This window comes from Prosthecobacter sp. (genome assembly GCF_014879935.1).
GTDB lineage: Bacteria > Verrucomicrobiota > Verrucomicrobiia > Verrucomicrobiales > Verrucomicrobiaceae > Prosthecobacter.
On sequence record NZ_JACSRD010000067.1, the window covers coordinates 1 to 44,337 of the forward strand.

The window sequence follows — 44,337 nt, forward strand, 5'->3', positions numbered from 1 at the left end:
CTTTACATCGGCTCACAATCTACCTTCTTGAAAGCGTTGCCCGGGGATTTGAGGTTTCCAGAGGTGCCCGTAAGATTGATCGACAAGGCCAGTCTCGCTCCAAAATCACGATTCGCAGATCTTGCCGGCGAGGTTGTCCAGGGTGCGTTTGAAGTCGGTGGAGCCGTTGACGAGGTTGGTGATGACTTTGCAGGCGTGGATGACAGTGCCGTGGTCACGGCCGCCGAATTCGTCGCCAATCTGCACGAGCGGCAGCTTGGTGAGCGTGCGGGTGAGGAACATGGCCACCTGGCGGGCTTCGGCGATGTTTTTTGGGCGGCGCGGGCCGGTGAGATCGCTGACGCGGAGGTCGTAATGGGTTGCGACGATGCGTTGCACACGATCCACGGTGACGGTCTTGGACACGTCCTCGTCGATCACGTCATGCAGCAGGGTGGCGAGGGCGGATTCGGTGGTGACGGCGCCTTCGAGCGAGACGTGGGCGGCGACACGCATGAGCGCGCCTTCGAGCTTGCGCACGTTCGCACGGATGCGCTGGGCCATGAAGTCGAGAATCCACGAATCGAGCGAGACATTGAAGTCGTTCTGCTTGCGGCGCAGGATGGCGATGCGGGTCTCAAAATCCGGCACCTGGATCTGCGTGGCGAGGCCCCATTCGAAGCGGGAGACGAGGCGGCTTTCGAGGTTTTTGATCTCGCTGGGCGGACGGTCGCTGGCGAGGACGATCTGCTTCGCGTTGTTGAAGAGCTCGTTGAAGGTGTGGAAGAACTCCTCCTGCGTGCTGTCCTTCCCCTCGAAGAAATGGACGTCATCAATGAGCAGGACATCCACCTTGCGGTATTTCTGCCGGAACTGGCTGAAAGTCTGCTTCTTGATGGAATCCACGAACTCATTGGTGAACTGCTCGGAGGTGACGTAGCGCACCAGAGCGCGCGGCTTGCGAGCGAGCACCTCCTGCCCGATGGCCTGCATGAGGTGCGTCTTTCCAAGGCCGGTGGGGCCGTGGAAGAAAAGCGGATTGTAGATGCGACCCGGCTTTTCGGCGACGGCACGCGCGACGGCGAGCGAGTAGCTGCTGTTCGGTCCGGCGACAAAGCTGTCGAAGTTGAACTTCGCGTTCAATCCCGCGTCACTGAAATAGCGGATCGGCTCCTGCACAGGAGCATTGACGCGCGCGGCCTTCAGTTCCGGCAATGGCGCGAAGGCCGCAGGAGCAGGCTCGGTGGCGACATGGAACTCGATGACGGCAGGAGCGCCGGTGACTTCAGCGACGGCATCGGCGACGGGGCCGCTGTGATTGCTCTCGATCCAGAGTTGATGGATCGGATTGGGAACGGTGATGACGAAGCGTCCATCATCGGTCAGGCGAGCGGATGTGCCGCTGAAGCAGCGCTGGAAGTTGTCTGCACCGAGGCGCATTTCCAAAACGACGCACACACGATCCCAGATGGTGGGAGCAAGGGCGAAGAGAGGCGCGGCACTGGGATGAACGGGGGAAGGTTGATTCGTGCTTTCATCGTTGCGCGCCATGATGAGGATTCTCCGGGAGGATTTGCTGAAGGGGTTGGGAAAAGCTGCGCCGTCAGAGACTCGATGAACCATTGGAAGGGCCGCCGAAATTCTTTTTCAAACGCGCCGCTTTGTATGACGAAACCGACACATCTCTCAAGCTCTTCTTCCATATATTTTTGAAATTCCTCACTCAAGCTGATGAGAAAATTCAAAATCATTCACACGCATTCTTGACACGACATTCCATGAGTCCGCGAACGACACGCGAATCATCTTCCGCAAGCGAAAACTCGTGAACGCAGCAAGCCTGTGACCATGCTCACCAAGCGAGCATGACAATGGTCATCCCATCACGCTTCTGCGAGGCATCAATGAGCCTGCTTCACATGATCGCCGAGCAGATCGCGGCCAAAATCGCCATCAAAGCTGCGCCAGACACTGTGAACGTGATTGGCTCCATTCTGCGTGTTGTCGTATTCAATGAGGAATGTCTTGCCCTGAACACGATAATAGTGCGGCTCTCCGCGTTCCTTGCCACCGGCCCAGGCGAAATGAACGGGACCGTTTTTCGCAATCTCAGCGCGGATCTCATCGGCCACTTCTGGACGAAAACGAGCGAGGTATTCATCAATGAGACCGACCAGCATCTTCTTCTGCTTTGCGTCGAGTTCGGAATCAGAGAGTCCTTCAGGGGACAAGGCGCTCACCTTGTGCTCCGCCGCTGTGATCATGTCTTTCGGCGCCTCGGTGGCGACAAACGCGGCCTTGAACTGCTCGGGCGTGAGAGACTTCACCAACTCGCGCCCGAGTTCCTCCTCGACAGCGAGCACGCGCAGGCCGGCGAGCGCCCCTTCGCGGATCTCACCCGGGTTGGTGCCCATGAAGGCAGGAGTCGCACGCAGAAGCTGTCCATCCTTGATGGTGAAGTTCAGGGAGAGGTGATGCCCCTCGACACGCCAGCCCCAGGCCCCCTTGTCGGCGGGTTCACCGAAGATGGACACGAAGTACTTCTCCGGGTCGCGTTTCTCGCGGGTCGCCGCTCGCTTGGACTCATCCGCAGCGCCTTCCATTTGATACAGGACCTCTTCCAGACTCATGATCGTGACTGCCTTGGCCGATCCGCGGAAGCCAAGGCCGGTGTTCAACAGTGCGTGCGCCAGCAGCCGCTGCTGCGGCGTCATCTCCTTCATCGGGAGCCCCTTGCGCTCGCGTGGGATGAAGTGCCAGTTCTCACGCTCCTCGTCCGCAAAGGCGAAAGTCGCCTTCGCTTTCTGCTCAGGAGTCAACGCGGCGAGCAGCACCTTCGCGATGGCCGACATCTGGGTTCCGGCGTCGTGGGCGCGCGCCGTGGGAGCAGCAAGGAAAGAAAAAGCCAGGCAGATGCCAAGAAGCGGGAGAGTGAGGCGCTTGAGAAGGGTCATGGTCGGTGATTCGGCGTGATTGGTTCGAGGGGCAAGTCGAACGCGTGCAAAACCCGGGGTTTGTCACCGAACGTCATCAATTTTCGCGCGCGTGGCGTCGAGACGTTGACACTTTCGTCTGTGCGGTTGTAGTCTCGGAATTAACGGAAAAAACCTCCCAACCTGCCACGCAGACACGATTTTCATGTACTCGAATGAAACCTACCTACTCGAACAGCTCCAGGAGTCCGGGCTGATCACCGAACGTGATGTTCAACAGGCCCAATGCAGCCTGAAGCCTGGCGAGAGCGTGGTCGAGGCCCTGATGAAGACCGGCGTCGTCTCAGACGAGCAGATCGCGCAGACGGTGGCGGTGAACTCGGGCATGGAATACGTGGACCTCAATGGATTCGAGCCGCCACCGACGCTCAAGGCGCTCGTGCCGCTGGAAGTGGCGCTCAAATACAAGATCGCGCCACTGGGAACGAACCACAACGCGCTGCAGGTCGTGGTGGCGGACCCGTTTGATTTCGAAACGCTCGACGCCCTGCCCCACGTGCTGCAGCCGGACATCGAGTATTACTGCTCCACCCCTTCCCTGATCAAGACGCTCCAGGCGAACATCTACGGCAACGAGGCCGTGATGGGCACGATCAAGGCGAAGGGCACCGAGGGCAGCGGGGATGATGACGCGCCTGTCATCAAGCTGGTGACGAACATGCTGATGGAGGCCTTCAAGAACAAGGCGTCTGACATTCACGTGGAACCGCTGGAGAAGGACATCCGCATCCGCTACCGCATGGACGGTGTGCTAGTGGACGTGGAACATCACCCGAAACGGCTGCACGCGGCGATCATCGGCCGCATCAAGATCATGACCGGCTCGATGCAGCTCGATGAAAAGCGCATCCCGCAGGACGGCCGCATCCAGATGTCATTCAATGACAAGGAGATCGACATGCGTGTGTCGATCATTCCCACCAATCACGGCGAGAGCGTGGTCATGCGCGTGCTCGACAAGAGCAGCCTGCGCCTCGGTCTCGTCGATCTCGGTTTCCTGAGCGATGACCAGGCGGCCTTTGAGCGGCTGATCACCCTGCCGGACGGCATCATTCTCGTGACGGGCCCGACCGGCTCCGGCAAGACGACGACGCTGTATGCCTGCCTGAACTTCATCAACCGGCCCGACCGCAAGATCATCACGGTGGAAGATCCGGTCGAGTACGAGCTCGCAGGCATCAATCAGGTGATGGTGAAGGAGGACATTGGCATGACCTTCGCCGCGGCGCTTCGCGCCATGCTGCGTCAGGCGCCGAACATCATCATGCTGGGGGAAATTCGTGACCTTGAGACCGCCTCGATCGCCATCCAGGCCTCGCTGACCGGTCACTTGGTGTTCTCCACGTTGCACACGAATGACGCACCGAGCGCCGTGGCCCGTCTCAGCGACATCGGTGTGAAACCCTTCCTCATCGCCTCTGCGGTGCGTGCGATCCAGGCACAACGATTGGTGCGCAAACTCTGCGGCGACTGCAAGACGCCCTCGACGCTGAGTGACCGCGAACTTCGTGCGCTTGGCCTGGAGCCCACCCAATTGATGGAAGCTACGATTTTCGGCCCGAACGGTTGCGGCAAGTGCCGCCAGGGCGGCTATCGCGGCCGTATGTCCCTCGTGGAAATTTTCACGGTGGACGACGAGGTGAGAAACATGATCAACCAGCAGCTCACCACGCCACAGCTGCGCAAACGAGCCCGCGAGCTCGGGATGCGCACCCTCCGCGAGGACGGCATCCGCAAAGTCCTGGCCGGCATGACCACGGCCGAAGAGGTGATCGAGTCCACGATGTCCGACGCCGATTGATGCTTTTCACCACCACTCAGACGAATCTCATTCCTTTAAGAAGACTATGACTCCCAAGAATGTGGTAGATATGCTCGAAACCCGGGGCGTTATCGACAATGGTGTCGCCTACGACATCGAACAGGACGCGGTGAAAAACGGCAAGGACATCGTCCAGGTGCTGATCGACTACGGCATCTACACCAATGAGGACGAGTTCTGGGCCCAAGTGGCGGACGAGCTCGGTGCCGACCATTTCGATCTCGACAACTTCGAGCCGCCCCCCTCGGTCGTGGCCTTGATCCCTCCGGGGATGGGCAGGCTCTACGGAGCCTTCCCCATCACGCTTGACGGGCAAGGGCTGCATGTGGCCTTCACTGATCCGCTCAATCCGCAGCTCGTGGAAGACCTGCGTTTCGGCCTGGAAAAGACCATCGTGCCGGTCGTGGCCCGCCGCAGCCAGGTGCAGGCCTTGATTGAAAAGCATTATGGCAGCGGAGCGCCCAGCATTGATGAAATCTTTGGGAACCTGGGCAAGGCCGGCAAGGAGGGCGTGTCGCCGGAAGCCGAGGCCAATTCCGCACCCATTGTGAAATTCGTCGATCTGGTCATGCACCAGGCGATCAAGGAACGTGCGAGCGACATTCACTTCGAGCCTTTCGAGCGCGAATTCAAAATCCGCTATCGTGTGGACGGCGCTCTTTATGAAATGGCGCCGCCCCCGGTCCATCTGGCCAATTCGATTATCTCCCGCGTCAAGGTGATGGCGAACATGAACATCGCCGAGCGCCGCATCCCGCAGGACGGCCGCATCATGACCACCGTGAACGGAAAAGCCGTGGACATGCGTGTGAACTCCCTTCCCACGCAGCACGGGGAGTCCGTGGTGCTCCGCGTGCTGGACCGCTCCTCCATCCAGCTCGAACTTTCCGATCTGGGCATGTCCGAAGGCCTGCGTGACTACATCGAGGAGACCATTCACAAGCCAAACGGGATTTTCATCGTCACTGGTCCCACTGGTGCCGGCAAGACCACGACCCTCTACGCCTGCCTGCGAAAGATCAACACGATCGACTCGAAACTCCTCACCGCCGAAGACCCGGTCGAGTATGAACTCGATGGCATCATGCAGGTGCCGGTGAATGACGCGGTGGGCCTGACCTTCGCGAAGGCATTGCGGGCCTTCCTCCGTCAGGATCCCGACCGCATCATGGTCGGAGAGATGCGCGACTTGGAGACGGCGCAGATCGCCATCCAGGCCTCGCTCACGGGTCACTTGGTGCTGAGCACCTTGCACACGAATGACTCGGCCGGAGCGGTGACCCGTCTGGTGGACATGGGCGTGGAGCCCTTCATGGTCTCGGCCACGCTGGAAGGCGTCCTGGCCCAACGTCTGCTGCGCACCATCTGCAAGAGCTGCCGTTCACCTTATGAGCCGAGCCTGCACATTCTCAACCAGCTCAACCTGACGCCGGACGACATCGGCGGGAAGCATTTCTTCACGGGCGCCGGCTGCTCGACGTGTGGCAGCAGTGGCTATAAAGGCCGCCGCGGCATTTATGAGCTGCTCGACGTGACCGATCCGATTCGTGAGCTTATCACAGGCCGTGCCCCATCCCTCGTGCTCCGCCAGAAGGCGATCGAACTCGGCATGGCCACCCTCCGTGAAGACGGCCTGCGAAGCATCTTCGATGGTGAGACCACCATTGAAGAGGTGCTGAAATACACATGACGCCACGATTTGCGCCCCTCGGAACGTCCCGCTGCTTCCGCAGCATTATTTGATGGACAGAACGCCCGGCGCTTCGGTATTCTGAATTTCATACTCTGAACCCACGCCTCCCCTAGACAAGCCCTATGCCCAAGTTTCACTACATCGCCCTGGATCAGAACGGACAGGAGACTGCCGGAGATCTCGACGCCGCCTCAGAGGCCGATGCCATCAACCAACTGCGCCAGTCCGGCCTCTATCCCACCAGCGTCGCCGCAGAAGGCCAGGGACAGGCGGCTGCGATCAAGAAACGGGCCAAAAGCAGCACCAAGGGCAAGGCGAAGGTCGTCAAGGTCGGTGCCAACGCGAAGGTCAAGAGCAAGAGCTTGATGATTTTCACGCGCCAGCTCGCCACGCTTATCGACTCCGGGCTTCCCCTGCTCCGTGGCTTGACCGTTCTTGGCCGCCAGGAGCCCAACCTCGTGATGAAGGCCACCATCAACACGCTGGCCGATAATGTGCAGACCGGCAGCACGTTTTCGGAAAGCCTTCAGCAGTATCCCCGCATCTTCAACAAGCTATATATCAACATGGTGAAGGCCGGCGAGCTCGGCGGTGTGCTCGAGCTCGTGCTGAACCGTCTGGCCGAATACCAGGAAAAGGCCCAGAAGCTGAAGAACAAGATCGTCGCCGCGATGGTTTACCCCATCATCGTGATGTGCATCGCCGCCGCGATCATGGTGTTCCTCATGATGGTCATCGTGCCGCGTTTTGAGACCATCTTTGAGGACATGCTCGGCAGCAAGGACAAGCTGCCCGAACTCACCAAGTGGGTGATCGGCTTCAGCCGCAACATGTTCGAGTACAAGTGGTATCTGCTCGGTGGTTTGATCTCCGTCATCACTGGCTGGCGGGCCATTGCAGCCACAAAAGGCGGACGCCGCTGGATTGACCGCACCAAGTTGAAGCTGCCGCTTTTTGGTGATGTGCAGCGCAAAACTGCCATCTCCCGCTTTACCCGCACCCTGGGCACTCTCGTCACCTCCGGTGTGCCCATCCTGCAGGCTCTCAACATCACCCGCGACACTGCGGGCAATACCATCGTCTCCGACGCCATCACCAAGGTGCATGACGCTGTGAAGGAAGGTGAATCGATGGTCGCGCCGCTCGAATCCAGCGGCGTGTTCCCGCCCATGGTCATTTCCATGGTGGACGTCGGCGAGGAAACCGGCCAGCTGCCTGAGATGCTGCTCAAGATCGCTGACGTGTATGAGGATGAGGTGGACAACTCCGTCTCAGCCCTCACTTCGATGCTCGAACCGCTCATGATCGTCGTCCTGGCCCTGGTCGTCGGCGTCATCGTCATGGCCCTCTTCCTCCCGCTCATCGACGTGATCAAGAACCTCAGCGGCGGTGCTGGCGGCTGATGCCTGCCCCTCTGTCCTGGATCATCCCAGCTCGTTCTACATGAAACTGTCCCGTGTCCGATTCAACTCGAAGGCATTCACCCTCGTGGAAATGCTCATCGTGCTCTCCATCATCGCGCTGCTCGCCGGCCTGACGATGGGCGCATACACCTATGCCATGCGTTCCTCAAAGCGCCGTGTCACCACCGGCACCTTCGAGGGCATCAAGCTGGCATTGGACCGCTACTACTCCGAGTTCGGGGAGTATCCGGAGCCGGCCAACTCCGGCCAGACGGCTGACTTCCCTCCCGGCAAACCCTACGATCTTTCGGGTGCTTCCTGTCTTTACCAGGCGCTCACCGGGGACGGCTATGACCAGTTGAAAGGGGTTCAGGCAGACAACTCGGGTGGTTCCGATGAAGCTCCTGCCCAGTCTGACGGCAAAACCGAGGGCACGGCGGAAATCTCGAAGAAGATGATGGCAGAAGTCCCGCAGACGATCTGGATGAACAAGAATGGCACCTACATCGTCATTGATGGATTCGGCAGACCCTTCCAATACGTCAAGGCGGCGACACCGGCAGCAGTGGGCGACACCCCTCAAGCGACGACGATCAACTCAACCTATGACCTTTGGTCCTACTCGGAGGACGAGGAAAACACGAGCATGAGATCGCTCGACACCTTGGAAAAGCCCCAGGTTTCGGTGAAGTGGATCAAGAACTGGTAGTCTTTCGTTTTTCACCCAGGGCTGCCCCAGCAGCCTGCTACTTTCGTTCTCGCATGCCGATCGGCCTGGCCATCGCTTCCATTCTGCTGCTTTTCATCAGCTTTTGGGTGCTGAACGTCGCACGTGACCCGCGCGTGTGGCGTTTGTGGTGGATGGATCTGATCGGAGTGCTCGATTTCGATTCCGATCGCGAGCATCGACGCGTGCAGGAGGCGCAAATGTCCTTTCTCTGCTACATCCTGTTCGTCCTCCTGCTCGCCACCAGCCTCAGCGGAGCCTTCTGGACCGTCGATCTTGTACGCGAATACAAACGCGAAAAGACCCGGTTTGAGCGCGAGATCGACAGTTCGAACCGGGAGATTGAGAAGGTCAGCAACAAACCCCAGAGCATCAAGCGCTGATCGGATGGAGCATGGCGGCCTCGGGCCGGGATTTGGGATTGCGCATGCTGCCCTTCACGGCGAAGAAGCAGCCAACCTTCATCTCTCTTCATGAACCGCCAGGAAAACCTCGAATCTCTCTTTCGCAACGGCAAGACCGTCATCCTCCCGATCGACCATGGCTGTGCCATCCCCGTCCCCGGCCTGGAGAACCCCTTCAAGCTCATCGACCAGGTGAACGACTTTGTGGACGGTTACGTCATGAACCTCGGTGTCGCCTTGCGCGCGGGTGACAGCCTCGCCGGAAAGGGGATCATCCTCCGCACTGATGTCTATAACACACGCACCACGGGTGAAGGCGCGGGCAGCATCGGCATGTTTGGTGTCGAGGAGGCGGAAATGGTCGGCGCCAACGCCGTCATGAACATGCTCTATCCCGGCTCAGCCTATGAGAAGGCCAATTTTCAGGAGTGTGCTGATCTCATCCGCCTCAGCCTCGACACCGACATCCCGGTCATCCTTGAGTCGCTGCCTTACGCACTGGGAGCCAAGGACAAATACACCTTGGAAAACGTCAGCTTCGCAGCCCGTCTGGCTGCGGAGGTGGGGGCCGATGTGGTCAAAATCCCCTACCCTGTGGATGCGAAGGCCGATGACTTCCGCCGCATCGTTGAACAATGCTTCGTTCCCGTGATCATCCTCGGAGGCGCGGCGATGGGTGATGACGCAGGCCTGTTGAAAATGGTCGAGGATGCCATGAATGGAGGCGCCGCAGGCATCGCCATCGGTCGCAATGTCTGGCAGCACAAGAATCCTGCGGCAATCGCACGCAGTCTGGCAGCCATCGTGCATGAGGACGCCTCCGCCCTGGAAGCCCTCGCGCTGCTGAAAGAACCTGTGCGCTGATTCAGTTTCGTTGCACGCCCCGCCATGAAACGTCTGCTTTTCGCCGCCTGCCTGCTCGCCACAACATCGCTTTTTGCCCAAACGCCCCAGACTTTTGAGATCACGGCCGATGACTGGAGCGAAGGAGAGCCGCCCAAGGACGTGTTTGTCGTCGCCGGTCTCATCAAAGTGGCGCCGCGTGATGGCAACAAAGCGCTGGTGATTGACCCCGGCACGGAACTTGTCGATGCGAGCGCCCAGCTTGGTGTCTCAGCCGCCGGCAGCGCCAAAATCGAGGCAAAGATCCTCGCCATTCGTCGTGGCCGCAGCACCCCGCGTTTCGGGGTCAGTGTCCATGGCATGAGCGGACATCGTCTGATCATCAATCCTGCCAAGAAGGTCCTCGAACTGGTGCGGAACGATCAGACTCTCACGAGCGTGCCGTTCGTCTGGACCAGCGAAGCCTGGGTGAAGGTGAAACTGGAGGCAAAAAAAGGCGGGGGAGACGCATGGACGATCACTGGCAAAGCCTGGCCAGCCGATGCGGCCGAACCCGCCGAACCACTCATCAAACACGAGGAAAAGGGTCTCAAAGGACAGGGCAAATGCGCCATCTGGGCCACCCCTTTCTCGGGCGAACCGGTGTTTTTCGACAACATCCAGATTACTGTCGAGACTGCGCCCGCTCCTTGATCATCGCGCCGGTGCCTTCACCGTCACGTCTCGCGGCACGGATGCGGTCGCGCTCCGTCCTTGGAGCATCTTCAGGCCGGTCATGCGTGCGGACATGTAGCCGATGAAGATCTCGGCGTGCATCTCGATCGGCACCCGCAGTTCGTCGTCGGACACCCAGATCGTCGCCGTCTTCATCTTCTTGTAGGCGCTGAGTTCCAGCGTTGTGCGGTCGATCTTTCGGATCTTCAACCCTACTTTGATGCAGGGATGGCTTTTCCCGCCAAACCTCAGCGTCTCCCGCCCAAGAACTTCAAAGGTGGTCAAATATGGCTTGTCCCAAGGCTGCACCACGCGTGTGATTTTCTGCCCGTCTCGCAATTCCTGGCCGCGCACGTGGAGAATCACCGAAAGAAGGTCATCCATCGGTCCGAACGTGCACACGGCCGTTGCGAGCGTCGGGCTGCCTTTCACCGGCCGCACCAGCGTCTCCGTCACCACGCGGTTTTCCTGGAATGCCACACGGTAGCGGCACATCTCCGCGCTGTCCGTCTCCTCATGCTGCAAGTAATGTGCCCGCAGGTCCGCACGGTGCATGATTGAAGTCATCAGGCAGTCGTATCTCCAAAGTGTGCGCGCGAAACCGGTGCTCGCCGCCGTCGCATCCGCCCTCCAGAAATGGCCAGCCTCACGCACCGTCAGTGTGGCTTTTCCCGCCGTCACCCAGTTGTTCCAGCCCAGTTCATAGCTGATCTCGCATGGCGGGACGTGGCGATGGTGGCTGCCCGCGCCGCCCTCTGTCAGTGCCCCGGCCCAGTCAGGAGTCCGGGCCGTCGCAAACATCGGCAGGCAGATGAGCATGGAGGTCAACAGGCAGCGCGTCATGCTGGAGCATTCCCCCGATTTTCCCTTTTGCCAGTTTGTGTCTTTGCCGCCACAATCGGCGCATCATGCACGATCCTCGTATTGACGCCCTTTCCCGCCAGCTCGTCCGTTACTCCACCAAGGTCAAGAAAGGCGATTTCGTCTGGATCGACCTCTTCGATGTGCCCAATACGGTCGGCCAGAGCCTGATTCGCGAGGTCGTGGCGGCTGGCGGCACACCGATGGTGCGCCTGAATGATGCCGTCATCACCCGTGAGCAGATGATCCATGCGGACGAGGCGCAATACGATCTCATCGCCAAGAACAACCTCGCCTTGATGAAACAGACCCAGTGCTACATCGCGGTCCGTGGCAGTCACAACATCACCGAATCGGCCGATGTCCCGCCGGAGAAGATGAAAATGGTCATGAAGAAGCTGCGCCCCGTGCAGAACCAGCGCGTGAATCACACCCGCTGGGTCGTTTTGCGCTGGCCCACAGCCTCGATGGCCCAGCAAGCCGGCATGAGCACTCAGGCGTTCGAGGATTTCTTCTTCCGCGTGTGCCTTCTCGACTACGAGGCCCTCATTCCCGCCATGAATGCCCTCAAAAAGCTCATGGACAAAACCAATGACGTCCACATCACCGGCCCCGGCACAGATCTGCGCTTCAGCCTCAAGGGACTCAAGGCCCTGGCCTGCGGCGGCAACCACAACATTCCCGATGGCGAATGCTTCAGCGCCCCGGTCAAAGACAGCGTGGAAGGCGTCATCACCTACAACGCCCCGACCATCTATCAGGGCATCGCGTTTGACAGCGTCAGGCTCGAATTCAGCAAGGGCAGGATCGTCAACGCCACCGCCAACAACACCGAGGCCATCAACAAGATCCTCGACAGCGACAAAGGAGCCCGCCACATCGGTGAATTCGCCATCGGCTTCAATCGCGAGATCAAGGAGCCCATGCGCGACATCCTCTTCGACGAAAAGATCGCCGGCAGCTTTCATTTCACGCCCGGGCAGGCTTACGAAGGCCCCGCCGACAACGGCAACCGCAGCCAGGTCCACTGGGATCTCGTGAACATCCAACGCCCGGAATATGGCGGTGGCGAGATTCGCTTCGACGGCAAGCTCATCCGTAAAGACGGTCAGTTTGTCCTCCCTGAGCTCAAACCGCTGAACTATTGAGCCCTCCAGGGCCTCCAGGTTGCCTTCGTCAGACTCCGGCCGGAAAAGTCTCCGGAAGCTCCGCCTCATCCCAGATGGAATCGCGTTCGAGTGGTTCCAGCGCGCGCGTGTCATCCAGGTGAATGACCGCGTCAAATTGCTCCGGCAGGCAGGTGTCGAAATAATGGCTCCAGCGTTCCGTCTCAGGGCGATACACCACGCCGATGGCACGTTCGAGGCGATGCTGCTTCAGCAGCCATGTGGCGGCATTGCGCTCCCGCAGATCCAGCCAGAAAGCGGGCACGCCAGTGGCGTGAAACAGTTCCTCGTAACTGCCAGCCATGGCGGGACGCACGCGACGACGCTCAGCCGCCTCTCCCCAATCCCGTGCGGCTGTGACCGTGCCCGAATAGGTGGTGAAGCCGATGTTGAAGACCTTCCCGGGGAAGCGCTGCCGTAGGAGCTGGCCCACATTCCATTCGCCGCACCGGCCCATTTCGGTCGCCCGGGCATCTCCCACATGCGAGTTGTGCGCCCAGACGACTATTTTTGCCTCTGAGCCGCCGAAATGCCGCACCAGAGCGGCAAGAGTCTCCGTCATGTGCTCGTCACGCAGGTTCCACGATTCGTCGCGGCCATGAAACATCGCCCGGTAATAGCGCTCCGCGTTGGCGACGAGACGGGCATTCTGCTCGGCATAAAAGAACTCGTTCTTCGCATCCGGACCGCCACGATTCATCAACTCGCCATACGCACGGCGCAGTTCCACGAGCTGGGCGGTGACTTCTGCCTCGCACGATTCAGCCTTTCCGCGCGTGGTGATGTAGCCGTAGGCCTGTGGATCCTTACCGAAGTATTCAAAGCAGCCGTAACGCTGCCGCGCACGACGGGCGGCATCTGCATCGGTCTTGTCCAGATATGCCAGCACCGATTCCATCGATGTGTGCATGCTGTACAGATCCATGCCGAAGAGACCGGCGCTGTCGCCCTCGTTTGTCGCCCGCAGGTTCCGTGCACGCAACCATTCGACGAATTCGACCATCACCGTGTTCCGCCACATCCACGCGGGGAAACGGCGGAAGTCACCGAGCGCCGCCACAGTGTCCGTCTCCTGCGCCAGGCCGGTGACATGGCGGTGCACCCGCAGGGTGTCCGGCCAGTCTGCCTCCAGGGCGATGAGACGGAACCCATGATTGAGAATGAGCTGCCGCGTCATCTCCGCGCGCAGGGCATAGAATTCATGCGTGCCGTGGGAGGCCTCGCCAATCAGCACAAACTGCGCCTCGCCGGCCCGTCGGATCAGTTCTTCAGGGCCCTGCTAGCCGGTGACGGGCCGCACCAAGCCCGCGAGCTGCGTGGCATCGCGTTTCACATCGGACGCCGTCATTCGCCGCTCCTTTCCATGGCGCGAGCCAGCAGTTGCCGCACCTCGTCATCAGTCGTCTGCGTGAAGTCCTCGTAGAACTGACCCACAGCCTGGAACGACTCCGGCGTGGTGGCGCATACGACCTCATCCGCCAGATGTTTGAACTCCTCGCAGGTGTCCGGGGCGGCCACCGGCACGGCGACGATGATGGCCGCCGCCTTCTGTTCCCGCAGCGCCTGCACCGCAGCACGCATGGTGGCTCCTGTCGCCAGACCATCATCGACGAGGATGACCGTGCGGCCTGGCCGGTACTCGGCCTCGCGACGGCGCAATTCCCTCATCTCCTTCTCCGTCGCCTGCGCGATCGCGAGTTCCGCGCGCGGCAGCACGTTCACCACATAGTCATTCAACACCCGTACACCACCGCTGGCGATCGCACCCATCGCCACTTCCTCCCGCCCTGGCATTCCCAGCTTCCGCACAATGAACACATCCAGCGGTGCCCTCAGCCGCCGGGCCACCTAAAAGGCCACCGGCACGCCGCCACGCGGCAGCGCCAGCACGAGCAGGCTCTCCCTGCTCCCGTGGCTTTGCAAGGCATCCGCCAGCATGACACCGGCATCCCTGCGGTCTCGAAACGGCAGGCGGACATTCCCACGTTGGCGTGCGCTTTTCATCGGCGGTCATGGGACGCGGAGTTCATGCGTCCCGACAAAGTTACGCGACAAAAAGCAGCCACGCGTGTCATCCCATGCCCGCCTCAGGCCGGAATCTGACACGGATGCCGGAGAGAGCCTGCGATCCCGCTGTGACATGCAAATCAAAGACATCATGACCACGAATGTGGAGATCGTCCGGCCGGACACGCCGCTGCTGGAGGCTGCGCGCCTCATGCGCGACCTCGACGTCGGCGTTCTGCCCATCTGCGACGGCCGCCGCCTGCTTGGCATCCTGACCGACCGTGACCTCACCGTGCGGGCAGTCGCCGAGGGTCGCAATCCCAACACGGCCCCCGTCAGCGACAGCATGACCCCGGAGGTGGTCTATTGCTTCGACGACGATTCCACGGCTGACGCCGAACGGCTCATGGCGGAGAAGCAAATCCGCCGCCTTCCCGTGCTGGACCACGACCAGCGCCTCGTTGGCATCGTGTCGCTCGGGGATCTCGCAGTCCGCACCAGGGAGACCAAGGTGGTCGGCAAGACGCTCGAGCGAGTCTCGGAACCTTCAGACAAGCCTCTGGCAACGATGACGCTGTGAATCTCACAGCCGAGCCACTGCGAAGAGGTGCGCAACCAGGCACCTCTTCGCGGAGAGGTTAACGGCTCAGCTCAAGCATGCGCAAAATCGGCTTTTCGGCACGTTTGCGCAGGTCTTCGGGCAATTCGACCTGCGGCGAGAGATCGCGCAGGCAATCATGCAGCTTTTGCAGCGTGTTGAGCTTCATGTAGCGGCAATCGGCGCAGGCGCAGTGGCCGGTGGGGCCGGCGATGAACTTCTTGCCCGGCACCTCGCGTTCGAGGCGATGCAGCATGCCGCTTTCCGTCACGATGATGAAGGTGCTTGCCGGACTGTTGCGGCAGTATCCGACCATCTTCTCCGTGCTGCACACCTCATCGGCCAGCATGCGCACGGTGTAGGTGCACTCGGGATGGGCGACGACCTTGGCGTCAGGATGCTCGTCTTTGATCTTCTGGATGCTGTCCCGCGTGAACTCCACATGCACGTAGCAGGCCCCCTTCCACAGATCCATCTTCCTCCCAGTTCGTTCCATGACCCATGAACCTAGGTTCTGGTCGGGCACGAAAAGGATGGGGCGGTCTTGGGGTGCCGCCGCCACGATCTTGTCGGCGTTGCCGCTGGTGCAGATGCAGTCACTCAGAGCCTTCACATGGCCGCTGCAGTTGATGTAGGCGATGACGTAGTAGTTTTTGGCCGCGTTCGCCTTCAAAAACGCCTCCAACTGGGAGCCCGGGCAGCTTTGCTCCAACGAGCAGCCGGCATCACGATCGGGCAGCACCACGATTTTGCCCGGGTTCACGATTTTGGCGGTCTCCGCCATGAAATGCACGCCGCAAAAGGCGATCACGTCAGCGTTCGTTTCTTTGGCTTTGTAGGCCAGGCCGAGGGAGTCGCCCACAAAGTCCGCCAGCTCTTGAATCTCCTTGGACTGGTAGTTGTGCGCCAGGATCACGGCGTTGCGCTCCTTTTTCAGGCGCAGGATTTCATCGACAAGATTGGGAGCGGCGGTGGCGACCATGATCCAGCATTAGCGCCGACACAGGCGGACGCAAGAAGCAGGCGCATTCGTCATTCGACATTCCGCTTTCGTCATTCCAAAGTTCCACGTGACCCAAAAACAGCCCCATCCCCTGCTCGATCTCGCCCTGACCGTCATCCTGCCGTCCATTGCGCTGGAAAAGTTGAGCGCACCGGACCGGCTCGGGCCGCTGTGGGCGCTGGTGGTGGCGCTGCTGCTTCCGCTGGGCTTTGGCATCTGGTGCTACCTCAACAAGCGCGGACTGAACTTCTTCTCCATTCTGGGATTGGTCGCCGTCATCGTGACCGGCGGGCTTGGCCTGCTGAACCTCAACGCCACCTGGTTTGCCGTGAAGGAGGCCCTGTTTCCGATCTTCCTGGGTGTTGCCTTCCCGCTGAGCCACCGCTGGGGCAAGCCGCTGGTGAACGAAATGCTTCTCAACCCGCAGGTCATCAATCTCCCTGCCCTGCATCAGGCTCTCGACACGCCGGAGAAGCACCACGAATTCGCAGGACTGCTCAAACGCGCCTCCTGGGGCATGGCGGGCACGTTTGTGTTCTCCGCCGCCGCCAACTTCGCACTCGCTCTTTATCTGCTCGGTGACAAAGCCCCCGGCAGCCAGGAATACACCAAGGCCATCGGCCGGCTGAACTGGAGCGGCTTCATCGTCATCGGCCTGCCGCTCATGGGCGTCACCCTGGCCTTGCTGCTCTGGTTGCTGCGCTCCATCACCCGCATCACCGGACTGGAACGCGACGATCTGCTCAATCAAGGCACCACGGTGCGAAGCCAGGTGAACAATGGCTGATTCCGGGGCCAAAAACCGTTTGCCGAAACAGCCCGGCCCGTTTATACACTGCGCCCCGGACTCGCGCGGTTAGCTCAGTGGTAGAGCATTACCTTGACATGGTAGGGGTCACAGGTTCGAACCCTGTACCGCGCACCATCCTTCAATGAAGGATTCAAACCGGAACCGGAGTTTGAGGCAACGTGATGACGAACTCGGCCCCCTGTCCCGCTTCGCTCGTGACCGAAACCGTGCCCTGGTGGGCCTCAACGATGGCTTTGACGAGGCTCAGCCCCAATCCCAGGCCGCGCTGCGTGCGGCTCTTGTCCGCACGATAAAGACGCTCCCAGATGCGAGGCTGGTCTGCGGCGGCGATCCCCATGCCGGTGTCGCGAACGTGCACGATCACGCACTGCGGACCGTTTGAGCACGACAGGCACACCTGACCGCCCTCCGCAGTGTATTTGAGGGCGTTGTCGAGGAGATTGGCGAAGGCCTGGCGCAATCGCACCGGATCTACCGAGGCTTTGCAATCCGTGGCGAAGTCGGTGGTGACCGTGATGCGCTTTTCCTCGCTGATAAGCTCATACAGCTCGATCACTTCACGCAAAAGACCAGGAATCGAGGTCTCCTCACGCTTCAGTTTCATCATGCCTGCCTCGGCTTCGCTGATGTCCATGAGCGCCTTCAGAATGGTGAGCACACGGTCCGATTCCTCCACGCAGTCCGCCAGCGCTTCACGCGCCACCGGATCGGGCGTGGTCTGCACGGCAGCCTCCGCCGTGCCACGCAGCCGCGTCAGGGGGGTGCGCAGATCATGCGCCACGTTGTCCAAAGCGTCGCGCATGCCCTGGATGAGCGATTGGTTCTTGTCGAGCACGCGATTGAACTCGGACGCCAGTTCTTCGAGCTCAGCGTGGCTGGTCCGGGCGGCGACGCGTGCGGAGAAATTGCCGCGATCCGAGATGGCGCGTGCTGTTTCCACCACCTCACGCACCGGTTGAGTGGCCCGATGGGCGAAATAGGCACCGCCGATCACCGCGAGCATGAGCGTGGGCGTCATGATCAGCAGAAAATTGCGGCGAAACGGCTGCAGCACCGTCTCGCGGCTGTTCGTGCTGCGTCCCACCTGCAGGATCGAGCCGTCGATCAGTTTCGCCGTCGCCACCGTGAGATCGCGTTCATCGTCCTTGGGGATACGAAGCCAGCCCGGCCGTGATGCATCACTCTGCGCCTGCTGGGATGGCACTTCATCCACGCGCAACCACTCGTTGGGCACATTCACAAACAGCACGCTGCCAAGCCTGCCCGTCACGCGCACAAAGAACGATTTGGACTTGTCCACGTCCGTGCTGTTGCGCTCCACGAGATTGCGCAGCGCCGGCAGGCCGCCGCTCGCATACACCGCCGCGCATTCCTTGAGCCGCGCCTCGATGACCTCACGATCTTTGCGTTCCAAGGCGGAGGCGAGCAGCACATAAAGCAGGCCGAAGAGCACCGCCGCGCTCAGGGTGAAGATCGTCGCGTAGCCGAGCGTCAACCGCACGGTGAAGCTGCGCCACCAGGCCTTAAGCGGGTTTGAGGACATAGCCGACCCCCCGGATGGTGTGGATGAGTTTCACCTCGAAGTCCTTGTCCACCTTGGTGCGGAGCCGGTGCACCAGCACATCCACGACATTGGTCTGCGGGTCAAAGCTGTAGTCCCACACATGCTCCAGGATCATCGTCTTGGTCACCACACGGCCCGGATGACGCATCAGAAGCTCCAGCAGCGCGAACTCACGGGCCTGCACTTCGATCTTCCGCCCCTCACGCGTCACTTCACGCGCCAGCAAATCCAGCGTGATGCCAGCGGCTGTGAGTGTTGTCGGCTCCACGACGTGCGTGGCGCGGCGGATCAGCGCCTGCACCCGCGCCAGCAGCTCCGAGAATGCAAAAGGCTTGGTCAGATAGTCATCACCACCAGCCTGCAGGCCTTTGACACGATCATCCACCGTGGCCTTCGCGCTCAGGATGAGCACCGGCGTGTGAACCTTCTCCCTGCGCAACTGCCGCAGCAGCGAGAGCCCGTCCAGTTTCGGCAGCATGAGGTCCAGCACGATGCAGTCGTAGGTCACCGTGCAGGCGAAATCGAGCCCCTGCTCCCCGTCCCCGGCCGCATCCACGCCAAATCCGTTCTGCTTCAGCCCGTTCACAACGAACGAGGCGATCTTGCTGTCATCTTCGATCACTAAAACGCGCATGGCTGGCAGGAGTTGGGCATGAGTAGCTGCTCGATTCGTCTTGTCCCGTTCAAACAAAGACCCGCCTCGTCATTTCGCAATGACGAGGCGGGCATGAGGGCACGTCGGGTCAGCCCGCCTTGCTTTCATCCACGACGACATACCGGCTGCCGCCTCGGCTCCAGATCTTCACCAGGGAGACCTTGTCCGCCGGCTTTTCACACACGGCGGTGGCCTGCTCGGCATTCTGGATGGGCTGGTGGTTGATCTCAGTGATCACATCCCCCTGACGGAGCCCGGCTTCATAGGCGGCGGAATCTTCCTCCACCTGGGTCACCACGGCGCCTTTGACGTTGGTGGGCACCTTGAGCTGGTCACGCGTGGCTCTGTCGAGATCCGCCACACCGACCCCATGCAGGGCGTCATCAGCATTCATCGATTCCGAGGACGCGGCGGCCACCTTCTCGCCCGGCAGTTCGGTCACCGTGACGTTCAGGCTCAGAGTCTTGCCTTCGCGGAGAACCGTCGCCGGAACCGCCGCTCCCGGCACCGTGCTGCCCACCTGGAGTTTGAGTTGGCGGCTGTCAGTCACAGGCTTGCCATTGAACTCGGTGATCACATCACCGCTCTTCATGCCGGCCTTGTCAGCAGGGCTGTCAGGAGTCACTCCGGAGACCAGGGCTCCCTTCGCATTGCCGATCTTGAACTGCTTCGCGAGCTGTGGGGTCAGGTCCTGGATGTTCACGCCCAGGAAGCCACGCTCCACGCGGCCGTTGTTCACCAGGCTTTCCATGACCCAGCGGGCCAGATTCGTCGGAACCGCGAAGCCGATGCCCTGATTGCCGCCGCTGTGGCTCAAAATGGCCGTGTTCATGCCGATCAGACGGCCATCCACATCCACCAGCGCTCCACCGGAGTTGCCGGGATTGATCGCGGCATCGGTCTGGATGAAGTCCTCATAGTCGAGGCCGAGCGTGGCGCGACCTTTCGCACTGACGATGCCAGTCGTCACACTCTGGCCGATGCCAAAGGGATGCCCGACCGCGAGCACGGTGTCGCCCACTTCGATCCTGTCACTGTCCGCAAGCGTGATGGCCGGAAGATCGTTGGCCTTCACCTTGATCACCGCAACATCGGTCTTCGGATCACTGCCGATGACCTTGCCTTCGAACTCGCGTCCGTCGATCATGGTCACCTTGATCGTGCTGGCATCATCCACCACGTGATTGTTGGTCAGGATGTAGCCGTCCTTCGTCACGATGACGCCGGAGCCCACACCTTCCTGCCGTGGCATGCGGCGCGGTTGCATGCCCTCAGGCATCTGGAAGCCCGGGCCGAAGAAGCGGCGCAGGTCCATGCCACCAGGCATCTCCATGCGGGATGCTTTCGGCTGGCTGGACACGGCCACTTTCACGACGCTCGGGGACACGGCTTTGACGATGGGCGCAAAGCTCGGATAACGCTGGCCCGCGGCAGACAGGGGTGCGTCGTTGACCTGAACATGCAGCGGATCGGCCTTGGCGACCTCCTTGGCGGAGGTGTAGGCCACGAGGGACACGGTCATGAGGCATGCGCCGCCGATGACGGCCGCGCGCTGCCAGAAGGGTTTGTCGGATGGGTTTTTCATGGGCTTATCGATGGGTTGATGTTTGTGGGTGGAATGAATTCCACGGAACAGAAACATCCCCGTCATGCCCTCAGCCTTTCCGCAGCATTACAAGCGTGTAAGGTTCGCCCCGGCCGTCACCGGGGGTGCCGCTCCCGCATCACGCCAGAATCTCGGACACCACGCGTGCCTGCGGATTCTCCACCAGCACCTGGTCCGTGCCGTTGCGCTTGTAGCTCAGCTTCTTCGGATCGAGCCCGAAGAGGTGCAGCAGCGTGGCGTGGTAATCGTAGTGATTGACCACATCCTTGACCGCGTGGTGGCCAAACTCGTCCGTCTCGCCGTGCATGTGGCCGCCTTTGAAGCCTCCACCCGCCACCCACATGCTGAATCCATACGTGTTGTGGTCCCGTCCCACCGTTTTCCGGTCCTTGGCACCGGCCCGGTTCTGGATCACTGGCAGGCGGCCCATCTCGCCGCCCCAATGCACGATCGTCGTGTCGAGCAGTCCACGCTGCTTCAAATCGGTGACGAGCGCCGCAGCGCCCTGATCGACATACAAGCAGGTGGCCGGCAGGCTCGTGAGAATGCTGGAGTGATGATCCCAGGTCTGGTTCCCCGTGAAGAGCGACACAAAACGCACCCCACGCTCCACCAGACGCCGCGCGATCAGGCAGCGCGTGCCAAACTCCGCCGTCGCCGGGTTGTCGATCCCGTAGAGCTTCTTTGTGGCCTCACTCTCCTTCGAAATGTCCAGCGCCTCCTTCGCGGCGGTCTGCATGCGTGCGGCGAGTTCAAAACTCTGAATTCGCGCCTCCAGGTCTGACTCTCCCGGCCTCGCCTCAAGGTGCTCACGATTGATCCGCTGCACAAAATTCAGATAGCGTGCCTGCGCGTCGCCCTTCAGGCTCAGAGGTGCGTCGAGATTCGGAATGCGTGGCTCTTTCGGCCGGATGACGGTGCCTTGGTAGAGGGAGGGCAGCCAGCCATTGCTCCAGTTGTCCACGCCCAGCACCGGAACACCGCGTGGGTCGGTGAGCGCCACGTAGGCGGGCAGATCCTGGTTCTCCGCACCCAGGCCGTACGTGACCCAGGAGCCCAGCGTGGGCCGCCCGCCCGTCACCTGGCCGTTCATCAGCGCGTAGATGCTCTGACCGTGATTGTTCACGCCGGTGTGCATCGAGCGGATCAGCGTCACGTCATCCACGATGCGGGAGAAATGCGGCAGCAGCGTGCTCACATCCATGCCACACTGGCCGTGCTTGCCGAATTTCCACTGCGGGCCCATCACCTCGCGGCTGGCACCGGCGGCGTCATCGTATTTGACCTCGCCCGGGAATTCCTTGCCATCCAGCCTCATGAGCTCGGGTTTCGGATCGAACAGATCCATGTGGCTCGGCCCGCCCTGCATGAACATCGAGATCATCGCCTTCGCCTGGCCGAACCGATGCGGCTGCTTCGGCTTCAAATCAAAATGCTGCGCCGCCGCCTGCTCGGAAGTCGCCAGCAGCCCCTGCTCCTGCAGCAGCGTGGCCAGGGCGATGCCGCCGATGCCGTAGGCGGAGCGGTTCAAGATGGAGCGGCGCGTGTGGAGCATCCTTGTTCTACGTGGGAAACGCATGGGCTCTAACCAGGTTGTTCGACGTTCCGGCCGCCTGTGGCGCGTGCTATTTGGCAACACTGCGTACCGTGCCTTTGGCGAGGCGCGTGATGAGCTCCGCCCCCCCTTCGACCGCCGCCGCATCTGTGAGCACGCGGCCTTCGGTATTCGTGGTGTAGGAGAAGCCGCGGGCGAGGACGGATTCGGGGCCGATGTGCTTCAACAGCTCTCCGCGTGACTCCAGGCGATCCGCCAGGCGATCCAGGCGATGCACGAGCCCCTGCCGGAGTCTTTGTGCGAGGTTTTCGCTACGATGCACGGCCTCGGCGAGCTGCACACGCGGGTGATGCGCGGCAAGAACGTGCTGCTTTTGCATTAGATCATCGGCCAACGACTGCAATCGCTCGCGAATGGCATCACGGAGCCGTGATTCGGCTTCGTCGGTGCTTTGCTCGGCTTGTTGGAGCAGACGATCAGGAGCGTGAAGCAGCGGTCCTTTGGCCGTGAGTTCAATCACGTGCTGATGATGGTCGAGCATCGTGTTGACTCTCATCTTCAGCGTGCGGGCGATGCTTTCGAAATGCCGCAGCAGCTCACCGATGTCCGGCGCGAGCAATTCAGCGGCCGCGCTCGGTGTCGGTGCGCGCAAGTCGGCGACAAAGTCAGCGATGGTAAAGTCGATTTCATGACCGACGGCGGAGATGATGGGAATCGGGCACGTCGCGATGGCACGGGCGAGCACTTCTTCATTGAAGCACCACAGATCCTCCAGACTGCCGCCGCCACGACCGACGACGATGGTGTCCGGTGCCGGCAGGCCGAAGTTTCCGGCATCACCGAGCACTTCCAGCGCACGGACGATCTCGCGCTCGGCCCCCTGTCCCTGCACGCGCACGGGAAACACGAGCACGCGCACCCAGGGCGCTCGGCGTGTGAGGATGTTCAGCATGTCGCGGATCGCCGCGCCGGTGGGCGAGGTGACGAGGGCCACCACAGCGGGGAAACGCGGGATGGGCTGCTTGCGCTCGTCGTCAAAGAGGCCTTCGGCGTAGAGTTTGCGCTTCAGCGCCTCAAACTGCTCCTGCAGCGAGCCTTTGCCCTTCGCCTGCACCTGTTTGACGACCATCTGATACTGGCCGCGCGGCTCATAAACGCTGATCTCGCCATGCACCTGCACGAGAGCGCCATCTTGAAGGCGAACGTTCGTGCGCGCCGTAGCTCCACGAAACATCACGCAGGAAAGCTGCGCCCCAGCATCCTTCAGCGTGAAATACTGGTGTCCGGAGCTTTGCAGGCGGTGGTTGCTGATCTCACCCTCCACCCACACGCTGCCGATGTGGCCCTCCAGCACGTCGCGGATTTCGCGCGTGAGTTCGGTGACGGACAGGGTTTCAGCGTCTTCGGGCATGACGCCCCGATGTGACACAGAAGCGAGCAATGTCCAGCCGCCTCAAAACACCAGCCGCCAGACCCAGCCAAGGATGCCGGTGGCGACCGACCACCAGCAGCGCAGCACTTCGCCCAATCCGAGTCCCGGCGCCGGAGAGGCGGCAAGGAAGAGGGCGATGAGAAGGAAGGCGTTGATGAGAAAGATGAGCATCATCGAGAAGAACTCGCCGTTGCGTTTGAGATCCCCCTGCTCGGCGATCACCGTTTTGACCGTGTAGGTGGCATGGAAGCACCAAGTGAGACCGATCAGGGCATAGAGGAATCGCAGGGGCTTCAGATGCACCGTCCATTTCCACAGCGAAACCGCGTGCGCCTCTTGCATGTCCAGCGCCAGCCCGGCGATGCCGAAGGCGAGCATGATGAGCAGCGTGTAAAACGGGATGAGGTAAGGCGCGAGCGTGATCCAGGTGTTCGACTTGTCCGTCTCGACATAGCCGCCGGCGGCGCTGACCTTCCAGTCAAAGATGCGGCCGCCAAACATGCGGGCCGTGAAAAGGTGGCTCAGTTCGTGACCCAACACGTAGAGTGTCACCGGCCGGACACCAGCCAGGTAGGCGATCCCCCAGACGACGCCGCCAAAGGTGAAGAAGACAAATTCCTCGGAGCGGAGGAAATCCATCCGAGTGACGGCCCGCCAGAGCATCACGATGAGCGTCACGGCGGTCACCAGACAGGCCGGCGCGAGCAAAACGCCCCCGATCCAACGCTTCCACAGCAGCAGGGCGCGATCCCGCTGGACGTCCCGGCGGTTGTTGATGCCAGCCGGGCGGCTGCGGGTCTCGTGAAGGTGTCGTCGGCGGTTTGCGGAGGACATGGGAATTCCGGCTTTATTTAACCTTTGTTAAACATCTTCACAATTTAAATGTTAATATGTTAACAAGCCGGTGAATACTACGATCATCCTCCAAAGCGCAGCGGAACGACAATCCGGCGCAACAATGCGCCGCCCCGCCCGGGAAGGCAGCACATGCGATTTCAGCAGCCGGCTACATCAAACGCCGACCTGCGGCAACTTCCAGACCTTCTCGGCGTATTCGAGGATGGTGCGGTCACTGCTGAACTTGCCAACGCGGGCGGTGTTGTGGATGGCCATCTTCTGCCAGCGTGGCTGGTCGCGGTAGGCTTTGTCCACGGCGGACTGGCAGGCTGAGTACCCGTCATAGTCTGCCATGACCAGGAACGGGTCACCATGGGAGAGGAGACTGTCACGCAGAGGCTTGAACTCATCCTGGCTGCCGGTGAAGTAGTCGGATGCCAGCCAGTCGAGGCTGAGACGCAGTTCCTCACTGCCCCAGTAGTAATCCCACGGATTGTAACCTTTCGCGTAAAGCTCTGTCACCTCTTCCACGGTGAGGCCAAAGATGAAGATGTTGTCCGGACCTACCTCCTCCAGGATTTCGACGTTCGCACCATCGAGCGTGCCGATGGTGAGCGCACCGTTGAGCGCCAGCTTCATGTTGCCCGTTCCGGATGCCTCCTTGCCAGCAGTGGAGATCTGCTCGCTCAGATCAGCGGCGGGAATGATCTTTTCCGCGAGGCTGACACCGTAGTTCGGAATGTAGATGACCTTCAGCTTGCCATCCACTCTCGGGTCGTGGTTCACCTTGGCGGCGACGGCGTTGATCGCATGAATGATGTTCTTGGCGAGGAAGTAGCCCGGAGCGGCCTTGGCACCGAAGACAAACACGCGGGGTGCCATGTCGATGTTCGGGTTCTCAAGAATCCGGCGATACAGCGTGACAATGTGGAGCAGATTCAGATGCTGGCGCTTGTATTCATGAAGGCGTTTGATCTGCACATCGAACAACGCGTCCGGACTCACGCAAACACCGCAGCTGTCCTGGATGATCTTTGCCAGATGCACCTTGTGACCGCGCTTGATGGCTTGAAATTTCTCACGGAATGAGGAGTCATCCGCGAAACGATCCAGTTCGCGCAGCTTCGACGAGTCCTTGAGCCATCCGCCGCCAATGCTTTCCGTGATGAGCGAGGAAAGCTGTGGATTGCAGACATCCAGCCAGCGACGGAACGTCACGCCATTCGTGACGTTGAGAAAACGATCTGGATACAGCTCGAAGAACTCAGGAAAGAGACGCTCACAAAGCAGACGTGTGTGAAGCGCGGCCACCCCGTTCGTGGCATGACCACCAAGGACCGACAGATGCGCCATGCGAACCCGCTTCCCTCCACCCTCCTCAATGAGAGAAAGCGCACGCTTTTTCTCCGCGTCTCCCGGCCAGCGGGATTCGACGTCCCCCATGAGAAAGCGATGGTTGATCTCATAGATGATCTGCAGGTGGCGTGGCAGCACCCGCTCAAACAGTGCGGTGCTCCACGTCTCAAGAGCCTCAGGAAGCAACGTGTGGTTGGTGTAGGAGAAGGTCTTCTGGCAGATGTCCCAGGCGTGCGTCCACTCCAGATTCTCCTCGTCCACCAGGATGCGCATCAGTTCAGGAATGGCGACCGCTGGATGGGTGTCATTGAGCTGGATGGCTGCTTTGGAGGGAAATTCGCTCCAGGGCAGGCTGTAGCCGCCTTTGAACCGGCGCACGATGTCTGCCAGTGAACAGGCGACGAAGAAATACTGCTGAACGAGGCGCAATTCCTTGCCGGATTCGGTCGCGTCGTTCGGATAAAGCACTTTCGACACCGTTTCGGCGATCGCCTTCTCACGCAGGGCATCGACATAGCTGCCTTCGTTGAAGACTTTGAAGTTGAAGTCCTCGTCCGCCTGCGCCTGCCAGAGTCGGAGCACGTTCACCGTGTTGCTGTCGTAGCCGACGATGGGAATGTCCCATGGGAGGCCGAGAAGGCATTTCGTCTCGACCCATTCGTGATGCGGCTGGCCAAACTCATCGAACTTCTGGATGACCCGGCCATAAAGATGAACCGTCTGGCGATAGGAGGGACGAGCGATCTTCCACGGACTGCCGTCGCGCATCCACGCGTCAGGGTGTTCCACCTGCCTGCCATTGATGAACTCCTGGCGGAACAGGCCGAACTCGTAATGAATGCCGTAGCCGATGGCAGGAAGGTCCAAAGTGCTGAGAGAATCCATGAAGCAGGCGGCAAGCCGGCCCAAACCGCCATTTCCAAGGCCCATGTCCGGCTCCTTCTGCAACAGCCCGTCCAGGTCCTTGCCCATCTCCGAGAGCGCCTGCTTGGTGGCGTCGTAAATGCCGGCATTGCGCAGGTTGTTCTCCAGCAGGCGGCCCATCAGATACTCCAGGGAGAGGTAATGCACGCGGCGCACGCCCTGGGAGCGGTGCTGGCGGCGCGACTGGGTGGCACGCTCCATGACTCGGTCACGGACCGCGAGCGATGTGGCGACATACCAGTCATTCTCGCTCGCCGTTTCGACGTAGGCACCCAGCGTGAAGCGCAGATGATTCGTGATCGAAAGCTTGAGACTATCGGGAGTGTTGAGGACGGCGCAATTGACAGGAGTTTCCATGCAGGCGGTTTGAGCAAAAAGGTTTTACCAGACGAGCCACTTGGGCGGGTCGTTCGGAGCAATGAGAAGAGTGATTTCGCCTTTGGGCGGCTTGGTTTGAAAATGGGAAAGCAGGATGCTTGCCGTGCCACGACGGAATTCCTCGAATTTTTTCGTCAACTCCCGGGCAACGACCACGCGACGCTCGGGCGCAGCTTCGGCAAGAATCGCCAGCGTATCAATGAGGCGAAATGGACTTTCGAAATAAAGGCTGGTGCAGTCGCGCTGTAGCGCCGTTGTCAGTTCGGTCGTGCGTGCTCCCTTTTTATGAGGGAGAAATCCACCGAAATAGAAAGGCGTCGTGGGCAAGCCTGAAGCGGCGAGCGCGGTGAGGACAGCGCTTGGGCCCGGAATGCCCTCCACATGCAATCCGGCCGTCACCGTGGCCCCCACCAGCCGCTGGCCAGGGTCCGAAACGGTGGGCATGCCGGCGTCCGAGATCAGTGCCACCGAGCCACCCTGCCGCATGTGGTCGAGCAACTGCGGAATCCGATGCGCCTCATTGTGTTCGTTCAGGCTGATGAGCCGGGCGCGGATGTCATGATGCTTCAGCAACATGCCGGAGTGACGGGTATCCTCGCAAGCCACCAAATCGGCACTGCGAAGGGTATCAATCGCCCGCAGGGTGATGTCCCGCATGTTTCCGATCGGCGTGGCCACCAGATGCAGGCCGGCCACAAGCCTGCCTGCTGGCATCACGGGCTCAAAAACTTCTTCCTCTCCGCCTTCAGTCGGCTCTGCGGGGGAATCCTGCTCAGGCAGCATGGGTTACCATCCCTCGGAAATCTGGTCTGCCAGGTCGTAGGCCAGCCTTTGCGCTGCGTCTTCCAGCAATTGAGTGTCGGAAAGCTGCAGGTTGGAATCCAGGATGATGTATGAGTTCGCCGAGGCTCCGCCGTTGTGAAGCACCGTGCCGGAGGCACTGTCGCGAATCACAAACGAGCTGCCAATGGTCGCCTGAATCTGTGACGAGCGCAGGATGTTGGTGCGGTCTGAACGGAATTGCGTGCGATCGATCTGGCGGATGTCCCCTTCAAGCACGGCGTCAGCCTCGCCCTTGGACACAATCTGATAGGAGCCGTGGTTCTGGAGCTGCTTGATCACAGCGTTGGTCACCAAAACGGCCAGACGTGGTTCGAGGGTCTGGTTTTTGAACGTCGGCACCGCCAGCTTCGTGACGTTGCGCAGGTGTGCGGGCTTCTGAGCGCCCAAGGTGTAACCAGCGCAGCCTGTGAGCAACAAGCAAGCGGGGACCAGCAGATAGAGAAGCTTCTTCATCCAGGGAGAATTGAGACGTGTCGGGCCAGAATGGCGTGCTGCCATGACCACGCAAGAATTAAGACGCGGGCTTCACCGCCGGAGGCGGCGGCACCGGCAGGGTGTTGCCGGAAGACGGCGGCGGCGGAATGGTCGGCATCGTTCCCGGATTCGGCGGCACCGGAAGCAGCGCTGGCTTTTCGGTCTCTGGCACGGGCGGCAGCAGCGAGCCAGCCCCTGGCGTCGTGGCTCCAGGGCGCAATGGGAGAGTCGGCTCCTGCAATGGGATCGGCATGAAGCCCTCATCGCCCGTGCGCATCTTCGGCTTCTGGCTCAGACGCGTGAGTTCCGGCGCGATGGGGCCGACATAATCGTCTCGCGCCTTCAGATTCTGCGCCGTGAGAGCTGTGTAGTCCTGTCCGGGGCCCTTGCGGGCATTCGCCACGCCTTCAGGATCATTCGCGGCGAGTTCAGCGAGGAGCTCGCGAGCCTCGGCCGAGACTTCCGGAGAGCCAAACTTCAGCGCTTCGTTCAGATAAATCGCCGCCGCGGCGGTCTTGCCGATGCGCTTGTAAAACTTCGCCACAGTGAGGGACTGGTTGGCCTCGGCCGAGTTCACCTGGCGGAGGATCATCTCCGTCTCCTGCTTGCGCTCACCGGCGGGATTGGAGGCAATGTAGGTGCGGAGGGCGTCACGGGCAGCGAGGAGGTTCGACGCGTCCTCGCTCCGCTGGGCGGCGATGTTGCTGATCGATCCGATGCGGAATTGCGCTTCCGAGGCCTGGGAAGTGCCGGGATAGTTCTCCACCACTTTCTGATAAGCAGCGACGGCCTTTTCCTTCTCCTTCATATCCTGCTGAATCTCCGCGATGCTGAACTGTGCCAATGGCGCATACTTGCCGAAAGGTGCGTTCTTGATGATCTGCTCGTAGAATTCGATGATTTCGGAGCTGTTCATCTTCATCGGGATCAACAAAAGCCGGGACTGCTTCCGGCCGCCTTTCGCCTCCTCGGCGATCTCAAACTGCTTCTCCACGGCGTCATTGAAACGCGGGCTTTCGCGATAGTTCACGATCAGTTGCTGGAAGGCCTCGAACGCGTCATCCATCTTGCCCGTGTGGCGGATGATCAGGGCGTTTTGGAAGGCTGCCTCGGCCCCGCTGGGCGTGAAGGGATACTTCTTCACCACGGTCTGGTAGAGAGACTGCGCACGGCCGGTCTTCCCGGCGTTATGCGCCGATTGCGCCTCAGCCAGCAGGGCCGCAGCCTCTTGCTCCTGCGCAGCACGTTCGTTGGCCGTGGGAACGACTTTGTCTTTTTTGCCGCCGAAAATGAAGTCCAGCAGGGCAAACGACGGCGTCGTCAGCGACAGGAACGAGGCGGCAAATGCCATGGCCAGCGGCAGGCGGGCGGAAAGGGGGGCGATCATCGGGCGGATACTATGTTCTTGTTAACGAACCGTCAAGGTTGCAACACGCCCCTTTCGAGCCGCCCGCAGCGTTGTTGTATTGATCGGCAATTGCGTCTAAGACGCCTCCCATGCGCCTGACTCTTTGCCTCGCAGCCCTGTTCCCACTTCTGGCCCAATGTCAGAAGGCTGCCGAACTGCCCGCAGGCGTCAAAAAACTGGCCGACATCGACTACGTCGGGGCAGGAAACGAGCGCCAGACGCTTGATCTCTACCTCCCTGACGCAAAATCCGCCACGCCTCGCCCCATCGTTGTCTTCATCCACGGAGGCGGCTGGGAACACGGCAGCAAGGACGATGTCGGCGGGCTGTTCGGCCTGCTCAAAGACTCGCCCTTTGCCGGAGTCAGCCTCAACTATCGACTCACTGACCAGGCCACCTGGCCGGCGCAGATTCACGACTGCAAAGCCGCCATCCGCTGGCTCCGAGCCCACGCCTCGGAACACAACCTCGATCCGGCCAAAATCGCCGTCTTCGGCATCTCCGCAGGCGGTCATCTGGCCAGCATGCTCGGCGTCACGGGTGACATTCGTGAGCTCGAAGGCACCCACGGCCAGCACACGGATCAAAGCAGCCGCGTCACCTGCGTCCTCGACTTCTGCGGCCCGTCGAACTTTCACACCTTCGCTGGTGAAGGCACCATCATCGACGTCAACGACCCCAAAACGGGCCTCTCCAAGCTTCTCGGCGGCACCATCCGCGAAAAACCCGAACTCGCCCGCGAGGCGTCACCCGTCACCCACATCACTGGTGACGATGCCCCGTTCCTCATCATCCACGGCAGCAAGGACAACATCGTCCGCCACGCCCAGGCCGTGGAATTTGACTCGGCGCTCAAAAAGGCCGGGGTCCCTGCAACCCTCATCACCGGTGAAAACGGCGGCCACATCTTCTTCAGCCACCCGCTCTTCCGCCGCATGCGCGACTTCCTCGACCGCCACCTCCTCGGCAAAGACGTCCGCATCCCCGCCGGCACCGTTCCTTCAGAATAGAGCGCCGTTCCGTTTGCAAGCCACCCCGGAACGGCGAACAGAGCACTGCGAACCAATTCCATGACCGACTCCGAAATCCAGTCCGCCATCCTCGACATGGGCCGCCGCGCCCGTGCCGCCTCCTACGCCCTCGTCAAACTCACCACGTCGCAGAAAAACGCCATCCTTGTCGCCATGGCCGACGAAATCATGGCGCGGCAGGATTCCATCCTCGCCGCGAACGCCCTCGACCTCGCCCGCGCGGAGCAAAATGGCCTCAGCAAGGCCATGATCGACCGCCTCACCCTCGATCCGAAGCGGTTGAAGGCCATCTCCGAGGCCGTGCGTGAAGTCGCCGCCCTGCCTGATCCGGTGGGCGAGTTGCTGAGCGAGTGGAGCCGTCCGAACGGCCTCCATATTCGCAAAGTCCGCGTTCCCATCGGTGTCATCGGCATCATTTTCGAATCACGCCCGAACGTCACCACCGACGCCGCCTCCCTCTGCTTCAAAACCGGCAACGCCACCATCCTGCGCGGCGGTTCCGAGGCCATCGACAGCAATCGAGCCCTCGCCGCCGCCCTCCAGGCCGGTGGCGAACGCGCCGGCCTCCCGCCCGACAGCATCCAGCTCATCCCCTTCACCGACCGTTCCAGCGTGGAGCACATGGCGAAGATGGATCAATACCTCGACCTCATCATTCCCCGTGGGGGCAAAGGCTTGATCGAAAAAGTCGTCGCCACGGCCCGCATGCCCGTCATCAAGCACTACGACGGTGTCTGCCACGTCTATGTCCATGCCGATGCCGATCTCGACATGGCCGCGAACATCATCGTCAACGCCAAGTGCCAGAAGCCCGGCGTCTGCAACGCCCTCGAAACCATCCTTGTCCATCGCGACATCGCCGCGTCGTTCTATCCGCTCATCGGCAAACGTCTGGCCGAGGCCAAAGTCGAAGTGCGTGGTGATGCAGCCGCCCTGCATCACCTCGGCGTGCCCGCCAAAGCCGCCACCGAGGAGGATTGGAGCACCGAGTATCTCGATCTCATCCTCTCAGCCAAGACCGTCATCGATGTGGAGGAAGCCATCGCCCACATCAACCGCTACGGTTCGCACCACACCGACAGCATCATCACCTCCAACCGCGCCACGGCTGAACGTTTCCAGCACGAAGTCGATAGCGCCGTCGTGCTCCACAATGCCAGCACCCGCTTCAACGACGGCGGAGAATTCGGCTTCGGCGCGGAGATCGGCATTTCCACCGACAAACTACACGCCCGGGGGCCCATGGGCCTGGCCGAGTTGTGCAGTTACAAGTACCTGGTGGATGGCACTGGCCAGATCCGCGGTTGAACCAGCGCAACTGGGCGGGGTGGCTGACCCCGCCACCCTTTGCCTCAACGACCGTCCACGATTACGGGACCTCGTAGGTCTGCAAAGCGGCGACGTCGAAACGCTGGGCACCGACTTCGTCCGCGATCTCATTGAGCGCCTCAACTTCGGCTGTCGAGAACAGCAAACCGCCCGCCTTGGCCGTGTGGGCGGCATTCTGCGCCTCCGGCTGGCCGGGAAGCATGCAGTTTTCGTTCCCGTGACCGAGGATGTCATCGATCACCGCCTTCACGTTCTGTGAAAAGCTCCGGCCATTGGAGAACAGGCCTGTGCTGATCGCATCGGGATGAATCACCTGGAAATAGAAGCTGCTCGTGCGCTTCTCACCAGCCGGAAACGGCTGCGCTTTAATGTCAGGATGCGCACCGCCGCCACGCAGCGTCGGCAGACCGCCGCCGATCATGCCGCCCATCACTTCGATGAGCAGCGACAGGCCATAACCCTTGTGAGCACCAAACGGCAGCAACCACGCCGCCTCATTCGCATCCGTCGTCGGCTTGCCTTCCTTGTCCACCGCCGCGCCCGGAGGCAGCGGTTTACCTTCGCGCTTCAGTTGCTGCACACGTCCCATCGCCACGGTGGAGGTGGCCCAGTCGATCACGATCGGGAAACCGCAGGCATCCTGAGTCGGCAGGCCCCAGGAGTGCGGATTGGTGCCAAGCACGGGGAATTTGCCGCCAAACGGCACCACCTCGCCCAGCGTGGAGGTGCAGTTCGTGTAGGCGATGTAGCCTTTCTTGGCCGCGTCCATCACGTAACCGCCGCCCCAGAGGTAGTGGAAGGCATTGTCCACGCTCACCTGGCCGATGCCATACTTGTCCGCCAGCTCCATGCAGCGCTCCATCGCCCGGAAGGCCACGCTCTGGCCGAGCTTGAGCTTGCCATCCCACGCCTCGCTCGCCGCGAAAGGCTTTTTGATCACTTCGATCTCAGCGCCCGGCTTGCAGCCGCCCGTGGCGCTGCCGAAAAGATGATCCAGGTGCAGTGCCTTGATCGCATTGTGCGTGCGGATGCCGTGCGCGCTGGCCATTTCGCAAAACCGCGCTCCATCCTCGGCCTCCGCCTTCGTGTAGCCGCGATGTTGGTAGGCAGCACGGACGAGTTCGTTGTGGGCTTCGGTGGGGACGATGTGGTAGGTGGTCGGCATGGTGCGCGGATGATGGAGCATCCCGCGCATCGCGCAAGAATCAGAAACAAAGAAGGCGGGATCAATCAGCTCACTTGCCCTTGAAGACGTCGTGGCAGGCCTTGCAGTTGTTGGCCTTCTTGAATTCGCTCAATCCGCTGGCGTCCTTGGCCTGCACCTTCTTCAGCGCGGCCACCATGGCCTTGCACTTGTCCACCCAGGCCGCCTTGTCGCCCTTCGGCGGTGTGGCGGCGCAGATGGCCTGCACGCACTTGATCAGGCTTTCGATCTCGGCGTCGCTGGCTTCGCCTTTGCCGACTTTCTTGGACAGGGCGTCCTCGGGTTTGAAATTCTTCTTCATGGCTCCCTTGATCACGTCATCTGCGGAGGCAGAGGCAAGGCCGATGGCGAGGCAAAGGAGGGTAAGCGCAGTCTTCTTCATGGATATGATGGTATGGGGTGTGTGGTGTTTGTAAGGTGCCGTAGCGCGCACAGCGGTGGAAAAACGCATTTTCCGCTGCGCATTTACCAATAAACGCCTCCGCCACGCCAGACTAAAGTGAGCCCGCCACCGCTTTTCCCTCGGCCAGTTCACCACAGCCGCACGCGTGCGGACCGGACAGGCCATTGACGAACTATCTTCTTCCCAACTCTCGGCGAGATCGGCACAATCGTCCCGTTCAACACGCCCTCCAGCCATGAAACGACTCCTGCTCCCGTTCCTCCTGTCCATCGGCCTTGCGTCGGCCGCTGATGTCGAACTCCTGATCCATCTCGGCCTCGGCGACACTGAATCCACCGTCTGGGATGGCTCTGTCAGCGTGACGCCCGGCTCCGTGCGTGAGATCAGTGGTTATCGCTTCGAGCAGAAAGACGTCGTCGAAGGCAAAACAGCCTGGAAGGCCTCCACCCGCACACCCCAGGGCGCGGTGAAGCCGCGTGGCAACAATCCAAAGAAGCTCGGCATGGCCCGCCAGCTCGGCCCCATCTTCGAAAACGGTGTGTTTGTGAAGCTGCAGGGCGTCACGCCGGACAGCGTCGTGGAACTCACGACCGCCCCCGGCAAGGTCAGCTTCAAAATCGGTGATTTGAAACGTGGTGAGGCCCTTCCGCTCATGAATGGTCGTGTTTCGGTCCAGGAGACGGCCTTCACCCTCCGCCGTCTCTCTCCGGAACGCACGGATGACGACTTCCCTGCCCTGGCAGCCGGGCCGGAGGGTGCCTTCCTCGTTTATCAGAGCTTCACGCCCGGCATCGACCGTGATGAACGCGCGAAATCCTGGCCCACCGAGCCGGAGGACCTGTCTTTTCTCAACAAACCCGCGGGTGGCGATCAACTCTGGCTCCACGCGCGCAAAGGCACCTCCTGGACCGAAGAACGCATCCCAGTCACTGAAAACGGACGCGACATCTACAAGTCGGCCGTGACGCTCGATGGCAAGGACGGTGCCTGGATCGTGTGGAGCGAGCGTGTGGATGGGAACTTCGACCTCTTCGCACGGCACTTCACCGGCGGAAAACTCGCGGAGGTGATGAAGCTCACCGACTCGAAAGGCAATGACCTCTGCCCTGTGGCCGCCACCGCGGCCGATGGCAGTGTCATGGTGGCGTGGATGGCTGCGCAGACGGAGTTCTTCGCGATTCAGACGCGCACGCTCAAAGACGGCCAGTGGGGCGAAACGAAGACCATCTCCGCGAACGCGGGCAATTGCTGGAATCCGGCCATCGCCGCGCACGAGAATCGTTTCGCCATCGCATGGGACACCTATGCGAAGGGCGATTACGACATCTGGATGAGCTTCAGCGATGGCAAACCGATGCCCATCGCCACCACGAGCGACTACGAGGCCCGCGCATCCGTGACCTTCGACAAAACGGGTGCCCTTTGGATCGCGTTTGAAAAGAGCGGACCGACCTGGGGCAAGGACTGGGGCGCTTACGACAGCAATGACGGCATCGGCTTATACAAGAGCCGCTCCATCGGCCTCGTGGTCGTCAAAGACGGTCAGCTCATGGAACCCGCCGGCAAGGTGGCCGACGCACTGCCCGGGGCGGTCGCAAAAGGCCGTGGCAAAGGCAAAAAGAAGGCCGCTGCAGACGAACAGGCTCCAGCTCCGCCCAAAAATCCCGAGGAAGCCGATGGCGTGGCCTTCCTCCAGCCCGCCGAACGGCGCGGAGCCCCAGGCGCGCACGCCGAAGCCACCGGCCCGCAGACCTACAACAACCTCGGCCGCCTGCACTGCGATGCCGAGGGCCGCATCTGGCTCATCGCCCGCACACGCTGGAACAGCTTCCGCGGACCCGTGGGCAGCACCTGGGGCAGCGTGGCGGCTTACCTCGATGGTGACACCTGGGTGGGACCCATCACCATTCCGCACAGCGACAATCTCCTGTACAATCTGCCCGCCGTCGCGTCGGGACCCAAGAGCCTCTTCATCGCCCACAGCAGCGATCATCGCATGGATCGCATGGCCGAATTCAACCGCGCCAAACGTCCCGGAGGCAAAGGCGGCAACGCCGCGCTCGACGCCAGCAAGGATCCCTTCGACAACGATGTCTATTTCAGCCGCCTCACCATGACCGGGGAGGTCAAACCGGCCGCTTTGAAGCCGCTGAGCGTCATTCCAGACGCCGATGCACCGCAGAGCAAGCGCACGCAGGCCGAACGCGCCGAAGTCGCGGCCATTCGCGGCTATCGTGCCGATGTCGCAGGCAAGCCCCTTCAAATCGTGCGCGGTGAATTCCATCGCCACACGGAGATCAGCGGCGACGGCGGCGGTGACGGACCGCTGGAGGACATGTGGCGCTATGCCATCGACGCTGCCTACATGGACTGGCTCGGCAATGGCGACCACGACAACGGCAACGGCCGCGAATACACCTGGTGGCTCACGCAGAAGACCACAGATGCCTTCATGCTGCCCGGACACTTCACACCGATGTTCAGCTACGAGCGCAGCGTGAGCTATCCCGAAGGCCATCGCAATGTCGTCTTCGCCCACCGCGGCGTGCGCACCCTGCCGCGCCTGCCGATCAGCGACCGCCGCGTGCACGAGCCCGCGCAGGACACAAACATGCTCTACAAATACTTGAAGCTCTTCGACGGCGTGTGCGCCAGCCACACCAGCGTCGGCACCATGGGCACCGACTGGCGCAACTGGGGCGGCGAGGTCGAGCCGATGGTCGAGATTTACCAAGGTGCCCGCCAGAACTACGAATACCCCGGCTGTCCGCGCTGCCCCACAGAGAACGACGCCATCGGCGGCTGGGAACCTGGCGGCTGGATCTGCGACGCCTTCGCCAAAGGCTACAAATTCAGCTTCCAGAGCAGTAGCGACCACGGCAGCACCCACATCAGCTATGCCATGGTTTATGCCGAGGATTCCAGCCGCGAGGCCATCCTCAAAGCCATGAAGCAACGTCACACCTACGGTGCCACGGACAACATCATCGCCGACTCCCGCTGCAAAGCTGCTGACGGCACCGAGCGCATGATGGGCGACGAATTCACCGTGAAAGGCGCACCCATGATCACTCTCAAGCTCACCGGCACCAGGCCCTTCGAAAAAGTCACGCTTATCAAAGACAACGTCGAGATTCCGATGGACGCTCCCAAAGAAAAAACCGTGAGCCTGAGCTGGACCGACCCGAAGCCCGAAAAAGGCAAGACCAGCTACTACTACTTCCGCGGCGAACAAACCAACGGCGAGCTTGTCTGGGTGTCGCCGATGTGGATTAAGTCGGAATGACGAAACGCAGGTGACGACGCGACAGCGGCGTGATATGAGTTCCCCATGATCTCCACCCGCCGAGGCCCTGCCCGCCGCCGCACGACCACCGTGGCACCGCCGTTGTTGCAGAACGGCGACCACCTCGGTGCCGCAGAGTTTTTGCGTCGATACTCGGCCATGCCCGAAGTGAAAAAAGCAGAGCTCATCAACGGAATCGTTTATATGGCATCCCCCGTTCGCGCGAAACAACACGGCATCCCGGACAGCATCATGCAGGTCTGGCTTGGCACCTATGCAGCACACACGCCCGGCACGTGCGTTGCCGCCAACTCCACCGTGCGCTTTGACGCCGACAATGTGCCGCAGCCGGATGCGCTGCTCATGATCGAGCGCGGCGGCCGGGCACGCATCGGCAAGGATGGCTACATCCATGGGGCACCGGAGTTGATCGTCGAGATCGCGGCCAGCAGCGCTTCGCTGGATCTCAACGACAAGCTGCATGCCTACCGGCGTGCGGGTGTGCTCGAATACATCGTGTGGCGTCCTGAAGAGAAAGCCTGTGGCTGGTTCGTGCTGGAGGACGACAACTTCATCCAACTGCGTCCTGACAAGAGCCACCTGCTTCGCAGCCAGGCCTTTCCTGGTCTCGTGCTCGACATGAAGGCCCTGGTGGCTAAGAACGCTGCTGGAGTGCTCGCGGCACTAAACAAGTCCACAGGCAAAGCGGCGCACAAAAACTTCGTGTCCCGCCTGGCGAAACAGGGATGAGAGAGTGTAGCCCATCAACCCTTCGGTTGAGGTGGCTGCTCGCCGGCCTGGATGGAGCGTTGTTTGGCTGGATTTTGTTCGTCATTTACATTGCCGCGCTGAATCTGAACCAGGCGGCCGAATTCTTCTGGCATCCAAGACCTGCCAACCTGCTTCCCCGCTTGACGATCTGGGTTCAAAATGCCATGCCGGATGAACGGTGGGCATTGCTGACCTGCTGGGTATCCTCCAGCATTGGCTTCGGATTGATCAGCCAAGCTTCAAATGAAGCGCTTTCAGGCCGGGTGTTCCGATGGGTCATGAGCGCGGGCATGACCATACTCCTGGCACTTTCGATTCCGATCATGGCCCAATTCAAAAACCTTAGCGGAGGCCCTGACTCCATCGTTTGGGATGAAGTTCTCTTCGCGGCTCTCGGCCTATGCATGCTGATCTGCGGAATCATGCGTGCTCGTAGTGCTTGCGCTCCGTCATGATCAGGCTCCAACCATCTACGATCATATTTTTGGTGCTTGGAATTGCCCGCATCGTGCTAAGCCATCCCGCCGACCAAAGCGAGATGCGGATGCGACCTGCGCCCCATCAATTGGAGGGACGGTTCACGTTCAACATCCTGACGCTGACGCGATTTGTCGGGATGGATGTGGATGGTGATGGGAAGCTCAGCATGGCGGAGTTGGACGGGGCACAACCGGTAATCGCTGAGTATCTGAACTCGCACATCCGGCTGGACATCAACCAGCAAAAGGCGTCTTGGGGCACGAAAGTGAAGTTTGACTACCTGTGGCCGAACGCGGGCGTGACGCCGTCGATGACGGAGATCGAATATGCGGCGCGAAATGTGGATGTGACGTTCACGGTGCCGGTGGCGGGCCGGTTGCTGGAGGACTTCTGGATCGCGTTCGAGATTTTCGAGCAGACCGGTCCGCTGCAAACGATCCGTGGGATGTATGAGCAGGAAGGAAAGGTGCTGGAGGTGTCTTTCAACTTCCAGGAACCGGAGTACACCTACGACACGGGCTTTGCGGAGGATCCGTTCGAGCAGGAAGCCGAGAAGAAGGCGGTGATGGCACCGGAGCCAGTGAAATGGCCTGCCTGGCTGCTGATTCCAGCCGTCGTGGCGCTCATCGTCCTTTTTCGCAGTATAACCGCACGCCGTCGGCGCACATCGAGGTGACGTTGGCGCCCTCACCCTTGCGCCAGAGTTCCTCGCTGACACCGGCCTTCGTTGCGATCTCGTGCTCCGCCAGCGCATAGCGGCGGCGGTTTTCTTCGACGCTGATGCCAGCACGGAAGTCGGCGGCAACGCGTTCGTAAACTTCGTTCACGCGCTGACGATAGGTCGTGAGATGCCACTGCACATCGTCCACGCGGCCAAAGTGCGTGAGATAGAGCGCCTTGAAGTTTGCGGCGAGCAGGCGGTCGATGGATTGCGAATAAGCCACCGGATCAAACTGTGGCGGCGCGGAGGTGACGGAAAGGTAGCGGCTGTTTTCGAGGCGCATGCCCGCCACGTCGCCAGTGAAGCAGGCATCGTCAATGATGAAGGCGTGATGATGCCGTGCATGGCCGGGTGTGTCCCAGGCGATGATTTCCACCTCGCCAAACTTCACGCGTTCGTTGTCCTGAAGGCTCACCACGTGCTCGGCAGGCGCGGGCAGCATCTCGCCCCACAACGCGTCCATTTGGTCGCCATAGACCATGCGGGCGCTCTCCATGAGTTTTGAAGGGTCGATCAGGTGACGTGCGGCGTTGGGATGGCAGTAGATGGTGGCACCGTTCTGCGCGAACCAGCCTGCTGCTCCGGCGTGGTCGAGATGAATGTGAGTGACGAAGACCTTCTTGATCGCTGACTCATCGACGCCAGCGGCACGAATCGCCTCACGCAGCGTTTTCAGTGTCGATCCGGGGCCGGTTTCGATCAGGGCGAACTCGCCGTCACTTTCGACAAGATAGGATGCAATGAGGCCAGGAATGCCAATGAAGCGGAGATCGAGCGTGTGAATGCGCATCAAGATGGAAAGCCGACGAAACGTCGGCTTTCCACAGTTTTGTTGATCGTTCTGCGCTGCTCGCAGACAGTGTTACCGCATCGCCTCGAAGCGTTTGCGCAGAATGTCTTTCTGCGAGACACCGCCAAGCTTGGACTGCGTATCGTCGATCCACTTCTGCTCGAGGGCGTTTTTGGTGGGGCGATTGACTTGGTAATAGACGCCGAATTTGCCGGGGGCGAGGTAGTCGGCGAGTTTGAAGGCGGCGACATCATCGGTGACATCGTGCTGCGTTTCGTCGATGAGCTCGTAGGTGCCGCCTTTGCGAGGGGTGCTGTCATCAAAGGCGCCGGGATAGAACATGACGCACTCGCTGAGGCACTCGACGACGCTGAAGCCGTCGTGGTTGATGGCGCGGGTGAAGATTTCCTCCATGTGCTTCACCTGCGCGGCGTGCGTGCGGGCGATGAAGGTGGCACCGCTGGCGAGGAGCTGCTTCATCGGGTTGATCGGACGGTCGATGGCGCCGGTGGGGTCAGTCTTCGATTTGCGGCCGATGGGCGTGGTGGGGCTCGTCTGGTTCTTCGTGAGGCCATAGACGAAGTTGTCCATGATGATGTAGGTGAGCTTCACGTTCTTGCGGGCGGCGTGGTTGAGGTGGTTGCCGCCGATGGAGAAACCGTCGCCGTCACCGCCGAAGACGAAGACATGCACGTCCGGACGGCTCAGCGAAACGCCGGTGGCGAGAGGCAGCGCACGGCCGTGGATGAAGTGCAGGCTGTGCGTGTTCATGAAGTAGGGAAAGCGCGAGGAGCAGCCGATGCCGGCGACGACGACGATCTTTTCCTGCGGGATGTTCAGCTTCTCGAGCACGCGGTAAAACATGGCGAGCACGGCGAAGTCACCGCAGCCCGGGCACCACGTCGGGTGATCGGCGGTGAGCGCTTTTTTGGTGAGTTTTTCGACGACGGGAGCGGCAGCGGCGGCTGGAGCTTCAGGTGTGGCGACGGCGGTGGACATGACGTGGTTGGAAAAAAGGTTGGTTGAGAAACGAAGATGAAAACGATCAGGCTTGGCCGGCGGCGAGGTGTTTTTCGACACCGGTGACGATCTCGCGCACGCGGAAGGCGAGCCCGTCGGTCTTGCAGACGCTCTTGATCTTCGGATCGGCATACTTCGCGCGCAGCAGCATGGCGAGCTGGCCGTGGCCGTAGGCTCCGAAGTCGTTCATTTCGACGCAGACGACGTTTTTGAAACCGGCGAGCACGCCGTCGAGTTTGTTCGGCAGCGGGTGCAGGTGACGGATGTTCGCGGCGCTGACTTTGTGGCCTTCGCTGCGGAGACGGTCGCAGGCTTCCTTCGCGGGGCCCCAGGCACTGCCCCAGGCGATGATGAGCGCGTCGCCGGTGGCGTCGCCGTGCACTTCGGGCGCGGGGAATTCAGCGGCGGCATCGAGCAGCTTCTGACGACGCTTGTTGGTCATCTGCTGGTGCATCTTCGCGTTGCCGGAAGGATGGCCCCACTCGTCGTGCTCGAGGCCGGAGATGTGCGGATACTTGCCGCCGGCCATCTTCGTGCCGGGAGGGGCATGCTGCGTGGTTTTGTCCAAAGGATAGGGCTTCCAGTCGGCATCGCGCGGCGTCTGATCGAGCGTCGGCTCGACCCAGTGCTTGTCGAGATCCGGCTCCTCAAAGGCCTCGATGCGGCTGCTGAGCGCCTGGTCGCTGAGGATGATGACGGGGCTGGAGTATTTGCGGGCGATGCGTCCGGCTTCGAGGGCGATGTAGAAGCAATCCTCGACATCTTTGGGCGCGAGCACAAAGCGCGGCGTGTCGCCGTGGCTGCCGTAAATGGCCTGCATGAGATCGCTTTGCTCCACGCTCGTCGGCAGGCCGGTGGAAGGGCCGCCGCGCTGCACATTGACGACGATGAGCGGCAACTCGGCCATGCTGGCGTAGCCGAGCGCTTCCATCTTCAGCGACAAACCGGGGCCGCTGCTGCCAGTCATGCTCAGGTGGCCCGCGAAGGCCTCGCCGATGGCCATGCTGACGGCGGCGAGCTCGTCCTCGGCCTGCACAAAGATGCCGCCATACTTCGGCAGTTCGCTGCGCAGTGTTTCCATGATGGAGGACCACGGCGTGATCGGATACGCCGCGCCGTAGCGCACACCGGCAGCGAGAAGACCAAGCGAGAGCATCTGATTGCCGTCCGTGGAGATGCGGTGGCCGGAATCGGCCTCGCCCGGAGCCAGCGCGAATTTTTCGATGTCGCCGATCTGATACGCGTAGCCCGCATCGAAGGCCAGCAGCGCATTGCGCAGCACGGATTCGTCTTTTTTGCCGAACTGACGGCTGATGATGCCAACGAGCTTCTCCTTGTCCAAATTGAACACGGAAACGATCAGGCCGAGCACGAACATGTTCTTGCCGCGATCCTTTGCGCTGCCGCCGATGGCCTCCACGGTCGCCGCAGTGAAGGGAATGCCGATGTGGAAGACGCCCTTCTCATGCTTGATCTCCTTCACCTCGGCGCTGTCATAGAGGCAGATGCCGCCCTGGCGCAGCGCATTGAAATGGCCGTCATAGCTGTGCTGGTAGAAAGCGACGAGCACGTCCGCCTCATCACCCGCCGTGAGCACTTCGCCTGAGCCGAGATGCACCTGGAAAATCGAAGGACCGCCGCTGATCGTCGCCGGGATCGTCATGTAGGTCATCACTTCCTGCGCCGTGCGGCCCGCGAGGCGGGCGAGGAAGCCGCCGATGGACTGGATACCGTCCTGCGAATTTCCGGCGAAGCGGATGACGGCGTTACGGAGGGTCTTCTTGGAATCAGACGACGACGGAGCGGAGGCTGTGGCTGTTGACATGGTTGGACGCGGATGCTTGTGACCCGCTGGGTTGGTGGGTGACAGAAACGGCATTCTATGAGGGCTTTTGCAAATCGTCCATGTCGGCGAACGGCTTTTTTAGGCGAGGTCCCCGGAAGATCAAAGACCTTGCTATCTTCCCCATTGGTGGGACTATGGCCGCCCTCAAATCCCCGGGGGACCGTTTATGAGCACGCACACCTTCCCCGAACTGGGCATCGCCCCGGAGCTTCTTGAGGCCGTCAAATCTCTCGGATTCGAGCAGCCCTCGCCCATCCAGGCCCAGGCCATTCCTGTGGCATTGACGGGTCGCGACGTGGTCGGTCAAAGCCACACCGGCAGCGGCAAGACGATGGCGTTTGGCATTCCCGTCGTGCAGGGCGTCGATGGCACAAAGCGCCACGTGCAGGCCTTGATCCTCTGCCCTACCCGCGAGCTGGCGATGCAGGTCTGCGCGGAGATTCACAAGCTGGCCACATTCAAGGAAGGCGTCCGTGCCACGCCTGTTTACGGCGGTGCCTCGTATGACCGCCAGATTCGTGCCTTGCAGAGCGGCTCGCAGATCGTCGTCGGCACGCCGGGACGCATCCTCGACTTCATGGAGCGCGGTCTGTTGAAGGTCGATGCTCTCAAGAGCCTCGTGTTCGACGAAGCCGACGAAATGCTCGACATGGGTTTCGCCGAGGACATCGACCGCCTCATGGCCGCCGTGCCGAAGGACCGCCAGACGATCTTCTTCAGCGCCACCTTCGAGCCACGCATCCGCCGCCTCGTCGAAAACTACACCAGCAACGCCGCCACGATCACGATCGAGCAGAAGGCGCTCACCGTGCCGACGATCGAACAGCGTTACTACGAAGTACACGGCCGCTCGAAGCTGGAAGTGCTCTGCCGCGTCCTCGACATCGAGGCGCCCCGTCTGGCCATCGTGTTTGCGAACACCAAACGCGCCGTCGATGACGCCACCGATGCGCTCGTGGCCCGTGGCTACGCCGCCGACCGCCTGCATGGCGACATCAACCAGATCATGCGCGAGCGCGTGATGCGCAACTTCCGCAGCGGCACCATCGAGGTGCTCGTCGCCACCGACGTCGCCGCCCGCGGCCTCGACGTGAACGACATCGACCTCATCATCAATCTGGAGCTGCCATACGACGCCGAGGACTACGTCCACCGCATCGGCCGCACCGGTCGTGCAGGTCGCAAGGGCAAGGCGGTCAGTCTCGTCGCCGGACGTGAGATTTATCTCATGCAGCGCATCCAGCGTTTCATCAACACGCGCATCGAGCGCGCCAGGGTGCCGTCGCAGGAGGAAGTCGAGGCCACGCTCGTCGATCAGGCCTTTGAGAAAGTGAAGGCTGTGCTCGAAAGCGGCGAATACACCTCCCACGAGCACAGCATCCAGCGCCTGAGCGCCCTGG

36 protein-coding genes, 1 tRNA gene and 2 pseudogenes are annotated in these 44,337 nt (G+C 61.1%); 18 read left to right on the forward strand and 21 right to left on the reverse strand.

All coding sequences use genetic code 11. The features are described from left to right. Positions 1-105: 105 nt before the first annotated feature. Both dnaA and IAE77_RS02665 read right to left on the reverse strand, forming a co-directional pair. Complete coding sequence (dnaA, locus tag IAE77_RS02660; RefSeq protein ID WP_294221405.1) at positions 106-1,530, reverse strand: chromosomal replication initiator protein DnaA; 1,425 nt, start codon at positions 1,528-1,530, stop codon at positions 106-108. A 350-nt stretch (positions 1,531-1,880) separates the two neighbouring features. Further along, the gene (locus IAE77_RS02665; protein ID WP_294221408.1) at positions 1,881-2,933 is read right to left on the reverse strand and encodes a DUF3500 domain-containing protein; all 1,053 of its coding nucleotides are present in this window, start codon (positions 2,931-2,933) and stop codon (positions 1,881-1,883) included. Positions 2,934-3,117: 184 nt separating this feature from the next. Here IAE77_RS02665 and IAE77_RS02670 point away from each other — a divergent pair, with 184 nt between their 5' ends. The 7 genes from IAE77_RS02670 to IAE77_RS02700 all read left to right on the forward strand — a co-directional run bounded on the left by IAE77_RS02670 (position 3,118) and on the right by IAE77_RS02700 (position 10,557). Beyond that, entirely contained in the window at positions 3,118-4,773 is a 1,656-nt protein-coding gene (locus IAE77_RS02670; RefSeq protein WP_294221411.1) for an ATPase, T2SS/T4P/T4SS family, read from the forward strand. Between the two features lie 46 nt (positions 4,774-4,819). Continuing rightward, on the forward strand, positions 4,820-6,484 hold the full coding sequence (locus IAE77_RS02675) for a GspE/PulE family protein (RefSeq protein WP_294221414.1): 1,665 nt from the start codon (positions 4,820-4,822) through the stop codon (positions 6,482-6,484). A 125-nt stretch (positions 6,485-6,609) separates the two neighbouring features. Beyond that, the gene (locus tag IAE77_RS02680; protein ID WP_294221416.1) at positions 6,610-7,890 is read left to right on the forward strand and encodes a type II secretion system F family protein; all 1,281 of its coding nucleotides are present in this window, start codon (positions 6,610-6,612) and stop codon (positions 7,888-7,890) included. 40 nt (positions 7,891-7,930) lie between these two features. Further along, positions 7,931-8,599, forward strand: coding sequence for a type II secretion system protein (locus IAE77_RS02685; protein ID WP_294221419.1), 669 nt, complete (start codon positions 7,931-7,933; stop codon positions 8,597-8,599). Positions 8,600-8,652: 53 nt separating this feature from the next. Next, the gene (locus IAE77_RS02690; protein WP_294221422.1) at positions 8,653-9,000 is read left to right on the forward strand and encodes a hypothetical protein; all 348 of its coding nucleotides are present in this window, start codon (positions 8,653-8,655) and stop codon (positions 8,998-9,000) included. A gap of 90 nt (positions 9,001-9,090) precedes the next feature. Further along, on the forward strand, positions 9,091-9,885 hold the full coding sequence (locus IAE77_RS02695) for a hypothetical protein (RefSeq protein WP_294221425.1): 795 nt from the start codon (positions 9,091-9,093) through the stop codon (positions 9,883-9,885). 24 nt (positions 9,886-9,909) lie between these two features. After that, positions 9,910-10,557 carry a hypothetical protein gene (locus IAE77_RS02700; protein ID WP_294221427.1) on the forward strand — a complete coding sequence of 216 codons (648 nt, stop codon included), beginning with the start codon at positions 9,910-9,912 and terminating at the stop codon, positions 10,555-10,557. On the opposite strand, the gene IAE77_RS02705 is transcribed toward IAE77_RS02700, so the two are convergent. After that, positions 10,558-11,421 carry a DUF3108 domain-containing protein gene (locus IAE77_RS02705; RefSeq protein ID WP_294221430.1) on the reverse strand — a complete coding sequence of 288 codons (864 nt, stop codon included), beginning with the start codon at positions 11,419-11,421 and terminating at the stop codon, positions 10,558-10,560. Positions 11,422-11,486: 65 nt separating this feature from the next. On the opposite strand from IAE77_RS02705, the gene IAE77_RS02710 reads away from it, so the two are divergent. Beyond that, a complete protein-coding gene (locus IAE77_RS02710) occupies positions 11,487-12,587 on the forward strand; it encodes an aminopeptidase (RefSeq protein WP_294221433.1) in 1,101 nt (366 codons plus the stop codon). Positions 12,588-12,615: 28 nt separating this feature from the next. On the opposite strand, the gene IAE77_RS02715 is transcribed toward IAE77_RS02710, so the two are convergent. Together IAE77_RS02715 and IAE77_RS02720 are read right to left on the reverse strand one after the other, a co-directional pair. Continuing rightward, positions 12,616-13,839, reverse strand: a complete 1,224-nt coding sequence (locus IAE77_RS02715; protein WP_294221435.1) for an erythromycin esterase family protein — start codon at positions 13,837-13,839, stop codon at positions 12,616-12,618. Between the two features lie 110 nt (positions 13,840-13,949). Next, positions 13,950-14,543: pseudogene (locus IAE77_RS02720) on the reverse strand (phosphoribosyltransferase). Between the two features lie 202 nt (positions 14,544-14,745). Between IAE77_RS02720 and IAE77_RS02730 the strand changes: the two are divergent. Next, a complete protein-coding gene (locus IAE77_RS02730) occupies positions 14,746-15,192 on the forward strand; it encodes a CBS domain-containing protein (protein WP_294221442.1) in 447 nt (148 codons plus the stop codon). 58 nt (positions 15,193-15,250) lie between these two features. Here IAE77_RS02730 and nadA read toward each other — a convergent pair whose 3' ends face one another. Then, positions 15,251-16,192, reverse strand: coding sequence for a quinolinate synthase NadA (gene nadA, locus IAE77_RS02735; protein WP_294221445.1), 942 nt, complete (start codon positions 16,190-16,192; stop codon positions 15,251-15,253). An 88-nt stretch (positions 16,193-16,280) separates the two neighbouring features. Between nadA and IAE77_RS02740 the strand changes: the two genes are divergently transcribed. Both IAE77_RS02740 and IAE77_RS02745 read left to right on the forward strand, forming a co-directional pair. Further along, positions 16,281-17,000 (forward strand): VC0807 family protein, encoded by a 720-nt coding sequence (locus IAE77_RS02740; protein ID WP_294221447.1) that lies wholly within the window; start codon positions 16,281-16,283, stop codon positions 16,998-17,000. A gap of 63 nt (positions 17,001-17,063) precedes the next feature. Next, a tRNA-Val gene (locus IAE77_RS02745) sits at positions 17,064-17,138 on the forward strand. 16 nt (positions 17,139-17,154) lie between these two features. On the opposite strand, the gene IAE77_RS02750 is transcribed toward IAE77_RS02745, so the two are convergent. The 10 genes from IAE77_RS02750 to IAE77_RS02795 form a co-directional block, all read right to left on the reverse strand. Next, positions 17,155-18,567, reverse strand: coding sequence for a HAMP domain-containing sensor histidine kinase (locus tag IAE77_RS02750; protein WP_294221449.1), 1,413 nt, complete (start codon positions 18,565-18,567; stop codon positions 17,155-17,157). Beyond that, positions 18,548-19,222: a response regulator transcription factor gene (locus tag IAE77_RS02755; protein WP_294221452.1), complete on the reverse strand. Its 675-nt coding sequence runs from the start codon at positions 19,220-19,222 to the stop codon at positions 18,548-18,550. The genes IAE77_RS02750 and IAE77_RS02755 overlap by 20 nt, the downstream gene beginning before the upstream one ends. Positions 19,223-19,331: 109 nt before the next feature. Continuing rightward, positions 19,332-20,828 carry a DegQ family serine endoprotease gene (locus IAE77_RS02760; RefSeq protein WP_294221453.1) on the reverse strand — a complete coding sequence of 499 codons (1,497 nt, stop codon included), beginning with the start codon at positions 20,826-20,828 and terminating at the stop codon, positions 19,332-19,334. A gap of 139 nt (positions 20,829-20,967) precedes the next feature. Continuing rightward, the gene (locus IAE77_RS02765; RefSeq protein WP_345780956.1) at positions 20,968-22,404 is read right to left on the reverse strand and encodes a DUF1501 domain-containing protein; all 1,437 of its coding nucleotides are present in this window, start codon (positions 22,402-22,404) and stop codon (positions 20,968-20,970) included. A 70-nt stretch (positions 22,405-22,474) separates the two neighbouring features. After that, positions 22,475-23,815, reverse strand: a complete 1,341-nt coding sequence (xseA, locus tag IAE77_RS02770) for an exodeoxyribonuclease VII large subunit (RefSeq protein WP_294221460.1) — start codon at positions 23,813-23,815, stop codon at positions 22,475-22,477. A gap of 42 nt (positions 23,816-23,857) precedes the next feature. Next, entirely contained in the window at positions 23,858-24,670 is an 813-nt protein-coding gene (locus IAE77_RS02775) for a hypothetical protein (protein WP_294221464.1), read from the reverse strand. A gap of 177 nt (positions 24,671-24,847) precedes the next feature. Further along, positions 24,848-27,310, reverse strand: coding sequence for a glycogen/starch/alpha-glucan phosphorylase (locus IAE77_RS02780; protein ID WP_294221467.1), 2,463 nt, complete (start codon positions 27,308-27,310; stop codon positions 24,848-24,850). A gap of 24 nt (positions 27,311-27,334) precedes the next feature. After that, positions 27,335-28,114 carry a 16S rRNA (cytidine(1402)-2'-O)-methyltransferase gene (rsmI, locus tag IAE77_RS02785; RefSeq protein WP_294221470.1) on the reverse strand — a complete coding sequence of 260 codons (780 nt, stop codon included), beginning with the start codon at positions 28,112-28,114 and terminating at the stop codon, positions 27,335-27,337. A gap of 3 nt (positions 28,115-28,117) precedes the next feature. After that, positions 28,118-28,627, reverse strand: a complete 510-nt coding sequence (lptE, locus tag IAE77_RS02790; RefSeq protein ID WP_294221472.1) for an LPS assembly lipoprotein LptE — start codon at positions 28,625-28,627, stop codon at positions 28,118-28,120. 58 nt (positions 28,628-28,685) lie between these two features. Next, positions 28,686-30,035, reverse strand: a complete 1,350-nt coding sequence (locus tag IAE77_RS02795) for a tetratricopeptide repeat protein (RefSeq protein ID WP_294221475.1) — start codon at positions 30,033-30,035, stop codon at positions 28,686-28,688. Between the two features lie 110 nt (positions 30,036-30,145). On the opposite strand from IAE77_RS02795, the gene IAE77_RS02800 reads away from it, so the two are divergent. Both IAE77_RS02800 and IAE77_RS02805 read left to right on the forward strand, forming a co-directional pair. Then, positions 30,146-31,066, forward strand: a complete 921-nt coding sequence (locus tag IAE77_RS02800) for an alpha/beta hydrolase (RefSeq protein ID WP_294221479.1) — start codon at positions 30,146-30,148, stop codon at positions 31,064-31,066. Between the two features lie 36 nt (positions 31,067-31,102). Then, positions 31,103-32,395 (forward strand): annotated as a pseudogene (locus IAE77_RS02805) (glutamate-5-semialdehyde dehydrogenase); the annotation flags it as partial. A gap of 61 nt (positions 32,396-32,456) precedes the next feature. Here IAE77_RS02805 and IAE77_RS02810 read toward each other — a convergent pair. Both IAE77_RS02810 and IAE77_RS02815 read right to left on the reverse strand, forming a co-directional pair. Next, positions 32,457-33,581 carry an Ldh family oxidoreductase gene (locus IAE77_RS02810; RefSeq protein WP_294221481.1) on the reverse strand — a complete coding sequence of 375 codons (1,125 nt, stop codon included), beginning with the start codon at positions 33,579-33,581 and terminating at the stop codon, positions 32,457-32,459. A gap of 70 nt (positions 33,582-33,651) precedes the next feature. Next, on the reverse strand, positions 33,652-34,002 hold the full coding sequence (locus IAE77_RS02815) for a hypothetical protein (RefSeq protein ID WP_294221482.1): 351 nt from the start codon (positions 34,000-34,002) through the stop codon (positions 33,652-33,654). A gap of 256 nt (positions 34,003-34,258) precedes the next feature. Here IAE77_RS02815 and IAE77_RS02820 point away from each other — a divergent pair, with 256 nt between their 5' ends. Genes IAE77_RS02820 through IAE77_RS02835 form a run of 4 tightly spaced genes read left to right on the forward strand, consistent with a single transcriptional unit; the run spans position 34,259 to position 39,236 of the window. Then, positions 34,259-37,309, forward strand: a complete 3,051-nt coding sequence (locus tag IAE77_RS02820) for a DUF3604 domain-containing protein (protein ID WP_294221484.1) — start codon at positions 34,259-34,261, stop codon at positions 37,307-37,309. A gap of 45 nt (positions 37,310-37,354) precedes the next feature. Next, positions 37,355-38,059 (forward strand): Uma2 family endonuclease, encoded by a 705-nt coding sequence (locus IAE77_RS02825; protein ID WP_294221487.1) that lies wholly within the window; start codon positions 37,355-37,357, stop codon positions 38,057-38,059. Positions 38,060-38,085: 26 nt separating this feature from the next. Next, positions 38,086-38,535 (forward strand): hypothetical protein, encoded by a 450-nt coding sequence (locus IAE77_RS02830; protein WP_294221490.1) that lies wholly within the window; start codon positions 38,086-38,088, stop codon positions 38,533-38,535. Further along, positions 38,532-39,236, forward strand: a complete 705-nt coding sequence (locus tag IAE77_RS02835; RefSeq protein WP_294221493.1) for a hypothetical protein — start codon at positions 38,532-38,534, stop codon at positions 39,234-39,236. Before IAE77_RS02830 ends, IAE77_RS02835 begins: the two co-directional genes overlap by 4 nt. Here the strand turns inward: IAE77_RS02835 and IAE77_RS02840 are convergent. From IAE77_RS02840 to IAE77_RS02850, 3 genes are all read right to left on the reverse strand, one after another. After that, positions 39,184-40,071 carry an MBL fold metallo-hydrolase gene (locus IAE77_RS02840; RefSeq protein ID WP_294221505.1) on the reverse strand — a complete coding sequence of 296 codons (888 nt, stop codon included), beginning with the start codon at positions 40,069-40,071 and terminating at the stop codon, positions 39,184-39,186. The genes IAE77_RS02835 and IAE77_RS02840 overlap by 53 nt on opposite strands. Positions 40,072-40,143: 72 nt before the next feature. Next, positions 40,144-41,070, reverse strand: a complete 927-nt coding sequence (locus IAE77_RS02845; protein WP_294221496.1) for a thiamine pyrophosphate-dependent enzyme — start codon at positions 41,068-41,070, stop codon at positions 40,144-40,146. A gap of 46 nt (positions 41,071-41,116) precedes the next feature. Further along, a complete protein-coding gene (locus IAE77_RS02850) occupies positions 41,117-42,916 on the reverse strand; it encodes a 2-oxoacid:acceptor oxidoreductase subunit alpha (protein ID WP_294221499.1) in 1,800 nt (599 codons plus the stop codon). Positions 42,917-43,103: 187 nt separating this feature from the next. Between IAE77_RS02850 and IAE77_RS02855 the strand changes: the two genes are divergently transcribed. After that, positions 43,104-44,337, forward strand: a 1,234-nt coding sequence (locus tag IAE77_RS02855; protein WP_294221502.1) for a DEAD/DEAH box helicase, incomplete at its 3' end; no start/stop codon positions are given.

Bases quoted from the DNA above. Each gene is read 5' to 3' on its own strand.
- IAE77_RS02675 (WP_294221414.1), top strand. From the start codon at position 4,820: ATGACTCCCAAGAATGTGGTAGATATGCTCGAAACCCGGGGCGTTATC.
- nadA (WP_294221445.1), bottom strand. From the start codon at position 16,192: ATGGTCGCCACCGCCGCTCCCAATCTTGTCGATGAAATCCTGCGCCTG.
- IAE77_RS02820 (WP_294221484.1), top strand. From the start codon at position 34,259: ATGAAACGACTCCTGCTCCCGTTCCTCCTGTCCATCGGCCTTGCGTCG.
- IAE77_RS02705 (WP_294221430.1), bottom strand. From the start codon at position 11,421: ATGACGCGCTGCCTGTTGACCTCCATGCTCATCTGCCTGCCGATGTTT.
- IAE77_RS02850 (WP_294221499.1), bottom strand. From the start codon at position 42,916: ATGTCAACAGCCACAGCCTCCGCTCCGTCGTCGTCTGATTCCAAGAAG.
- IAE77_RS02665 (WP_294221408.1), bottom strand. From the start codon at position 2,933: ATGACCCTTCTCAAGCGCCTCACTCTCCCGCTTCTTGGCATCTGCCTG.
- IAE77_RS02825 (WP_294221487.1), top strand. From the start codon at position 37,355: ATGATCTCCACCCGCCGAGGCCCTGCCCGCCGCCGCACGACCACCGTG.
- IAE77_RS02800 (WP_294221479.1), top strand. From the start codon at position 30,146: ATGCGCCTGACTCTTTGCCTCGCAGCCCTGTTCCCACTTCTGGCCCAA.
- IAE77_RS02710 (WP_294221433.1), top strand. From the start codon at position 11,487: ATGCACGATCCTCGTATTGACGCCCTTTCCCGCCAGCTCGTCCGTTAC.
- IAE77_RS02690 (WP_294221422.1), top strand. From the start codon at position 8,653: ATGCCGATCGGCCTGGCCATCGCTTCCATTCTGCTGCTTTTCATCAGC.
- IAE77_RS02695 (WP_294221425.1), top strand. From the start codon at position 9,091: ATGAACCGCCAGGAAAACCTCGAATCTCTCTTTCGCAACGGCAAGACC.
- IAE77_RS02700 (WP_294221427.1), top strand. From the start codon at position 9,910: ATGAAACGTCTGCTTTTCGCCGCCTGCCTGCTCGCCACAACATCGCTT.
- IAE77_RS02810 (WP_294221481.1), bottom strand. From the start codon at position 33,581: ATGCCGACCACCTACCACATCGTCCCCACCGAAGCCCACAACGAACTC.
- IAE77_RS02815 (WP_294221482.1), bottom strand. From the start codon at position 34,002: ATGAAGAAGACTGCGCTTACCCTCCTTTGCCTCGCCATCGGCCTTGCC.
- lptE (WP_294221472.1), bottom strand. From the start codon at position 28,627: ATGAAGAAGCTTCTCTATCTGCTGGTCCCCGCTTGCTTGTTGCTCACA.
- IAE77_RS02750 (WP_294221449.1), bottom strand. From the start codon at position 18,567: ATGTCCTCAAACCCGCTTAAGGCCTGGTGGCGCAGCTTCACCGTGCGG.
- IAE77_RS02760 (WP_294221453.1), bottom strand. From the start codon at position 20,828: ATGAAAAACCCATCCGACAAACCCTTCTGGCAGCGCGCGGCCGTCATC.
- IAE77_RS02755 (WP_294221452.1), bottom strand. From the start codon at position 19,222: ATGCGCGTTTTAGTGATCGAAGATGACAGCAAGATCGCCTCGTTCGTT.
- rsmI (WP_294221470.1), bottom strand. From the start codon at position 28,114: ATGCTGCCTGAGCAGGATTCCCCCGCAGAGCCGACTGAAGGCGGAGAG.
- IAE77_RS02775 (WP_294221464.1), bottom strand. From the start codon at position 24,670: ATGTCCTCCGCAAACCGCCGACGACACCTTCACGAGACCCGCAGCCGC.
- IAE77_RS02680 (WP_294221416.1), top strand. From the start codon at position 6,610: ATGCCCAAGTTTCACTACATCGCCCTGGATCAGAACGGACAGGAGACT.
- IAE77_RS02670 (WP_294221411.1), top strand. From the start codon at position 3,118: ATGTACTCGAATGAAACCTACCTACTCGAACAGCTCCAGGAGTCCGGG.
- IAE77_RS02795 (WP_294221475.1), bottom strand. From the start codon at position 30,035: ATGATCGCCCCCCTTTCCGCCCGCCTGCCGCTGGCCATGGCATTTGCC.
- IAE77_RS02730 (WP_294221442.1), top strand. From the start codon at position 14,746: ATGCAAATCAAAGACATCATGACCACGAATGTGGAGATCGTCCGGCCG.
- dnaA (WP_294221405.1), bottom strand. From the start codon at position 1,530: ATGGCGCGCAACGATGAAAGCACGAATCAACCTTCCCCCGTTCATCCC.
- IAE77_RS02840 (WP_294221505.1), bottom strand. From the start codon at position 40,071: ATGCGCATTCACACGCTCGATCTCCGCTTCATTGGCATTCCTGGCCTC.
- IAE77_RS02780 (WP_294221467.1), bottom strand. From the start codon at position 27,310: ATGGAAACTCCTGTCAATTGCGCCGTCCTCAACACTCCCGATAGTCTC.
- IAE77_RS02685 (WP_294221419.1), top strand. From the start codon at position 7,931: ATGAAACTGTCCCGTGTCCGATTCAACTCGAAGGCATTCACCCTCGTG.
- xseA (WP_294221460.1), bottom strand. From the start codon at position 23,815: ATGCCCGAAGACGCTGAAACCCTGTCCGTCACCGAACTCACGCGCGAA.
- IAE77_RS02835 (WP_294221493.1), top strand. From the start codon at position 38,532: ATGATCAGGCTCCAACCATCTACGATCATATTTTTGGTGCTTGGAATT.
- IAE77_RS02845 (WP_294221496.1), bottom strand. From the start codon at position 41,070: ATGTCCACCGCCGTCGCCACACCTGAAGCTCCAGCCGCCGCTGCCGCT.
- IAE77_RS02765 (WP_345780956.1), bottom strand. From the start codon at position 22,404: ATGCTCCACACGCGCCGCTCCATCTTGAACCGCTCCGCCTACGGCATC.